Raw genomic sequence first — 55353 nt, 5'->3', positions numbered from 1 at the left:
GGTGACTGAGATATAGCGGTTGTCGTTGAACGCCTTGCCGAGCGCCTCGACCACTTGGGCGGGGTCAAGCCCCGCCAGCAACCCCGTCGCTACCGCCGCGCCGACCACCACCAGCAGCGGATTGAAGCGCAGGGCAAAGCCGATCACGACCAGCGCGATCCCCATCAGCGGCCAGTAATTCATCTAATTCTTCTCCCCGAAACCGCCGCCGCCGGGCGTCAGGATCACGAAGGCATCGCCCGGCTGCATCAGCGCCGATCCGGTCGCGCCCAGTTCCTCGATGCTACGATCGACGCGCTCGACCCAGTTGCGCCCCGGCGATGCATCCCCGCCGCTGCCAATGCCGCGCGGCGCGATCCGGCGACGATTGGCGAGGATATTGGCGCGCATTGGCTCGAGGAAGGTCACCCGCCGCACCACCCCGTCGCCGCCGTAGTGCCGCCCCGCGCCCCCCGAACCGCGCCGGATGGCGAATTCCTCCAGCCGCACCGGCAGCCGGGTTTCGAGAATTTCGGGATCGGTCAGGCGCGAATTGGTCATGTGGGTCTGCACCGCGCTGGTGCCGTCATGATCAGGCCCCGCGCCAGAGCCGCCGCAGATCGTCTCGTAATATTGGTGGGCCTCATTGCCGAACGTGAAATTGTTCATCGTCCCCTGCGACGGCGCAAGCCTGCCGGTCGCAGCGAACAGCGCGTCGGTGACGACCTGACTGGTCTCGACATTGCCCGCCACCACCGCCGCGCCGGGCCGGGGGTTCAGCATGGATCCTTCGGGCACGATCAGCGTGATGGGCCGCAAACACCCGGCATTCATCGGGATCGCATCGTCGATCAGTGTGCGCAGGACATAGAGCGCGGCGGCCCGCGTGATCGAGCGCGGGGCGTTGAAATTGTCGGGCAATTGGTCGCTGGTGCCGGTGAAATCGAACTCTGCCGAGCGGCTGGCGCGGTCGATCCTGATGGCGACTGTCACCACCGCGCCATTGTCCATCTCGTAGGAAAATTCGCCGTCCTCCAGCCGATCGAGCAGGCGGCGCACGCTTTCCTCGGCATTGGCGATGACGTGGCGCATATAGGCGGCGACCACCTCGGCGCCGTGTTCCTGCGCCGCTCCTGCCAGCAGCTCCGCCCCGCGGGTGCAGGCGGCGAGCTGGGCGCGCAGGTCGGACAGGTTGCGCCCCGGGTTGCGCGCCGGGTGCGGGCCTTGGCCAAGCACTTCGCGCAACCTCCCCTCGCAAAAGGTGCCTTCGTCCACCATCAGCAGATTGTCGATCAGCACGCCTTCATCGGCGATGGTGCGGCTTTCGGGCGGCATCGATCCGGGCGCGATCCCGCCGATATCGGCATGGTGTCCGCGCGCGGCGACGAAGGCGTCGGGTTCCTCCCCCTCATCGTCATAGAACACCGGCACGATTACGGTGATATCGGGCAGATGGGTGCCGCCGCGATAGGGATCGTTGAGGACATAGGCATCGCCGCGCCGGAAGCCCCTCCCGTCCCTTGCGTTTCCCCGCGCTTCGATCACCCTTGCGATGGAGTCCCCCATGCTGCCGAGATGCACCGGAATATGCGGCGCATTGGCGATCAGCGCGCCCGCCGCATCGAACAGCGCGCAGGAGAAATCCAGCCGTTCCTTGATGTTGACCGAGGTCGCGGTCGATTGCAGCACCACGCCCATTTCCTCAGCAATGGCCATGAACAGGTTGTTGAAGATTTCCAGCCGCACCGGATCGACTGCGGTTCCGACGGCAAGCTCGCGGCAAAGCGGCTCGGCGCGGGTCAGGATCAGGCTGCCTTCGTGCGCGAGCTGCGCCTGCCAGCCGGGCTCGACCACGGTGGTGGAACCGGGGTCGATGATCAGCACCGGGCCGGGATGGGCCTTGCTGTCGGCCATGGCGGCGCGGGCGATGGTGGGCCAGTGGCCCGAGGCCTCGCCCGAAATGTCCAGCGGATCGGCGGTGGCGGTGCCCAGCCCGCCCGCAGCGCCGCTTGCCTCGACGCTGAGCGCCTCGACGATGATTTCGGCGGCTGTATCGGAATAGCCGAACCGCTGGCGGTGGAGCGCGCGGAAGGCAGCGTCCATCGCTTGCCGCGCGTCGCAGGCAATCGTCAGCAGGCTGTCGCTCCCGGCAAAGCGCAGCCGGGCGCGGGCTTCGATGGTGATGGCATCCTCGGCGATGCCCTGTTCGGCCAGCACCGCCTGCGCCTCGGCCTCCAGCGCAGCGAGCGGTGCGGCGAAACTTTCCCCCAAGGGCTGCACCAGGCTGACCTCGCGGATCGCCTTGACCGGGGCGAGGCCGATCCCGAAGGCCGACAGCATCCCGGCCAGCGGATGCACCAGCACCGTTTCCATTCCCAGCGCATCGGCAACCTTACAGGCGTGCTGGCCCCCGGCCCCGCCAAAACAGGCGAGCGCATAGGCGGTGACATCATGCCCGCGCGCGACCGAGATCTTGCGGATCGCATTGGCCATGTTGTCGACCGCGATGGCGAGAAAGCCTTGCGCGATCTCCTCCAGCGGGCGTGGTTCGGGCAAGGCAGCGGCGACCGCCTCCAGCGCGGCGCGGGCAGCCATGGGGTCGAGGGCTGCGTCCCCTGCCGGGCCGAACACATGCGGGAAAAACGCCGGGTCGATCCGGCCGAGGAACAGGTTGCAATCGGTGATCGTCAGCGGCCCGCCCTTGCGGTAGCAGGCCGGCCCCGGATCGGCGCCCGCGCTTTCCGGCCCCACGCGAAAGCGCGCGCCGTCGAAGGAACAGATCGACCCGCCGCCCGCCGCCACGGTGTGGATCTGCATCATCGGCGCGGCCACCCGCACGCCTGCCACCACGCTGTCGCCGGTGAGTTCGCAAGCCCCTGCATAATGCGCGACATCGGTGCTGGTGCCGCCCATGTCGAAGCCGATCAACCTGTGGTGACCCAGCGGCGCAGCAGCCGCGACCATGCCGACCACCCCGCCCGCCGGGCCGGACAGGATCGCGTCCTTGCCGCGAAACGCACCGACCTCGGCCAGTCCGCCGTTCGACTGCATGAAGCGCAGCCGTGCGGCTTCGGGCAACTCCTTGCGCAAGGTGTCAGTATAGCGGCGCAAGACGGGCGAAAGGTAGGCATCGACCACTGTCGTGTCGCCACGAGGGATCAGGCGGATCAGGGGGGCGACCTCGTGGCTCGTGCTGACCTGCGCAAAGCCCACCGCCCGCGCCATCTCGGCCAGCGCGATTTCGTGGTCGCGGTATTTCCAGCCGTGCATCAGGACAATTGCCAGCGCATCGAAGTCTTCATCGCGCAGCGCGTCAAGGCTGGCCTGCGCCGCGTCCCGGTCGAGCGGCAGCAAGACTTCGCCGTCCACTCCGACCCGCTCGGCGATCTCGACCACTTTCGCCGGCAATTGTTCGGGCAGGACGATATGCCGGGCGAAGATTTCGGGCCGCGCCTGTGTGCCGATCCGCAAGGCATCGCCGAAGCCCCGCGTGATCAGCAGCGCCAGCCGCTCGCCCTTGCGTTCCAGCAGCGCGTTGGTGGCGACCGTGGTGCCGATCCTGAGCTCGGCAATCGGCGCTGTACCGTGCCGCGCCATCAGCCGCCGCACCGCCTCGCTCGTCGCGTCGGCATAATAGCCGGGGTTCTCGCTCAGCAGCTTGTCGGTGACGAGTTTGCCCTGCGGAGTCGTCGCCACGACATCGGTAAAGGTGCCGCCGCGATCGATCGCGAACCGCCATGCGCCGGGTTGTGCCATGCTCATGGCTGCGGGTTTCGTCCGCCGCTGGCGCGATTGCAAGCGCAGCCGGGGCGTTTACCCCTGCATGTCGCCCCCGACGGCGGTGAACAGGTCAACATGGGCCTGCGCAAGATCGGCATTGCCATCGATCAGCGCCTCGCGGCTCGAGATCAGCTGGCGCTGCACATCAAGCACGTCGAACAGCGAGGCGAGGCCTTCGCGATAAAGCGCATTGGACTGTTCGAACGCGGCCTCGCTTTCGGTCACGGCGTTCTGGAATTCCCCGGTGCGATCCTGCGCCGCACTGATTGCGGTAAGCGCGGTTTCGACCTCCGCCAGCACGCCAAGCAGGGCCTGCCGGTAGTCGGCCAGTTCGGCGGCAAGATTGCGCTCGGCAGCGCGCACCTCCGCACGGCGGCGACCGCCGTCGACAAGCGGCACGCCCAGCACTGCCGAAAGGTTGGCAAGCGCCTGCGAAAACAGCCCGTCAACACTGCCGTCACCCAGCGTCACGAAACCGGGAAGCGCCAGCGCGGGCAAAAGGTCGGCACGTTCAATCCCGACATTGGCTGCCGCGCCGGCAATTGCCGCTTCGGCCAGCAGCAGATCGGGGCGGCGGCGCAGCAGATCGGCGGGCACCCCGATTTCCGGGCCGCTGGCATAGCGCGGCACTTCGACTTCCCGCGAAGCCTCGGGAACACCCGAAGGTGTCTCGCCCACCAGCACCGCCAGCGCATTGGCGGAGCGCGCCCGTGCCAGCAGCAACAGCCCGCGCTGCGCCTCGGTGCGGGCCACGTCGGCCCGCGCGCGGCGCACGTCGAGATTGGACGAGAGGCCTGCCTCGAACCGCAGGGTGACGATCCGCAGTGTCTGACGCTGGAGATCGCTCGATTCCTCAAGCAGCCGCAGCCGCGCGGCAGTGCGTTTCAGTTCGATATACTGGCTGGCCACCGCCGCTGCGAGCAGGCGGCGCTGATCGGCAACCAGTTGCGCCGCTCCGTCAGCGGCTGCGACAGCTGCGGCACGCTCGGCCGAAAGCCGCCCGTTGATATCGATCCGCCATACCCCGCCAAGGCTCGCCGCGGCGCCGTCCCGACCGCTGCCCCGCTCATCAACGCCGACATCGCCTGAAAAGTCGCCATCAATGGTCGGGAAAAAATCGGAACCTTCCGCAACCACAATTGCCCGGGCTGCGGCGAGCCGCTGGCGCGCTGCCTCCAGCGAGGGGTTGCCGGTAAACGCGGCGACAATCAATCGGTCGAGTTCAGGATCGGCAAAGCCGTGCCACCACGCGTCATCCAACCCCACATCAGGCCGCGCCCCAGCGAAATATTCGGGCGGAAGGGTGGTGCCGGCGACAGGGTCGACTTGCGGAATGCGCGGCGTGGCGCAGCCCGCAAGCAACAGCAGTGCAGGCACAAGGGCAGTGAGCCAGCGCCTCATGCCGCTGCCCCGGCCGGGCCGCCTTCCGCGTCGGCCCGCAATTCGCGTTCAAGCCGGGCAAGATCAACGCTGCGCGGTTTCGCCAACGGCGCGATCAGGGCATAAAGCGCCGGGACGAGGGCGAGTGTGAACACCGCTGCAATCCCCAGTCCGCCGAAGATCACCCAGCCGATCGCCTGCCGCGCCTCGGCTCCGGCACCGCTCGCGATCACCAGTGGAACCGCGCCGAGCACGGTCGAAATCAGGGTCATGGCGATGGGCCGCAAACGCAGCGTCGCCGCATCACGGATCGCGGTTGGCACATCGGCCCCTTCCTCGCGGCGCTGGTCGGCGAACTCGACCATCAGGATGCCGTTCTTGGCCATCAGTCCGATCAGCATGACGAGCCCGATCTGCGAATAGATGTTGAGCGAGGTGCCGGTGGCAAACATCGCGAACAGCGCCGCCGCCAGCGCAAAGGGGATCGAAACAAGAATGACGAACGGACTGGCGAGGCTTTCGAACTGGGCGACCAGCACGAGGAACACGATCAGGATCGCAAAACCATAGGTCAGCAGCAATTCGCGCGAACTTTCTTCCAGCAGCTGCGCCTCGCCCTGCAGGATCGGCTCGATCCCCTCGGCCAGCACTTCATCCGAAAGACGTTCCACTTCGGCGATGGCATCGGCCAGTGGCACGCCGGGGGCGACGGCCGCCTGCACTTCGATCGCACGGCGCTGTTCGGTGCGTTCGAGTTCGGCGGCAACCCCCTCCTCGCTGAACCGGGTGAGCGATGACAGCGGCACCAACCCGCTTTCCCGGGAGCGCACATAGAGATTGCCGAGATCGGCAGGCCGCGTGATCGACACGGTCTGCGCCGTCAGGAAGATCGGGATCGCCTGATCATCGACGTTGAGATCGACCACTTCAAGCCCATCAACCATGGCCCTGAGAGTAAGCGCGATATCATCAAGCGCCACGCCGAGATCCGCGGCGCGCGCACGGTCGATCCCGATCGAAAGCTGCGGCTGGGTCGGCTGGTAGGAAACTTCGGGGTCGGAAAGGATCGCCGACCCATCAATGGCATCGGCCAGAGCGCGCGCAGAGCGGTAGATGCCTTCGTAATCATTGCCGGTCAGCGCGACCTGGATACCACCCTGCGAGCGGCCGCCTCCACCGCTAAGCGTGGAACGGCCGCGGGCCGATGCGCGCGAGCCCGGAATGGCATCGAGTGGTGCTTCCAAGGCGGCGACAATATCGCCCTGGCTGCGGGCCCGCTTGTCCCAGTCGGCCAGAGTCATGGTAACCTGCACCAGATTGGGGTCGTAACGCCCGACAATCGCCAGCGAGGATTCGATTTCGCCGCGCTCCTGCAAGGGGGCAAGCACGGCCTCGATCTCGTCCAGCTCGCGGTCCATGAAGGCAAGACCCACCCCGTCAGGCCCGCGCGCCCAGACATAAAGGCTCGCACGGTCTTCCTCGGGCGTCAGTTCCTCGTCGATCTGGGTATAGACCAACCCCGCCCCCAGAAGCGCCAGAACCGAGGCTCCCACCACCCGCCACGGACGGGCGATGCAAGCCGCAACAAGCGCGTCATAGCGCCGGGCAATGCGGGAGGCGAAGGCCTGCAGGCGCGGGTTCGGATCGGCCCCGTCCCCGGCAAGGTCGATCTTGGCGGCGAGGGCCGGCACCAGACTGACCGCAACGAAGGTCGACAAGATCACCGCAATTGCCAGCACGAAACCGAATTCGCGGAACAGGCGGCCAGTTTCGGACGGCAGGAAACTGATCGGCACGAACACTGAAATGAGCACTGCAGTGGTGGCGATCACCGCAAAATAGACCTGCCGCGTGCCCAGCACCGCCGCCGCCTTGCGCCCCAGCCCCTGCTCCTTCTGCAGCCGCTGGGCGTTTTCCAGCACCACGATGGCATCATCGACCACGAGACCCGTTGCCAGCACTAGCGCCAGCAAGGTCAGCAGGTTGATCGAGAAACCCAGCGCCCAGATCCCCGCAACCACCCCGATCAGCGCGATCGGGATGGCGGTGCCGGGGATCAGTGTGGGCTTCAGGTGGCCGAAGAACAGGAAGATCACCCCCATCACCACCAGCACGGTGATGACCAGCGTCACCATCACCTCGCGCACCGACACACGAATGAATTCGGCATCATCCGAGATGACCTTGACGGTAATCTCATCAAACCGCGCATCGATCCGCTGCACCGCCGCGCGGGTGGCGTCGGAAATGGCGATGGTGTTGGAGTTGGCCTGGCGGATCACCCCCAGCCCGATCACCGGCTCGCCATCAAGGCGCACGTAGCTGGTGGCATCGGCAGGGGCGAAATAGGCCTGCGCCACATCGCCGATTGTCACCTCATCGCGGACCACGACATTCGCGATCAGCCCCGGATCGGCAGCGTTGGCCTCCACCCGCACGAGCAGTTCCTGTGAATCGGAGCGGAATGATCCGGCCGGCGTGTCGAACGGCGCCTGTTCGAGCGCGGCGGCGACATCGCTGATCGTCAGGCGGTAGCGCGCCAGCCGGATCGGATCAATCGCGATCCGCAGCTGGGTCGGACGCGCGCCGAAAGGCTCGATACTGGCGACGCCCTCTGCGGCGAGCAATTCGGGGATGATGTCGTTTTCGACAATCCGGGTCAGTTCGGCGACGTCATACCGGCGGCTGGAAACCGCCAGTGTCATGATCGCTTCGGCATCCTGATCGGCCTTGACCACCCGCACCTGCTCGGTCCGGTCGGGCAGGTCGCGCGTCACCCGGCTGACCGCTTCGCGCAGGTCGGACGCGGCTGTGTCGAGATCGGTGCCGGGGTTGAATTCAACCCGGATGCGGCTGTTGTTCTCCTCGCTCGAAGAACGGATATTGCGCACCCCGTTCACCCGTGCCGCGGCATTTTCCAGCAGCGAGGTGACTTCGGCATCCATCGTCTCGGGCGCGGCACCGGGCAAGGTCGCGCCGACAGTGACGATCGGGCGATCGACATTGGGCAGTTCGCGCACCTCGGTGCCAAGCAGCGCGGCCACTCCGGCGATCACGATCAGCAGGTTGAGGACGATAACCAGCAGCGGTCGCTTGACCGCCAGCAGCGGAAGATCGGTGCGGGTGCTCACGAGGGCGCGACCTCGACCTCGGCGGCATCGCGGGCGGGCTCCTTGACCAGCGTCACAGCCTGTCCCTCGCGCAGTTTCTGCACGCCTTCGACGATGATCGGCGTGCCCTTGGCGATCTTTGCTTCGAGCAACACCAGACCGTCGCGGCGCGAGGCGATGGTTACCGGCACGCGCACAGCCTTGCCATCGCGCACCGCGAAGACCGAGGAACCCTCGCCGGTCCACATGACCGCAGCTTCCGGCACTGCCGGGCGCAGCTGGCCGCTATCGGCAAAGCGCACCGAAAAACTCATGCCGGGGCGAAAACGGTCGGCCGAATTGTCGATCGCGGCGCGGGCGCGGTAGCTGCGCTGCTCTTGCTCGATGGTGCTGTCGACCGCTTGAATCGTGCTGGCGATGACTTGATCAGGGTCGGAGAATGACACCACCTCGACGTTCTGGCCGGGCCTGAGGCGGCGAAACACCGCCTCGGGCGCATTGAAGTCGACGAACAGCCGCCCGCGCTGGTCGATCTGGGCGATCAGCGTGGTCGGCGTCACCCGGTCGCCGGGGTCGAGATCGGAAAAGCTGACATGCCCGCTGAAGGGCGCGCGAATGGTGCGTTCGGACAGCGCCAGCGCGGCCTGGTCGCGCTCGATCTGCGCAGCGGCGAGCGCGGTCTCGCCCGCTTCGATCTGGCTGTCGGACAATGCGCCGGTATCCTCGATCCGGCGATAGCGCGAGAGCAGCTGGCGCGCCTCCTCGACCCGGACTTCAGCCAGCTTCAGCGCCAGCCGCTCGGCCCGGGCATCGAGTTCGACCAGCACCCCGCCTTGTTTCACGAACGCCCCCGGCCGGAACCGCACCGCCGAAATCCGCCCTGAAACCTCCGGAAAGATCTGCGCCGAACGCGCGGCCCGCGCCGTTCCGACTGCCTCGACGATATCCTCGTCGGCGAGCAGGCGTGCGGGCTCTGCCACCACAGCAACCTTGCGATCGCCGCCGCGTTCCTGATCGGCAGAGCAGGCGGCAAGCAGCATCAAGGCCGCCACGGAAAGGATAAAGCGCATCGGAATTGGGGTTTTTCGAATCTTCGCAGGTCTGTCCAATCAATCCTGCGGCGCGCTTCGGGTTCCGGAGCGGGCAAGGAAAAGGGCGCCGGGCATGATGAACCGGCGCCCCGATCCTTGTTTCGTCGCTTATCGCAGGTCGAAACGGTCGAGCATCATCACCTTGTTCCAGGCCGTGACAAAGTCAGCGACGAACTTGTCCTCGCCGCCCTCAAAGGCATAGACTTCGGCAACGGCGCGCAGTTCCGAATTGGAACCGAACACCAGATCGACTTCGGTCGCAGTCCACTTCATCGCACCGCTTGTGCGATCGCGGCCCTCGTAAAGACCCTCGGTCGCGGCCGGCTTCCATTCATTGCCCATGTCGAGCAGATTGACGAAGAAGTCATTGCTGAGCGTGCCGGGACGGTCGGTGAACACGCCGTGCTTCGCCTGTCCGGCATTGGCATCAAGCGCCCGCATGCCGGCGACCAGCACGGTCATTTCCGGCACCGAAAGGGTCAGCGTGTCGGCCTGATCGATCAGCATCTCGCTCGGCGAACGGCGCGCGCGCGGACTGTAGAAGTTGCGGAAACCATCAGCCGCGGGGCGCAACAGTTCGAAGGATGCAGCATCGGTGTGCGCGTCGGTCGCATCGACACGGCCCGGAGTGAAGGGCACGTTTACGCTGTGACCCGCAGCCTTCGCCGCATCTTCGATTGCCACCGCTCCGCCCAGAACAACGAGATCGGCGATCGACACCTGCTTTGCGCCCGAACGCGCATTGAAGCCTGCCTGCACGCCTTCCAGCGCCGTGACCACCTTGGCGATGGTTTCAGGGTCGTTGACACCCCAATCCTTCTGCGGGGCCAGACGGATGCGCGCGCCATTGGCACCGCCGCGCATATCAGTGTCGCGGAAGGTCACCGCCGAAGCCCACGCGGTGCGCACCAGTTCGGAGCCCGAAAGCCCGGTCTGGCGGATCGAATCCTTCAGCGCGGCGACATCGCCAGCCTCGATCATGGCATAATCTGCGCGCGGCAGCGGGTCTTGCCAGATCAGATCTTCGGCAGGCACTTCGGCGCCGACGTAACGCATCTTGGGGCCCATGTCGCGATGGGTCAGCTTGAACCATGCGCGCGCGAAGGCTTCGTCCATCTCGGCCGGGTTCTTGACCCAGCGGCTGGTGATTTCGCCGTAAGCCGGATCATACCGCAGCGCGAGATCGGTGGTCAGCATCACGGGCGGATGGAACGTCTCGGCATCATGCGCATCGGGCACGAAGGTGACCTGATCCGCATTCTCGGGCTCCCACTGCTTTGCGCCCGCCGGGCTGGTGGTGAGCTTCCATTCGAAAGCATAGAGATTGTCGAGATAGTTGCTGCTCCAGGTCACCGGAGTGGCGGTCCATGCGCCTTCCAGCCCGCTGGTGATCGCATCCGGCCCCGCGCCGGTGCCGCAGCTGTTCTTCCAGCCCAGGCCCTGCGCCTCGACGCCTTCGGCCGCCGGTTCCTTGCCGATGCAGCCCGCTGCCTTGTGCGCACCGTGCATCTTGCCGATGGTGTGTCCGCCAACGATCAGCGCTGCGGTTTCCTCGTCGTCCATGCCCATCCGCGCAAAGGTGGTGCGAATCTGCTGGGCCGACTTGAGGATATCGGGATTGCCTTCCGGCCCTTCGGGATTGACGTAGATCAGCCCCATCTCGGTTGCACCCAGCGGGTTGTCGAGATCTTCGCCCTCGGCATTGCGTTCAGAGGTCAGGAACTTGGCTTCAGGCCCCCAGTAAACCAGCTCAGGCTCCCACGCGTCCACGCGTCCACCGGCAAAACCATAGGTCTTGAGGCCCGTGTTTTCCAGCGCGACATTGCCAGACAGGATGATCAGGTCCGACCATGAAAGGCTGGCGCCATATTTCTGCTTAACCGGCCACAGCACCCGGCGGGCCTTGTCGAGATTGCCGTTGTCGGGCCAGGAATTGAGCGGTTCGAAACGGATTTGCCCGCCATCCGATCCGCCGCGTCCGTCACCTGAACGATAGGTGCCCGCGCTGTGCCAGGCGAGGCGGATGAACAGGCCAGCGTAATTGCCATAGTCCGCGGGCCACCAGCTTTGCGAATCCGTCAGTGCAGCGTCGATATCAGCCTTGACCGCCTTCAGATCGAGCTTGGCGAATTCGCCAGCATAATCAAATTCGGCGCCGTTGGGGTCGGGGTTGTATTCGTTCTGGCGCAGGCGGCTGAGGTCAACCACGTTCGGCCACCAATCCTGCACCGAGCGCGGCGCGGCTTCACCCTGCGGCACGCCGGCGCGGCCCATCCCGGGTTCGTTGAAGCCCGGCGGAGTGGCGCCTGCAGGCATGGCGAGGAGAAAGCTGGAAGACAGGAGCAGCAGCCCCTTCAATCTGTTCGACATCGGATTTCCCTGTTTGTTAGCGAAACAATCATGTCGCAGCCCGGAGGGGCCGCAACGCGCCATGCCGCAATGGAGCGGAACGGGCGTTGCGGCAAACGGGTTGTCCCGATGACTGTAATCCGAAAAATCTGATGAAGCTTCAGCACAAGCACCATCAGACAACCGTGCGCCGACCACTGCCGCGCCAATCGCTGCCAGGTCTGAGCGAGCCAGGTGCCAGCGGAACGGACCAAGCCGCACCACTGCATCAATACATATGCTGGCCGCCGTTGATGCTCATGGTCGACCCCGTCATGAAGCCGCCGTTCTCGGAGGTGAGAAACGCCACCCCGCGAGCGATTTCCTCGGCCATGCCCAATCGCCCGACCGGGATCTTGGCAACGATCTTTTCCAGCACCGGCGCAGGGACAGCGGCAACCATGTCGGTATCGATATAACCGGGCGCAATAGCGTTGACCGTCACCCCGAACTTCGCGCCTTCCTGTGCCAGCGCCTTGGTAAAGCCGTGGATGCCGGACTTGGCGGCGGCATAGTTGACCTGACCATACTGGCCTGCCTGCCCATTGATCGAGCCAATATTGACGATCCGGCCCCAGCCGCGTGTCCGCATTCCGGGGAAGGTCGCCTTGGCCATGTTGAAACACCCGCCGAGGTTGATGCGGATCACCTCGTTCCAGTCCGCGAAGCTCATCTTGTGAAGCGTGCCATCGCGGGTGATCCCGGCATTGTTGACGACAATGTCGATGGGGCCGAACTCCGCCTCGACTGCGGCGCAGCCCGCAATCGCCGCCTCGTGATCACCCACGTCCCACCGCCTCGCGGGGATGCCGGTGGCTTCGGTAAAGGCGCGGGCCTTGTCGTCATTGCCGGCATAATTGGCGATGACCGTGTGGCCCTGCCGCTGGAGTCGCTTGCAGATCGCGTCCCCTATCCCGCGCGTTCCCCCGGTAACGATGGCAACCCGGCTCATGGCACTCCCTCCCCAAAAAACAGCGATAGTACTGCTATCTAGCCGTGCCGTAAGGCCAGGGGAAGCGGGGAATAGCTATGCGGAACCGGCGCCAGACCGGGATCAGAATTTGATCTGCGTCCCGACGTAGACAGCCTGGCTATCCTGCACCGAATTGGTCAGGGGATCGAGCCGCTCGCGCTCCTGCGAATAGCGTACGCCCGCCGTCACGTTGAGGTTGGGCGAGAGGCGGAAGCTGCCACCCACGCCCACGGTCTGCGCGCCGATCGAATCGAGCGTGTTGGGCGAACGCCCTGCGATCTCGCGATCTTCCAGCTCGATGCGCGGCTGCAAACGCGAAGGCTTGTTCTCGGCCGTGGGGCGGGAAGGTTCGAACTGCGACAGATCGGGCAGCGCCATCCGGCGCACTTCGGAAGGAAGTTCAACTGGGCGCGCGAAGCTTTTGTAGCCGCGGGCCGAACCAAGCTCGAACCGGCTGGCCTGAAGCGCGGCAAGCCCGACACCGCGTCCGGGTACCGCGTCGATCGTCTTGCGGACGGTGATCGCCTTGGCTTCACCGCCATCGACGCGCACGGCCACCGTCACTGTCCGTTCGCCTGCGATCGGCGCGGCACGCGCCGGCGAGAAACGGATGCCGAGCGCGCGCGCCTTTTCAGCGACACGCGCAGCCAAATTCGGATCGACCGACGCAGGCGTAAAAACATCGAAACCCAGAGTTTCGACCGATGCAGATCGCACGGCGGCATCCTTGCCGACCAGCGCCAGACCCGCACTTGGCAATGCCAGAGCCAGCGTACCGCACAGCGCCAGCAGCGAACGCTGCATCCTTGCTGTCCTGTTTGGCACCTGTACCATTACGCCGACTGCTTTCTTATCTGTTTATTCGAGCGAGTATAACACTCTAAGTAACCTGAACGGTAGCTGAGTCGCTCCGGAAACGCCCTTAGGTGATAAAGAGACCAGCCGGGGTTGCAATGGCCTTGCCGGAGCGACAGCCGGATTCACGCAGAACCTGTGGCTTCACGCACACAGAATCCGTAGCTGGCGCGTTACAAATGCCCTGTTCAGCCATGGCGAAACCACCAGTGCCTTTGTCACCGGGCAGCCCGGCGGCAGTTCGTCCGCACGGGATTACTGCGGATCGACGCTTGCCGCGCGGGGTGTGAGGACTATAGAGCTTGGCTGACGCAGATGATGAGGAATTACCGGCAGTGACACGCGCCAATCCCGCCCCCAACCGCACCGGTCCGGCCCGGACCATCGGCACCGTCCTGCTCGGCGGCGCGCTTATGCTGCTCGCTGCCTGTGGCGGCGGCGATCGTCCGCGCACCGAATTGCAGGCGGCGCAGCTCAACACCATCGGCGTTAATGCCTATCTGTGGCGCGCGGCGCTCGATACGGTCAGTTTTGCACCCTTGCTGCAAGCCGATAGTTCGGGCGGCGTGATCGTGACCGACTGGTATACCAATCCGACCAACCCCGGCGAACGCGTGAAACTGACGATTACCATCCTCGATCAGGATCTGCGCGCCGATGCGCTGCGCGTGGCGGCGAGCCGGCAAGTAAGCGAGACCGGAAACTGGGTCGGAGCGCCGGTGCAGGCGGCCACCGTGCAGAAGTTGGAAGACATCATCCTCACCAAGGCCCGCGACTTGCGCCGTCAGGCGCTCGCCTCCTGAGACCCGCCACCAAGCCGGCCCGAACGGAACACCGCGCATGACTGACACCCGGTTCGACCCTGCCGTCGCCGATGAACGCTGGCAGCATGCCTGGGCCGAGGCAGGAACCTTCACCGCCGATTCGGGCAGTCCCAAGCCCAAAAGCTACATCCTCGAGATGTTCCCCTACCCCTCCGGGCGCATCCACATGGGCCATGTGCGCAATTACACCATGGGCGATGTGCTGGCGCGCTATCAGCGGATGCAGGGTTTCGAAGTGCTGCACCCGATGGGCTGGGATGCCTTCGGGATGCCGGCGGAAAACGCGGCAATGGAAAAGGGCGTGCATCCGGGCGGCTGGACGCGGACGAACATCGCGCAGATGAAGGCGCAATTGCAGCGCATCGGCTTTGCGCTCGACTGGACGCGCGAATTCGCCACCTGCGATCCCGAATATTACGGCCACGAACAGGCGCTGTTCCTCGATCTGTTTGCGGCGGGCCTCGTCTACCGCAAGGAATCGACCGTGAACTGGGACCCGGTCGACATGACCGTGCTCGCCAACGAACAGGTGATCGACGGCAAGGGCTGGCGCTCGGGCGCGGAGGTCGAGAAGCGCAAATTGAACCAGTGGTTCCTGAAAATCACCGACTTTGCCGATGATCTGCTAGAGGGCTTGGGGAAGCTGGAGGACTGGCCCGAGAAGGTTCGCCTGATGCAGGAGAACTGGATCGGGAAGTCGCAGGGGCTGGAATTCTCGTTTGACCTCTCCGACGGCGGGAAGCTGCCGGTTTACACCACCCGCCCGGACACGATCTTCGGCGCGAGCTTCTGCGCCATCGCCGCCGATCACCCGATTGCCCAAGGGCTGGCGGGCGACCCAGAGGTCGCCGCCTTCATCGAGCAGTGCAAGCGCGGCGGCACCAAGGCCGCCGAGGTCGAGACGGCGGAGAAGCTGGGCTATCTGACGCCGATCACAGCGAAGCATCCGTTTAGCGGTGCGGACCTCCCGGTCTTCATCGCAAACTTCGTGCTGATGGAATATGGCACCGGCGCGGTGATGGGCGTGCCGGGGCATGACCAGCGCGACTTTGAATTCGCGACCAAATACGAACTCCCGATCATGCGCGTGGTCGCCGCTGATCCGGCCCGCGCCGACGAACCGTTCAAGGGTGAGGCCGAAGCGGGCGATGGAGCGATCGTCAATTCGGACTTCCTCAACGGGATGAGTGTCGAGGACGCAAAACAGGCCGTCATCACCCGCGCGGAAAGCGAAGGCTGGGGCGAGGGGCGCACCGTCTGGCGTCTGCGCGACTGGGGCGTTTCGCGGCAACGCTATTGGGGCACGCCGATCCCCTTCATTCACTGCGATACCTGCGGCGTGGTGCCGGTGCCCAAGGATCAGCTGCCCGTCACCCTGCCCGAGGATGTGAGCTTCGACATCCCCGGCAACCCGCTCGAACGTCATCCGACATGGAAGCACGTGGACTGCCCCAAGTGCAGCAAACCTGCCTTACGTGAGACCGACACGCTCGACACCTTCACCAATTCCTCATGGTATTTCCTGCGCTTCGCCAGCCAGCCCGCCGACCGCCCCTTCGACCCCGAAGAGGTCGCCAAGTGGATGCCGGTGCAGCACTATATCGGCGGCATCGAGCACGCGATTTTGCACCTGCTCTACGCCCGCTTCTGGACCCGCGCGCTGGCGCATATGGGCCAGATCGACGTGGCCGAACCGTTTGCCGCGCTGTTCACGCAGGGCATGGTCACGCACGAGACCTATAGCCGCACCGATGAAGCGCGCGGCGTGCCGGTGTTCTTCGGGCCGGAGGAAGTCGACCGCACTTCCGACGGCGCGACGCTGCTGGCAGATGGCGCACCGGTCGAAGTCGGCCGTGTCATCAAGATGTCGAAGTCGAAGAAGAACGTCGTCGATCCCGATGCGATCATCGCCCGCCACGGCGCGGACGCGGTACGCTGGTTCATGCTGTCGGACTCCCCGCCCGAGCGTGATTTGCCGTGGTCGGATGCCGGGATCGAGGGCTGCGCGCGCTTCGTCCAGCGGCTGTGGCGCTTGTTCCAGGCCTATGACGCGGACGCAACCGGCGAGGACAAGGGCCTCGACCGCAAGACCCACCAGACCATCGCTGCCGTCGCCGCAGACATTGAGGCACTCGGCTTCAACAAGGCCGTGGCGCGCATCTACGAGCTGACCGGCGCGGCGGAAAAAGCCGCGCCTTCGGCCAGCCGCTCGGCGGCCATTCGCGCCCTCGTCCACCTTGCCGCGCCGATGATGCCGCACCTCGCTGAGGAGGTCTGGGCCAAGATGGGTGAAGGCCTGATCGCCGATGCCCCCTGGCCCGAAGTCGATCCCGCACTGCTGGTCGATGACGAGGTCACCATCGCGCTCCAGCACATGGGCAAGCTGCGCGATACCGTCACCGCGCCCAAGGGTTCCTCGAAGGAAGATCTCGAAGCACTCGCGCTGGCCTCGGCCAATCTCCAGCGCTCGATTGACGGCGCGGCGATTCGCAAGGTCATTGTCGTACCGGACCGATTGGTGAATATCGTCACCTGATGCCCGGAAAACCTGCCTCGCTCCTCGCCCTTGTGGCCCTGCCCGCCCTCGCTGGTTGCGGGCTTTCGCCGATGTATGCCGGTGGCGGCTCTGCGGCTGTGGCACAAGGCCTCGCCGCGGTGGATGTGCCCGCGATTCCGGGCCAAGGCGGCTGGCTGGTGAGGAATGCGTTGCAGGATCGGCTGGGCGTCGCCGGGAATAGTGCGTCGGCCTACCGGCTCGACGTGCGGCTTGACGATTCGCTCGAAGCGCTCGGCGTGCTTAACGACGACACGATCAGCCGCGAACGCCGGATCCTGCGCGCACGTTACCAGCTGGTCGATACATCCTCCGGCGCAATCCTGCTCGATGCCACCGCCGGATCGGATGCGGGGATCGACGTGGTCTCATCCGAATATGCCACGATCGCTGCCGAACAGAAGGCGCTTGAAAACCTCGCGCTTGAGCTCGCCGAACAGATGGCAACCCAGGTCTCGCTGGCGCTGCGCGCGCGCGCTGCCGCGGCACCATGAAGGCCAAAGGCAGCGATTTCGTTCGCGGCCTGCCCGCCGGCATAGAACGGCTGACGATCTTTTTCTTCTGCGGCCCGGACGAAGCAGGCTCCAGTGCCGCAGCCAACCGTGTTGCCGCCGCACTCCCCGATGCAGGCGAACGGGTGGAGCTGACGGGAGCTGATCTGAAGCGCGATCCTGCTCTGCTGGGTGACGAAGCGCGCTCCAACTCGTTGTTCGGCGGCAAACGGCACATTGTCGTGCGCGCCAGCGGCGAGGAGGCGCATGACGCGTTGCAGGTCCTGATCGAAACAGGTGAGGCCGGGGCAGGCACAGCCGCGCCGGTGCTTGTGGTGGCGACCTCGGCGACCGACAAGTCGCGCACCGCCAAGCTGCTGGAAAAACGGAAAGATGCGCTGGTGGCGATGTTCTACCCGCCCGACCTTTCTGCGGTCGCAGGCGCGGTCAGGACCATGGCGGACGCTGCGGGACTGAGGCTGGGCGGCGATCTGGCCGAACGGATTGCGCGAGGCGCCGGGCTGGACGTGCGGCTCGCGCAGTCGGAAGTCACCAAGCTTGCGCTCTATTGCGATGCCGATCCGCAATCGCCCAAATCGGCCACGCCCGAGGATCATGCCGCGATCGGTGCGGCAACCGAGGAGGACGGCTTTGCCCCGCTGGTCAATGCCGTGCTCGGCGGCGAGCTCGGGCGGGTGAGCGGCGAGATCAGGCGGATGCGCGAAATCGGACTTAATCCGGTCGGCCTTGCGCTGGCGCTGGAACGGCGCGCGGCGCAACTGGCGCAGATCAGCGCCCATCTCGGCCCGCGCGGTTCGTTCGACCGGCTCGACAAGGGGCAGAAGGCGCGGCTCGGCATCTTCTTCAAGGAAGATCGCGATATCCGACAGCAATTTGATCGCTGGCGCCTGCCCGCCCAGCGCGGCGCCAAAGTGACCCGGCTCGACAGGCTGATCCCGCGGCTGGCCGAACTGCACCGCACATTGCTCGCCAACAGCCAGGCAGCGGAACTGCTGCTGGCGCAGGAACTGGCCGAAATTGCCCGATATGCCGCGAAGCGGTAGCAAAATGTGACAGGCTGCATTTCGCAGTCGCACAAAAACCCCTTTTATATGTAAGGAACCCTAGGTAATGCCTCGTAAGGGTCGCACCTTGGGGGAAGGTACGCATGAATCTCGTCACGCCGAAACTTCTGGAATCGGTCCGACACGAGAATGTCGAAAGCAAGCTTGCGCCCTCGTTGGACCGGCGCCGTCTGCGTACCTATGCGCTGATCCTGATTGCCGACGCCGCCCTGTTCAACCTCGCCTTTGCGCTTGGCAGTCTGGTGTGGGAAGGCCGCTGGGCCGAACCGCGCGCCATGCTCGCCGCGCAGGCGATGCTGCCCGCCTTCTTCACGATCGCGTTCTACAACAGCTCCTACGGGCTGAAGGCGCTTTCCGACTGGCTGTTTGCAACCCGCAAGGCGCTGATCGCTCTGGTGATTTCAGCCGGTCTCATCAATTTTGTCGCGTTCTACACAAAATCCAACGAGGATTTCTCCCGGGCTGCGGTAACTCTTGGCCTGCTGTTCACCGCGATCATGCTGTTCGCGCTGCGGTGGAGCATCACCATGCTCATTCAGTGGCGCTGGAACGGGCGGATCGCCAACCGGCTTGTGATCGACGATGACGGCTCCAGCTTCCTTTATCCCGATGCCGTCGCGATTTCGGCAAGGGCATTCAACCTCGATCCGGGCAGTCACGACCCCTTCATGCTCGATCGTCTGGGCAAATTGTTACGCAATCAGGATCACGTTGTGATCAGTTGCCCGCGTGAACGGCGCGAGCAGTGGGCATTCATGCTCAAGTCGGCCGGGGTCTACGGCGAAATCGTCAGCGAGCCGGCGCACAGCCTCGGCGCGGTCGGCGTGCATCGCTATGCCGAACTCGACCGCACAACTCTGGTCGTCTCGACCGGCCCGCTCGGCCTGCGCTCGCGGATTGTAAAGCGCGCCTTCGACATCGCCGTCGCCGCAGCCGGGTTGCTTGTGCTTTCTCCACTGCTGCTCGCCGTGGCTTTGCTGATCAAGCTGGAGGATGGCGGCCCGGTGCTGTTCGTGCAGCGTCGGCTAGGGCGCGGCAACCAGTTCTTCGAGATGCGCAAGTTCCGTTCCATGCGCGAGGAAAAGCTCGACCATGACGGCGAACGCTCTACCGCCCGCGACGATGACCGCATCACCCGCATCGGTGCCTTCATGCGCCGCACCAGCATCGACGAACTGCCACAGCTCATCAATGTGCTGCGCGGCGAAATGTCGATCGTCGGTCCGCGCCCGCACGCGTTGGGCAGCCGCGCCAACAACAAGTTCTTCTGGGAAGTCGATCGCAAGTACTGGCAGCGCCATTGTCTCAAGCCAGGGCTCACGGGACTGGCGCAGGTGCGTGGTCATCGCGGTGCGACCGAGTTCGAGAAAGATCTCACCGACCGGTTGCAATCCGATCTCGAATATATCGCCAAGTGGTCGCTGATGCGCGATATCAAGATCGTGCTCAGGACCGTGATGGTGCTCAAGCACGACAACGCCTACTGAAAGCTGGCGCCTATTGCTGGTCGTCATCCCGCTGCGGGACAGTGAATGTGCCGGTTACCCTGCCATTCGCCGGAGCGCCAGCGGCGCTGCGCGCGACGCTACCATCGACCGTCGACAGCCCGCTTTCCAGATCGATCACAAGCCGCCCGCCATTGAGTGTGTCGCTGCCCCGGCGCAGGCGGACATCGCCGGCCATGGTGATGATCCGGCGGTTGAAATCGTAGATCGCATTGTCACCGCTGGCGCGCTCATCACCGCGTGTGATGGTGACCCCCCCCGTCGCCGTGATGCGCTGAATTTCGAGCCCGTCCGCATCGGTGTAGTTGACCAGCATGCGGTCAGAACGGATGTTGAGACCGGCCTGCGTCACGCTCACCCCGCCACTGAACACCACGCGGTTGACGCGGTCTTGGAGATCGATCCGGTCAGCGGCGATATCCACCGGCGCGCGCGAATCATGCGCAGCAATGCCCTGAGCGTGCAGCGCCATGCCGCTGGCCAGCGCGCAGGTCAGCGCAAAGCCGCCAATGCCCCAGGCGATAACAAGCCGGCGCAGCGGGCGGCGAGAATTCTGATGCGGCATCACGGCTTCCTCAATTTACCCGGGGTCATGGTTAACCGCGCATCGCCTTCAAGCATGAGCCTGCGGGCGCTGAGATCGGCGCGCATGCTGCGGGCCGAGAACGTCCCGGCAGGAACTTCGCCGGTAACGCCTTGATCGCCGAGCATTTCGCGCGCCTTGAGATCGACGGCAACCCCGCTTGCAATCATCGTGTAGCCATCATTGGCGGTGAGCCGTACCGGGCCATCCACCGCCACGGTCTCGGCATCTATATCATAAACACCGCCCCGCGCGCTGAGCCGCGCCGGACCGTCGACAAGCACCATCTGCGCAACCAGATCCTGCATCCGAACCAGCCCTTCAATGCTGGACCGCTGCACCGCTTCGCCTGCCATCAGCGAAAATGGCCGTCCGGTGTCGTCACGCCCGCGATACATGGCATTATCGACGCTCAGACGCTCGTCGATCAGCGCAACCTTGTTGCGGTCGAGCAGGAAGCTGACCTCGCCGCGCGGAGAAAGCGGGCTGATGATCATCAGCGCGGCGACGACCCCGACGGCCATCGGCAGTGCGCGGGCAAGGAAGCCGACCAGCCTGTCATGCGCGCCGCCCGGCGCCGCAAAGTGTTGGCGGCGGCTGCGCAAGGCGCGGGCCTCGCTGGTCTCGATCCGGGTGTGGCTGGTGACCATCGCGCGCCTGTTCTTATGCGTGGGCGAAGATGTCGGTCTCGGCCCAGCCGGCAAGATCGAGCAAGGCGCGGGCGGGAAGGAAATCAAAGCACGCCTGGGCCAGATGCATCCGCCCCTCGCGCTCCAGCCGCACGGTCAGTTCACCCTGCAGGCGGTGCAGATAGCGCACGTCGCTGGCAGCATATTCGCGCTGCGCATCGGACAATACCGGCCCGCCCCAGTCGCTCGACTGCTGCTGCTTCGACAGGCTTTCCCCGAGCAATTCGTCGACCAGATTCTTCAGGCCATGCCGGTCGGTATAGGTGCGGGTCAGGCGGCTGGCGATCTTGGTGCAGAACACCGGGCCCGCCGTCACCCCGAGATAGTGATGTAGCGCGGCAAGATCGAAGCGGGCAAAATGATAGAGCTTCACGCGCGCCGGATCGCCCAGCACCGCCTTGAGATTGGGCGCATCATAGCTGCTGCCGGGATTGAAGCGCACCAGATGTTCATCACCGGAACCATCGGACAATTGCACCACACACAGCCGGTCACGCGGGGTGACGAGGCCCATGGTCTCGGTATCCACCGCAATCGCGCCACTGCCGGCCAATACGCCAGCGGGCAGGTCTTCCTCGTGAAAATGCACAGCCATGCACGATGCCCTACGCCGATTGGGGAAAGAGGGAAAGGGCAGACTCGCCTGACGCCTCAGCAAGGGTATAGCCTTGCGGAGATGACAAGCGAGACAATTCCCGATAGCTGGCGCGCGGCGCTGGAGCCTGCGCTTGCGACGCCGGAGGCGCGGCGGCTGGGCGGCTGGCTGAAGGCCGAAGAGGCGGCGGGCAAACAGGTCTATCCCCCTCGCGGAACACGGCTGACCGCGCTTTCGCTGACCCCGCTCGATCAGGTGCGCTGCGTTATCCTCGGGCAGGATCCCTATCATGGTCAGGGGCAGGCGCATGGCCTTGCCTTTTCGGTACGGGACGGCGTGCGCCCGCCGCCTTCGCTGGCCAATATCTACAAGGAACTGGAAAGCGATCTCGGCCTGCCGCGCCCTGTGACCGGCGACCTTACCCGGTGGGCGCATCAAGGCGTGCTGTTGCTCAACAACACGCTCACGGTAGAGGCCGGGCAGGCTGGCAGCCACGCTGGACGCGGGTGGGATGCAATCACCGATGCCTGCGTTGCTGCGGTCGCCGAGCGGGACGTGCCAACCGTATTCATCCTGTGGGGCAGCCATGCGCGCAAGAAGGCGGGGCGTATCCCCGCCCTGCGAGATGGCCCGACGCATCTGATACTGACTTCTGCCCACCCCAGCCCGCTGTCGGCGCATGGTGGCTTTTTCGGCTCGCGCCCGTTCAGCCAGGCCAATGCTTTTCTGGAGCAGCGCGGGCGCGGCGCGATAGACTGGAGATTGTGATGTCCGACGATGTGGTTCTGTTGGAAGTCGCGGATGGCATCGCCACCGTCACCCTCAACCGCCCGCAAGCGATGAATGCGCTCAACCGCGCGCTGCGCCAGCGGCTCGCCGCGGTGATGCGCGCAGTCAACGCGGACGATAATGTGCGCGCCGTGATCCTGACCGGCGCGGGCGAGCGGGCGTTTACCGCCGGGCTCGACCTCAAGGAACTCGGCAGCGAGGCCGGCGCGCTAGGCAGCGCCAATGCGACCGATCCGGCGGATAATCCGGTCAAGGCGATCGAACTCTGCTGCAAGCCGGTAATCGGCGCGATCAATGGCGTCGCCATTACCGGCGGCTTCGAGGTCGCGCTCGCCTGTGATGTGCTGGTGGCGAGCAGCAATGCGCGCTTTGCCGATACCCATGCAAGGGTCGGGATCGTGCCGGGCTGGGGGCTGTCGCAGAAGCTCAGCCGGATGATCGGGATCTCCCGCGCAAAAGAACTCGCCTTCACCGGCAACTTCCTCGATGCGGCGACGGCGCATAGCTGGGGCCTTGTCAACCACGTGGTCGCGCCCGATGAATTGCTCCGGCTCGCCCGCAGGCTGGCGAGCGACATGGCGGGGATCGATCCGGGCTTTCTGGCCACCTACAAACGCCTGATCGACGATGGCTTTGCCATGAGCTTCGGTGAGGGGCTGGCGCTCGAGGCCGAACGTTCCAGCGCTGCCAACTCCGCCGTCGCCCCGGAGGAAGTCGAGGCCCGCCGCGCCGCAGTACAACAGCGCGGGCGCCAGAATTCCGCGCCGCAGGGCTAAGTCGCGCGCAGCTGACGATGGCACTGCTTGCGCATTAATTGACATTAACAATGCCATATCATAGCGATTTCGACACCGTGCCCGCGACGGCCCCGGAAGGTTTCGAAGCAATGGCTACATCCAGAATTCCCCGCATTCCGTCCGCCAAAGGTCCGCTTGCCGATGGCCGGCGCGAACGCAGCCGGTCGAGCCGGTCGCGCATCGCCGCCGCCATGCTCGATCTGGTGGCAAAGGGCGAGGTCGCGCCCAGCGCCGCGCAGGTGGCCGAAGTCGCCGGGGTCGGGCTGCGATCGGTCTTCCGGCACTTCAAGGACATGGATGCGCTCTACCGCGAGATGACCGAGGCGATCGAGGCCCAGGTTCTCCCGATCCTGTTGCGCCCGCCGGAAGGTGCGGGCTGGAAGGACAGGATTCATGACCTTGCCGGGCGTCGCGCCCGGATCTTCGAGACGATCATGCCGTTTCGCATATCGGCCAATGTGCGGCGATTTGAATCCCCTTACCTGATGCAGGACTACCAGCGGTTGCTGCGGCTTGAAGCGGAAACGCTTGGCGCGCACTTGCCCGAGGCTGTCCGGGCCGACGGTGTGGGCGCGCAAGCGCTGGGCGTAATTCTCAGCTTCAACACATGGCGGCTGCTGCGCCATGATCAGGGCCTGCCGGTCGAGCAAGCCAAGGCGGTGGTGCTACGGCTGCTGGATGACGCGATGGCCCGCTGGACAGAGGCATGAAACGGATTGCGCTGACCTGCCTGTTTGCCCCCGCACTGCTGGCGGGCTGCGAAGCCCCGCCAGAGCCTGCGGCGGCATCCTGCACCGGCCTTGCAGGCGATGCGATGGTGTGGGTGCCCGGTGGGCGTTTCACCATGGGCGAGAACCCGATCTATCCCGAGGAAGGCCCGCCAAGCGTGGCCGTGGTGGAAAGCTTCTGGATGGACACCCACGAGGTGACCAATGCGCAGTTTGCAGCCTTCGTCGCGGCGACTGGATACCGCACCATGGCCGAACGCGCGCCGCCTGCCATCCCCGGCGCGCCGGCAGAGATGCTGCAACCGGGATCGGCGGTGTTCCAGGCCCCCTCGCAACCGGGGGAGACATGGTGGCGCTGGGTGACGGGCGCGGACTGGCAGCACCCTTCCGGCCCGCAGGACTCCATCGCCGGAAAGGAACGCCACCCGGTCGTGCAGGTCGCCTACGAGGATGTCGAGGCCTATGCTGCATGGGCTGGCAGGCAATTGCCGACCGAGGCCCAATGGGAATATGCCGCACGGGCCGGCGCGCCCGCCCTGCCCGAACCGGTCGATGCGGAAGGCCGCCCGCAGGCCAATTACTATCAGGGCGTCTTCCCGGTGAAGGACCTTGTGGAAGATGGCTTTGCCGGAGCCGCACCGGTCGGCTGCTTTCCGTCCAATGGGTTCGGGCTCCACGACATGATCGGCAATGTCTGGGAATGGACCAGCACCTCCGGCTCACGCGCTGATGCGGTCGAACCGGCCGGCGTGATCAAGGGCGGATCCTACCTGTGCGCGGCGAATTATTGTGCGCGCTACCGGCCCGCAGCGCGGCAGTTTCAGGAACGCGGGCTCGGCACTGATCATATCGGCTTCCGGCTGGTCGATAATGACAGGCCGCCGCCTGCGGATTGACCGCGCCGCATTATAATGACATTCATCATGTCAATAGATAGGCAAAGGCGAGAGGGCGAGTTGGAGATTCTGCGCACCCCCGATGCGGCCTTCGAAGGGCTGAGCGATTTTCCCTTCGCGCCGCATTACCTCGAGATCGCCGATCCGCGCGCTGCAGCACCCTTGCGCATCCACTATATCGACGAAGGCCCGCGCGATGCGCCGGTGGTGCTGATGATGCACGGCGAACCGAGCTGGAGCTATCTTTATCGCCATATGATCGGCCCGGTGGTTGCCGCTGGCTACAGGGTGCTCGCCCCCGATCTGATCGGCTTCGGCAAGTCCGACAAGCCGGCGGCCAAGTCCGACTATACCTACGCCGCCCATGTCGAATGGATGCGCCAATGGGTCGAGGCGCTGGATCTTTCGCGCATCACACTTGCGTGTCAGGACTGGGGCTCGCTCGTCGGGCTCAGGCTGGTGGCAGCCATGCCCGATCGCTTTGCCGGGGTGGTATTGTCGAACGGCGGCCTGCCCGAAGGCGGCCCGGCACCGCGTGTCTTCGCGATCTGGCGTGGCTTTTCGCAATGGAGTCCGTTCTTCCCGATCGGCCGGATCATCAACAAGGGCACCAGGCGTGAACTGAGCGCCGCGGAAATCGCCGCCTATGACGCCCCCTTCCCCGATGCGCGCTACAAAGCCGGGGCGCGGATCTTCCCCAGCCTCGTGCCCTTTGCCGGCAACCCTGCCGTGCCCGACCAGCAGCGCGCATGGGAGGTGTTCGAGCGCTTCGACAAGCCGTTCCTTTGCGCCTTCAGCGACCGCGATCCGATTACGCGCGGCGGCGAAAGCCGCTTCATTGGCCGCGTGCCCGGAACTGCGGGCCAGTTGCACCGCACGCTCAAGGGCGGACATTTCATTCAGGAGGACGATCCGCAAGGCTTTGTTGCGGCGATCCTCGACATCGCAGCCAAAGGCAAAGCGCCATGAAGGTCACCAACCATCTTCACCCCTCGCCCGAACAGGCCATGGCATTCTTTGCGGGGCAGGAGGACGGGCCGATGTGCATGGTCAATCTCCTCAGGTTCAAGGACAAGGCCGCCTATCCCGATGGTTCGGATCCCGGGCTTTCTGGGCGCGAAGCCTATCTGCGCTATGCTGTCGGGGTGCAGGCCTGTCTTGCGGCGGTGGGCGGCACGGTGCGCTTCAGCGGCATGGTCACCGACCTGTTGCTGGGCGAGGTCGAGGAGCTGTGGGACATGGTTGCCATCGCCGAATATCCCTCGCGCGCGGCGATGCTGGAGATGGTGCAATCGCCCGAGTATCAGGCGATTGCCCGGCACCGTGATGCAGGGCTGGCCGGGCAGCTCAACATCCGCACCAAGGCAGCCGGCGGATGAAACGCTGGCAGAAAATCCTGCTTGGCGTGGCGGTGCTGGCGGTGGGTCTCGGCACGGCGGCCTATCTCAACCGCATCACGCTGCTGCTCGCCTATGTGAGCTTTCGCGGCAGCATCGCGGTTGCCGCCAACCGTCCGGTTCCGTGGCAGGAAGGCCCCGCGCGCGCCGAACAACCGCCGGCCGAACGACCGCCGAATATCGTCTTCATCCTGTTCGACGATCTTGGCATCAATGATCTTTCGACCTTCGGCGGCGGGGTCGCGGATGGACGGGTTCCGACCCCGCATATCGACCGCCTCGCGGCGGAGGGCGCGATCTTCACCCAGGCCTATGCCGGCAATGCCACCTGCTCGCCCTCGCGCGCGCAGCTGATGACCGGGCGCTATGCCACCCGCACCGGATTTGAATACACCCCGACCCCGCAGGGCATGCCGCGTCTGGTGGCGATGATGTCGCGCGAACTCCAGCCCGACCAGCCGCCGGTCGAATACGATGGTGATGCTGACGCCGCAGCCTTGCCGTTCGAGCAGCAGGGGCTGCCGCCCGAGGAGGTGACGATCGCCGAGGTGCTCAAGACGCGCGGCTATCATACGGTCCATATCGGCAAGTGGCATCTCGGCAACGCGCCGCAATTCCATCCCAACGCGCAAGGTTTTGACGAGAGCCTCAACCTCGACGGGTTGCTGCACCTGCCCGAAGATCACCCCGAAGTTGTCAATGCGCGGGTCGATTTCGATCCGATCGACCGTTTTCTGTGGGCCTCGGCGCGTTTCGTCACCAGCTATAATGGCGGAGAGAAATTCGTCCCGGGCGGCTATCTTGCCGTTTACTGGACCGACGAATCGCTCAAGGTGATTGAGGCGAACCGCAACCGGCCCTTCTTCCTCTACCTGTCGCACTGGGGCGTGCACACGCCGCTGCAGGCCACGCGCGCGGATTATGAGGCGGTGGGCGATATCGGCCCGCACCGCCTCCGGGTCTATGCCGCCATGGTCCGCGCGCTCGACCGCAGCGTCGGGCGGATCATGGCCAAGCTCGACGCCGAAGGGCTGGCCGACAACACACTGGTGGTAATCTCCAGCGACAATGGCGCGCCGGGTTACATCGGGCTTTCGGGGCTCAACGCGCCCTATCGCGGCGGCAAGGGCAGTTTCTTCGAGGGCGGCATCAAGGTGCCGCTATTCGTGCGTTGGCCCGCCCGCGTGGCGCCCGGAACGCAAGTGCCGATCCCGGCCGCGCATGTCGACCTTATGCCCACGCTGGCCGCCGCAGGCACCGCCGCGCTTCCGCAAGGGGTCGCCATCGACGGACGCAACCTCCTGCCGACGCTGACCGGCAGCGGCACGCAAGACCGCGCCGACGCGCCGCTGTTCTGGAGCAGCGGCTATTACAAGGCAGTCCGCGACGGGGACTGGAAGCTGCAGGTGAACGCGAAGCAGGACAAGGTGTGGCTCTACAACCTCGCCAGCGATCCGGAGGAACGCACCAACCTTGCCGCCGCCCAGCCGGCCCGCCGCGCCGCGCTCGAAGCCCTGCTCGCGGCGCATCATCGTGACAGCCGCAAGCCGCTTTATGCCAGCACCCTCTCGATGCCGGTACGAATCGACAAGACGCTGGCCGAGCCGTTCGAGCCGGACGACGAGTTCGTTTACTGGCCGAACTGAGCTGAGCGGCAGGCGAGGGGCTTGCCCCCGGCCAGGACGTCAAGGCATCCGCGCCCTGTGGTGACTACCTCACACACCCAGATAGCCGCAAAACTTCACCATTCGCTGTTTTGCCTGCAAACACCGCTGCACATGCAGGGGATCGAACACCTCGCCTTTCACGTTCAAGGTCCGATGGCGATGCTGACCGCGGGCACGCGGTTCAAGAACAAAGGTTACGAGACGTTCTGGGGGCCGGGAGGCGGTCCGCCACATTGACCACAGCCGGACCTATCGTTGCCTGAATTGATCAAACTGTGCGCCCTTGCCGATATCGCCGAAGGCACGGCCCGCGGGTTCGCTCCCGAAGGGGGCGCTCGCGATACGATGTTCGTCGTGCGCAAGGACGGGCAACTTCACGGCTATCGCAATTCATGCCCGCACATTCCCGGCGCAGCGATGGCGTGGAGGAAAGATGCCTATCTCAGCCATGATGGCGAATACATCGTGTGCGCCGGACATGGAGCGCGCTTTGCCATTGGTGACGGCCAGTGCCTGTTCGGTGCCTGCCTTGGTCAGTCGCTCACCCCGGTAGAACTGACCGTGAAAGCTGGCAGCATATGGGCCAGTTCCCAGGACAGCCCGCCCCGGTGAAAACGGGCCTTTCCTGAGATCTCGGCTTTCCATGGTGGCCGAACGACGCGCCGAGCCTGACTGATCACGCCGGATCAAAACGCCCTTTCATCACCTTGACCATGTTGAAGCGCGGGCTTGGCGCAGTCTGGGCGCGCTGCGTGATTTCGAAGCTGGCGCAGCGATCAAGAAACCTGTCGAGAAAAGCGGATAATCAGACTGTTTGCGAAATGGCGTTCGACGAATGCCTCCAACGCGCGGCGATGGCGACCATAGGCGAGGGTCTGCTGGAACGCCTGCGTGGCTTCGTCATCGCCGCCGGCAAAATCCGCCAGCACCGCGATGGACGATATCAGCACGAACCGTTCAGCCCGCACTCCCGACAACCGCGCGATCAACGCATCGATCTGCGCCGCATCGCGGGTCGGCGCACGGTTGGCTTCGAACATGGAGCCCGGCGCGGCGGCGCATACCAGCGTGCCAAACGACTGCCCCTCGATGGCAGCGATCGTGGCGCTGTTGAAGCAGGCAGCAAACCGCGCTTGCCGCAGCAGCGCGCCGCCGACGAAGCCGGAATGGCCGATCAGGCCGGTGCCATCTTGGGGACTTCCATAGCTATGCATCGCGTCTTGGAACCATCACTGCTTTCGCACTTGGGAAAGTGTTTATGTCGATCACACGGAGGCACGGCGGCTGCGATCCGCTGGACGGGGTAAGTCTGCTGATAATTCAGATTGATATCGATAAGGTTAACGAAACCCCGCTGCTATCCGAGTGCAGCCGGTGGGGTGCTGTCAGTCCAATCGCAACTCGCCTCCGATCAGCGCAGAGGTCCCCTTCCCAGCCACAGGTCAGGCGATGAGGATCTGCCACTCAACCAGGGTGGCCGAGCGGCAGGTCTTGTACGTTTGACGGTCGACGAGGTGGCGCTGCAAGTTGAAGTGATTGTGGCCGTTTGCATGGACCGAGACGAACTTCTGTAGCGACTTCATTTGCCGAAATAGTAGCATCGCGCGTTCTCGTCGTCGAAATGGCAAGTGCGAGTTTTCCGCTCGATTGTTGAGCCAGCGGCCCTTAGCCCGGCGCTAGAGATTGCCCAGTTCACGCATCGCTGCTGGATAGGATTTCAGACCATCGGTGACGATTGTCTCGGCCCCACCATGACGCTTCAACGCTTTCTTCAGGAACGCCAACGCGGCGGATCTGTCGCGCTTCTTCGTGACATAGCTCTCAAGGACTTCGCCCTCGTGATCGACTGCATGCCACATGTAGTGGCGCTCGCCATTGATGTTTACGAAGACCTCGTCGAGGTGCCAGCGCCACTGCTGAAAGCCCTTCATCCGACTCACACGCTGGCGCCGGATATCTGCCGCGAACATCGGCCTGTTCTCAGCGAGTTGCCGGCGACCCTGAAACCAGAGACTGGTGCTGGGGGTATTGGCGGAGCGGGTGGGATTCGAACCCACGATACGCTTTTGACGTATACACACTTTCCAGGCGTGCGCCTTCGACCACTCGGCCACCGCTCCGTATGTTGCACGCGCCCGGGCAGCGAAGCGGTAGCGCAACAAGCTCGCGCCACTAGCCGCGAATGGATTGCTTCGCAAGGCGCGTGGTGGCACCACAAGACTTATGCGAACTTTGCTTCTGGCTGCCACCGCAGCCCTCGCCCTTTCGTTGCCGCTGTCCGCTCAAGAGGAGCCGAAGGGAGCGCCTGCGCCTTCGGAAATCGTCGCCGCCGCGCCCGCTGCCGATTGGATGGCGATCCCGGCGGAGGATCTGCTGGTGATGACCCTCGCACCCGACGCCGAGGGCAAGCCGCGGCAGGTGGTGATCCAGCTTATCCCTGCGCCCTTCAGCCAGGGCTGGGTGCACAACATCCGGCTGTTCGCGCGCTCCGGGTGGTATGACGGCATCTCGGTCAACCGGGTGCAGGACAATTACGTCACCCAGTGGGGCGATCCCAATTACGACAACCCCGAGGCAACGGGGGAGCCCAAGCCCCTGCCGCAAGGGCTGAAAGTGATGGAAGAGCGCGACTACACGCTCAACGATCCCGATCCGGAATTTCAGCGAATCCGCGATGCCTTTATCGAACGGGCGCGCCAGCGCGCCGAGATCGCGGCCCGGAACGCGGAACGCGAGGCCTCCGCGCGCGAGGCGAGCCGGGCCGGAAGGCCCACGATTGCGATGCCGAGCCCTCTTCCCGGATTGGCTCTCATGCAGAAGGATGCCTATGCGGAAGCTGCCGGATTTGTCGCCGGCTGGCCGATCGGGATCGCGCGAGATGCCTTCTGGCCCACTCACTGCTACGGCATGGTCGGCGTCGGGCGGAACTACTCCCCCGACACCGGATCGGGCGCGGAGCTTTATACCGTGATCGGCCATGCGCCGCGCCACCTTGATCGCAATATCGCGCTGGTCAGCCGGGTGATCGAGGGGATGGAGCACCTCTCCAGCCTGCCGCGCGGGTCGGGGGCGCTGGGGTTCTACACCGCCGAGGAAGCCGCCAAGCGCACGCCGATCCTGTCGGTGCGGGTGGCAAGTGATCTTCCCGCGAGCGAGCGACCAAGCTTCGAATACCTCTCGACGACAAGCGCCACCTTCGCGGCCTATGCCGAAGCCATCGCCAACCGCCGCGATCCGTTCTTCATCGTCCCCGCAGGCGGCGCGGATATCTGCAACATCCGTGCGCCCGTGCGGCAGGTGGCGGCTTCGCAATAAGCTTCGAGCACCCACCCCCAGCCCCTCCCTCAAGCGAGGGGAGAGAATTTCCCTTACGGAACCCTTGCCTTTCCTGCGCGTTTCAATCCGTGGCACCATCCAGCCAAAGGGAGCGCACAAGATGAAAATCGGCGACCGCAAGGAATTCCACAGCAAAGCCCCGCCGCTGACCTGCCCGCCCGAAACAACCGTTTTCGACGCGGTGACGCAGATGGCGGACAAGAATTTCGGTTCGATCTTCATCACCGATGCGGACAATTGCGTGCTTGGCGTGATGACCGAACGCGACATCTTCCGCCGCGTGATCGGTGATGCGCGCGACCCCAGGACCACACCGGTGAGTGCCGTCATGACTTCGGACGTTCGCATGGCGGACAAGGACGACAACGTGCTCGAATGGTTGCAGGTGATGAGCAACGAACGCTTCCGCCGCCTGCCGATCGTGGACCAGGACAAGCGCCTCGTTGCGGTCATGAGTCAGGGCGATTTCGTCGCCTATACCTGGCCGCAACTGCTCAGCCAGCTTGGCCAGATGGCGCAGGCGACACTTGCCCCCGCCTTCAACCCGATCGCGATTGCCGGCGGGATCGCAGCCTATTCGGTGATCCTCGTTGCAGTGCTGCTGGCCTTTATCTGAGCCTACTGCCGTTCCGCCTGCGCCACCGCATCGCTGGCGCGCAGGGCGGACAGAATACGGTTAAGGTGGGCCAGATCCTGCACCTCGATCTCGATATCGTAGCTGGTAAAGGGATGATCGAGCTGGGTCTGCACCAGCGTGGTCACATTCGCCTTGTTCTGGGCGAAAATGCCCGCCATTTCCGCCAGCGTGCCGGGGCGATCATACAGCGTCACTGTTAACTGCCCCACCGCGCCGACAGAACGGTTGCCCCAGGCAAGGTCGATCCAGTCATTATCCACCCCGCTTGCCAGTTCGAGGCAGTCGATCGCGTGAACCAGCACGGTCTCGCCCTTGCGGCGGATGCCGACGATGCGGTCGCCCGGCACCGGGTGGCAGCAGGTGGCAAGTTCGAAGGCGACCCCCGGCGTCAGACCCCGGATCGAGATCGCCCGTTCCCGCCGCGACCACTCCTCGTCCTCCTCGAACCCGGCGGTGCAGCCCGGGACAAGCGCCTCCATCACCTCACGGTCGGTCAGCTTGGCCGCGCCGATGGCGTACATCAGGTCATCAGGCTCATCCATGTCGAGGCGCTGGAGCGCGCCCCTGATCGCCTTCTTGCCGATGCGGGCGGGCACGCGCGCGGCGATCTCGTCGAACAGTTTCGATCCGATCGCGGCCACTTCGTCGCGCTCCTTCAGGCGAACCGCACGGCGGATCGCGGCGCGCGCCTTGCCGGTGACGACAAAGGCCAGCCACGACAATTGCGGCGCAGCGCCGGGGTTCTTGATGATCTCCACCACATCGCCGTTAGACAGCGGGGTGCGCAGCGGCATGTGCCTGCCGTTGATCTTCGCACCGACGCAGGCGAGGCCCAGATCGGTGTGAACGGCAAAAGCGAAATCGACTGCGGTCGCGCCTTTGGGCAGCTGGAACAGCGAGCCCTTGGGCGTGAAGGCGAAGATCCGATCCTGATAAATCGCAAGGCGCGTGTGTTCGAGCAGTTCCTCGGCATCATGGCTCTGTTCGACAATCTCGATCAGGTCGCGCAGCCAGCCCACCTGCCCGTCGGCCTTGTCGGCCTGCTTGTAGGCCCAGTGCGCCGCGAGGCCGAATTCGTTGCGGCGATGCATCTCGCGCGTGCGGATCTGCACTTCGACCCGCATCGAATTTTCGTACATCAGCGACGTGTGCAAACTGCGGTAGCCATTGGTCTTGGGGGTGGAGATATAGTCCTTGAACTTGCCCGGCAGGAATTGCCACGTCGTGTGCAGGACACCCAATGCGTGGTAGCAATCCTCCTCGCTGTCGGTGAGGACACGGAAGGCCATGATGTCGGTCACCTGCTCGAAGCTGACATGGCGTTCGGCCATCTTGTGCCAGATCGAAAAGGGGTGCTTCTCGCGCCCGTAGACCTCGACCCTCAGACCCGCTTCGGCGAGGCGCTGCTTGACCTTCAGGGCAATCGCATCGACCTGCCCGCCATCCTGCGAACGCAACTGCTCGAGCCGCGTATTGATGGTGGCATAGGCTTCCGGTTCCAGTTCGCGAAACGCCAGCGCCTGCATTTCGTGCATGTATTCATACATCCCCACGCGCTCGGCCAGCGGGGCGTAGATATCCATCGTCTCGCGCGCGATGCGCTGGCGCTTTTCGGGCGATTTGATGAAATGCAGGGTGCGCATGTTGTGCAGCCGGTCAGCCAGCTTGACCAGCAGCACGCGGATATCTTCGGACATGGCCAGCAGGAACTTGCGCAGGTTTTCCGCCGCGCGCTCGTTTTCCGGCATGGTCTCGATCTTGGAAAGCTTGGTGACGCCATCCACCAGCCGCGCGACTTCGGGGCCGAAATGAGCCTCGATATCCTCGATCGTGGCGAGCGTATCCTCCACCGTATCATGCAGCAGCGCGGTGATGATGGTCGCCTGATCGAGCTTCAGGTCGGTCATCAATCCGGCGACTTCGACCGGGTGGCTGAAATAGGGATCGCCCGACGCGCGCTTCTGGGTGCCGTGCTTCTGCACGGTATAGACATAGGCGCGATTCAGCATCGCCTCGTCGGCTTGCGGATCGTAGTCGAGAACCTTCTCGACGAGTTCGTACTGGCGGAGCATCGGAATGAATATGTGCGCCGCACAACGGCGGGGCAAGGATTATCGCCGATCAGCCGCGCACAACAAGCACGTAGCGCGCCATCACCAGCTTGCGCATCAAGACCACGTCGCCCTTGGCGGCAGGCTCATCAGGATCGCGTCGATATTTCCGCCGGTCTTCAGGCCGAAGATCGTGCCGCGGTCGTACACGAGGTTGAATTCGGCATAGCGGCCCCGGTATTCGAGCTGCCGGGCTTCGTCTTCCGCCGTGAAATCGCTGCCCATGCGCTTTCTCACCAGCGCCGGGAACACGTCGAGAAACGCCTTGCCGACATCCTGCGTGAAGGCGAGATTGCGATCAAATGCCGCATCATCGACGCATTCGAGATGGTCGTAGAAAATCCCGCCCGCCCCGCGATGCACCTGCCGGTGCGGGATGTAGAAATATTCGTCCGCCCACTTCTTGTAACGTTCGTAATAGGTCGGGTTGTGCCCCATGCAGGCGGCGCGCATGGCGGCGTGGAATTCCTCCGTATCCTCCTCGTAGGGGATCGGCGGGTTAAGATCCGCGCCGCCGCCGAACCATGCTTTGGTGGTGGTGAGGAAGCGGGTGTTCATATGCACCGCAGGCACATGCGGATTGGTCATGTGCGCGACCAGACTGATGCCGGTGGCGACAAAGCCGGGTTCATCGGCGCTGGCCCCGTTGATGGAGCCTGCAAATTCCCTGGCAAAGCTGCCGCGCACGGTCGAGACATTGACGCCGACCTTTTCGAACACCTTGCCCTTCATCAAGCCCTGGACGCCGCCGCCAGGATCGGGATTGCCTTCCTCTTCGCGGTTCCACGGGGTGTATTGAAAGCTTGCGTCCGATCCCGCCTCGCGCTCGATCGCCTCGAATTCGGCGCAAATCGAATCGCGCAAAGATTCAAACCACGTCCGTGCCCGCGCCGTGTGCTGTGTCCAGTCCGTCATACAACCCCGTCTGTCATTCAATGCTCAGCATAGGCGAGCCAGCGCATCGCACAAGCCCCGGATCGGCGGTTGCCAAGCGGATATTTTGCGGGCAGTGCCTGATCATGGTTCCCGCTATGTTCGTCCCCTTCCCCTTTGCCAGACACGAACTGCTGCTGGGTCAGGGGCATGCGCTTTACTGGCCGGCGGAACGCGCGCTGCTGGTGGCAGACCTGCATCTGGAAAAGGCCAGCTGGTATGCGCAGCGGGGCCAGATGCTGCCCCCCTATGACAGCCGCGACACGCTGGAACGGCTGGCCGACGCTGTGCGGATCACCGGCGCACGGCGGGTGATCACGCTGGGGGACAATTTCCACGATGATGCCGGTGCATTGCGCTTGGACACGCATTGCACCGGGATGCTGGAGGCGCTGACCCGCGCGCTCGACTGGGTGTGGATCACCGGCAACCATGACGAGGCGCTGCCGAAAGGCTTTGGCGGAACGATCCTGCCCGAACTCGAACTGGGCGGGGTCATCCTGCGCCACGAAGCGCGCACCGGGGAAACCGCGCCTGAACTGTCGGGCCACTACCATCCCAAGCTGCGAGTCGATGTCCGGGGCCGCCACATCGCCCGGCCTTGCGCTGTGCTTGGGCGCGGTGCCGCCAGAGCCGAACGGATGATCCTGCCCGCCTTCGGCACGCTCACCGGAGGCATGGACGCAGGCGCGCCGGAGATCCTCGCCGCACTGCAACCGGCCCGCCAGATCGAGGCGCTGATGCCCGCGCGCGGCCGGATCGCCCGGTTTCCGCTCTGGCAGGCAACAGCGTAAGACTCCATCTGGCGCTCGCCCCCGTTTCGCACTATGGAGCGCCCAACACGTAAGCAACCACAGGAGAACACCCCATATCACGTCCACCCCGGCGCTCGATGGCCCCGCCCGTAAAAAGCGGCCCTCGTTTTGATAACATGATTCAGGTCCCCAAGGTCCGCGTCATCGATGACGAAGGCGAAAACCTCGGGGTCATGTACACCCGCGAAGCGATCGAACAGGCCAATGAAAAAGGCCTGAACCTGGTTGAAGTGTCCCCCAACGCGGACCCGCCGGTGTGCAAGTTCCTCGATGTCGGCAAGTTCCGCTACGAAGCGCAGAAGAAAGCCAATCTGGCGCGCAAGACGCAGAAAACGCAGGACATCAAGGAAGTGAAGATGCGCCCCAACATCGACACGCATGATTATGACGTGAAGATGCGCAACGTGAACAAGTTCATCGAGAACGGCGACAAGGTGAAGATCACCCTTCGGTTTCGCGGGCGTGAAATGGCGCACCAGCATCTCGGCATGGATCTGCTGAAGAAGGTGCAGGATGATGTCGCCGAAGTCGCCAAGGTCGAAGCGTTCCCGCGGCTTGAAGGCCGCCAGATGCTGATGGTGCTGGCACCCAAATAGGGGCCAGCTGCAAAAGACAGGCGAACCCAACAGGACAGCAAGGGCGCGGGGCCACAACGCCTCCGCGCCCTTTTTGCTGCAGGGCTTGCCGCAGGCGGGGCGGCACTGATAGGCCTGCACCGCGCCAAGGGAGGACTGCCAGCCATGACAGCACGCCTGTTCGGCCTCTGGTTCGGCCCGCTCGCCTTTGCGCTTGCAGCCCTGCTGCCGCCACCTGCGGGCATGCCACAGGGTGCGTGGCTGGTCGCCGGACTGGTCATGTGGATGGCGGCGTGGTGGATGACCGAGGCGGTGCCGCTGAGCGTGACCGGTCTGCTGCCCTTCCTTGTCCTGCCGCTTTCGGGGGTCTCGACCGCGGAAGATACCGCGAGCGACTATTACTCGCCGATCCTGTTCCTGCTGCTGGGCGGGGCCTTTGTTGCGCTGGCGATCGAACGCACCGGGCTGCACCGCCGGCTGAGCCTTGCGATTCTCGGGCTGCTGGGCGCACGCGGTGGCCCCGCGCGGCTGCTGTTTGCCTTCATGATCGCGGCTGCGCTGCTGTCGATGCTGATCTCCAACACCTCGACCGCGCTGATCATGATGCCGATGGCACTGGCGGTGCTGGAAGGGGGCGGAGATGCGCGCGGCGAGGATGACACCATTCGGCAGGACGGCATATTCGGAGCCTTGCCGATGGGCATCGCCTTTGCCGCCAGCATCGGCGGGCTGGGCACGATTGTCGGCTCGCCCACCAATGCGATTTCGGTCGGCCTGCTCGATCAGATCGCGGGCGTGCGGATCAGCTTTGCGCAATGGTCGCTCTATGGTGTGCCGGTGGTGCTGCTGGGCGTGCCGCTGGCGGCGTGGATCATCGCGCGGGTGCAGCGCGTCGCCGACCAACCCTTCGATCTTGCCGCCGCGCGGGCCGCTATCGCCACCCGCGCGCAATGGAGCGGGCCGGAACGACGGCTGGTGCCGCTGGTCGTGCTGGCCTTTGCCGGATGGGTCAGCCAGCCGCTGGTCGCGCCGCTGCTGCCGCCGGGGTCGTGGACCGATGGCACCATTGCCGTCATCGCCGGGCTGGCGCTGTTCCTGATCCCGGACGGGACGGGCCGCAGCCTGCTGGTGTGGGACGAAGCGAGGCACGCGCCATGGAGCGTCATCTTCATGTTCGGCGGCGGCCTCGCGCTGGCGGGCGGCATGCAGGCTTCGGGCCTGACCGCCTGGCTGGGCGAGGCGCTGCTGCCGCTGGAACACTGGCCGCTGCTGCTGGTGGCGCTGGTGGTGGTGGCGCTGGTGGTGGCGGTAACCGAATTCGCCAGCAATGTCGCCACCGCGACCGGCATCATTCCGGTGGTCGCTGCGCTGGTGGTCGCGCTGGGGGTCGATCCGGTGCTGCTCGCCCTGCCCGCCGCGCTGGCCGCGAGCTGGGGCTTCATGCTGCCCGCCGGAACTGGCCCCAACGCCATCGCGTGGAGCACCGGCCAAATCCGGATCGGCCGCATGGTCACCGCCGGAGCGATGCTTGATGTGGCGGGCGTGTTCCTGATCGTCGCCGTGGTGTGGGGCATCGCTGCGCTGGTGTGAAACCATCGTCCAATCGCTTGAAACTATTGTGCGCACGCGATACCTTCTGCCCATCTGAGCGGCGGCAGCGGAGAGGCGTTCCTGCGGAGGTTAGGGACGGGCGCCCTGCCCGCCGCGACCAGCTCCCGCCTTCCTGGGAGCGTGAGCAGAGGAAGGATACGCCGTCATGCCAGACGCCGTCGATGCTGTTGACCCCCCCCCCCCCCGCCGCAAACCCAAGCCTGCCCGGCGCGAAATCGGAGGGCGGCCGATGAAGCCCTCTACCCTGATGATGGGCTACGGTTATGATCCGGCGCTGTCCGAAGGATCGCTGAAAGCCCCGATCTTCCTTACCAGCACTTTTGCCTTCGAAAACGCGGCCGCGGGCAAGCGGCACTTTGAAGGCATTACCGGGCTGCGCGAAGGCGGGGCGGAAGGCCTCGTCTATTCGCGCTTCAACGGGCCCAATCAGGAAATCCTCGAGGATCGCCTTGCCGTGTGGGACGGGGCCGAGGACGCGCTGACATTCAGCAGCGGGATGACCGCGATCTGTATTTTGATGATGGCCTATTGCGGCCAGAACGACGTGATCGTGCATTCCGGCCCGCTTTATGCCGCGACCGAAGGCTTTGTCGCCAAGGTGCTGAGCCGATTTGGCATCACCTATCTCGATTTCCCCGCCGGAGCGACCCGCGCAGAGCTTGACGCGGTGCTGGCCAAGGCGAGGGCGCAGGCCGAAGCACAGGGCGGCAAGGTGGCGATGATCTACCTCGAAAGCCCCGGCAACCCGACCAATGCGCTGGTCGATATCGAAGCGGTAAGCGACGCGCGCGATGCCGCTTTTCCTCCGGCTCAAGTAGCCGCAGGCGGTAGCACGCAAGAATGCCCAATCGCCATCGACAACACCTTCCTCGGCCCGCTGTGGCAGCGCCCGCTGGAACATGGGGCCGATATTGTCGCCTATTCGCTGACCAAATATGTCGGCGGCCATTCCGATCTCGTCGCAGGCAGCATTGCCGGGGCGAAGCGCTGGATGGACCCGGTGCGCGCCTTGCGCAACACGATGGGCGGGATCGTTGATCCCAACACCGCGTGGATGCTGCTGCGGTCGCTGGAGACGGTCGAGCTCAGGATGCAGCGCGCAGGCGAGAACGCGGCCAAGGTGTGCGCATTCCTGCAAGGCCACCCGAAGGTCGAAGGGCTGGGCTATCTCGGCTTGATCAGCGATCCGCGCCAGCAGGACATTCATGATCGCCACTGCCTTGGGGCGGGCAGCACCTTCTCGCTGTTCATCAAGGGCGGCGAGGCGGAATGCTTTGCCTTCCTCGACAACCTTACCATCGCCAAGCTGGCGGTCAGCCTCGGCGGGACGGAGACGCTGGCGAGCCATCCGGCCTCGATGACGCACCTCTCGGTTCCGCAGGCGCGCAAGGACATGCTGGGGATCACCGACAATCTGGTGCGCATCAGCGTGGGGATCGAGGATGCCGATGATCTCATCGCCGATTTCGCGCAGGCGCTGGAACATGTGTGAGTTTCCTTCCATCGCCTGCTAGGCCACACGCATCAGCGAGGGGAGAAACCAGCCATGACAGACAGCCGCAAACCCGTGTTCCTCGTGATCGGCGCGGGCGCCGGGATCGGGGGCAATGCCGCGATGCGCTTTGCCGCCGGGGGCTATCACGCGGTGCTGGCACGACGCAGCGACGAGGCGGGCCTCGCACGGCTGGTGGACCAGATCGAGGCGGCGGGCGGATCGGCCAGCGGCACGCTGATCAACGCCGCCGATGACGGGGCGATCGAGGAACTGGTGGCGCGCACCGAGGCCGATATCGGCCCGATCCACTGCGCGCTCTACAATCTCGGCGCGCAGATCGGCAATCGCGCACTGGATGCCACCCCGCACCGCATTTTCGAGCTCGGCTGGCGGCTGGGCACCTATGGGGTGTTCCGGCTTGCCCATGCGCTGTTCCCGCTGATGGTCGATCGTTCGAAGTCCGGCGCGCACGGCACACTGCTGGTCACCTCTGCCACCGCGGCGATGCGCGGCAATGCCGGTCAGCACAGCCACGCCGCGGCCATGGGCGGGCGGCGGATGCTGTGCCAGACCCTCAACGCCGAATTTGGCCCCCAAGGCGTCCATGTCGCCCATGTGGTGGTCGATGGCGCTGTCGATGCACCCGACACGCTCGGCAAGCTGCTGGGCGACAAGTATGATGCGTTCAAGGCGGGCAAGGGCCGCGACGGGGTGATCGATCCCGCCGTGCTGGCCGAAACCTACTGGCATCTCGCCCATCAGCCGCGCAATTGCTGGAGCCACGAGATCGATGTGCGCCCGTGGAAGGACGTGGCGTGGTGGAACGACAATCCCGATCCGCAGATCGACTCGGCGGGCAAGGGGTTTGCCGGGCCGCCCCCGGCCTAGCGCGCCTTCCTGCAACGATCACAGCTCAGAAACGGCGCAGATCACGGCCCGGCGCGCGGCACGTGTTGGAGACACATGAGACACTGTCCAGAGACAGAAAAACCGCGCCCCCAAATCGCACCATCGCGCGGCTGCAGAAAGGGGCGTGACAGGTCATCGGTGCGACACTGTCAGTTCTGCGGCAGGTAGGAAAGCAGCCGCGTGATCTGACGCGGTGATGGTGGCCGGCTGGAGAGGGGTGGCAGGCTGGAGAGGGGTGGCAGGCTGGAGAGGGGTGGCGGGAGGTATGGGTCGCACCTCGCGCGATTTCGTATCAGCCGATCAACCCCGCCATTCGCGGCGTTCCTCCGCCGCGCGCAGGACTTCGTAGCTGGTCTGGATCAGCTGGAATTGCTTCGCGGCCTCGGCATCGCCGGGCTTCACATCGGGATGCACTTCCTTGGCGCGCGCGCGGTAAGCCTTCTTGATGTCGGCAAAATCGGCGTCCGTCTCCAGCCCCAGCACCTCCAGCGCGCGCATTTCATCGGCAGAGCGCGAGCCATCGCCCGACCCGGCCCAGCCATAATGCGCGCTTTCGGCATAGCCTGCGCTTTCCTGCCGTTCGGCGCGGGCGCGTTCCTCCTTCTCGGCCTTTTCGAGACCTTCGAAGTAATCCCACCGCGAATTATATTCGGCGGCGTGTTTCTGGCAGAAATACCACCGGTCGCGGCTGTTGGGGGCCTTGGGCGCGGGGCAATTGCCCGGCTCGTCGCAGCCGTGCCGGTCGCAGATGCGGACGTTGGCGGCTTCCCGCGACGAACCATAGGCCCGCCAGCGCGGAAAGCCCCAGTCGAGCGAACGCTTGGCACGGGTCATCTGGAATCACCGCAGGCGCGGGGCGTCATGTGGTTGGTCGATGGCATCAGGCGACCAATCTAGGGCAGGTGGCGCACAAAGCAAAGCGGTGCGATCACGGGAACAAGTTGCAATGTGAAATGTTGCGTTGCAATAGAAGATTGACGCACGCAGTTTGTTCGCGTGCGGGAAAGACCGCAAAGACATGAGCCCGCAACTGACCCTCTCCAGCCTGTTTTCCGTGCTTGCACTTGCCGGGCTGTGCGTCATCACCAGCGCGCGCGATCTGGCCGGGGTCGAAGCGCCGGTTGCGTCATCGCCCTATGACATGCAGGCCGAGCTTTCACCCGGCCTGCTTCATGGCTGATCGTCAGGTGATGATCACGCTTGCAGCGCGGCGGTTCTGCGCCCACGCGCCTTCGTTTGATCCCAGCGCCACCGGGCGTTCCTTGCCGTAGCTCACCACCGCGATCCGGCCCGGATCAACCCCGAGGCTGACGAGGAAGTTCTTCGCCGCATTGGCGCGGCGTTCGCCCAGCGCAAGGTTGTATTCGCGCGTGCCGCGTTCGTCGGCATGCCCCTGAATGGTGAAGCTGATCTGCGGATAGCGCGCGAAATACTGCGCCTGTGCCTGCAGCGCGGCGGCATCCTGCGAATCGACATTATACCGGTCGGTATCGAAATAGATCGTGGTGGCCGAACCGACCGCGGCCGCAAAATGGTCTTGCGATCCGACCTGCGGGCCGGTGGGCTGCACCTGCGGAGTCGGCTGAGGGGTCGGTTGGACAGTCGCGGGCGGCGGCGGCGGCAGCTGTTCGGGCGCCTTCTTGGCGCAGGCGGCCAGCGTCGTGGCCGAAGCCAGCAGCAGGATCGTGGCAATCTTGGTATTCATCGCACTGTTCCTTTCAAGTGATCGGTAGAAAAATCAGATGCATTACGGACGGATCGGGCCCCATGCCGGGTCCGAGGCATCGACCGGGGTTGGCAGGCGGCGTTCGTTCTGGCCGGTCAGATCGACCTGCCAGATGCCCGAACGCCCGGTGTTCTTTTCCGTCCGGAAGAACTGGATGATGCGGCCATTGGGCGCCCATGTCGGGGCCTCGTCCTGCCAACCCCGGGTCAGCACCCTTATACTGCCGCCGCTGGTGTTCATCACCGCGACGTTGAAATCCCCGGCAATGCGGGTGAAGGCGATCTGGTCGCCGCGCGGGCTCCATTCGGGCGTGGCGCAGCGCCCGCCGAAAAAGCTGATGCGCTTCTGGTTGGAACCATCGGCGTCCATCACATAGCATTGCTGGCTACCTGAACGGTCGCTTTCGAACACGATCTTGCGGCCATCGGGCGAGTAGGATCCGCCCACGTCGATGCCGGGATTGTTGGTCAGCCGCACGCTTTGGCCACCGGTCGCAGGCACGCGGTAGATGTCGGTATTGCCGGCCACCGCCATCGAATAGAGGATCGACTGCCCATCGGGCGACCAGCGCGGGGCGATGGTGGGGTTGCGGTTTTCGGTCACCAGCGTCTGTTTTCCGCTGCCGATGTCATAGACATAGATGCGCGGATTGCCGTCGACATAGGAGAGGTAGAGGATCTTCGAATAGTCGGGCGAATAGCGCGGGGTGAGCGCGGTGGCGCTGCCCAGCGTCAGGAAGCGGTGGTTGGCCCCGTCGCTGTCCATCACCGCCAGCCGCTTGACCCGGCGGTCCTTCGGCCCGGTTTCGGCAATATAGGCGATGCGGCTGTCGAAGAACGGGCTTTCGCCGGTCAGCCGCGCAAAGATCAGGTCGCTGCACTTGTGCGCCGCGCGCCGCCAGTCGGCCGGGCCGACGACCCAGCCTTCGCGCACCAGCTCGTTCTGCAAAGCGACATCGTAGAGGTAGCAGCCGACCACCAGCCGGCCATCGTCACGCGCGCGGACATAGCCATGCACCAACATCTCCGCGCCGCGACCGCTCCAGTTGCCAAAGGCGGGCGCGGTGATCTGCGGGAAAGCGGGCTGCGGCAGGCTGTCGGGGCCGACCGGCTTGAACAGGCCGTTATTGCGCAGGTTGGCGGTGATGACCCGCGCAACTTCGCGGCCCAGGGCTTCGGTGCCATCGGCATTGGCCGGGGTGGGCCGATCACGATCCGTGGCGAAGGCGGGGATGGCGATGCCGATATCCGACCATGCGGATTCGTCGGTGACGGTGCCGCGCAGCGGGCCATCGGCATCATCGCCCTCGACCGCGATGGTCTCGACCGGGCCATCCTCCCCCACCGGCGCGCCGAGATCCTGCGCGCCCTGAGCAGCAGCGGGCGCAGCGATCAGCGCGGCGGTCAGAAACAGGAGATAGGTCTTGGTCATGTCAGAGCCTTCGGTCGAATTGCCATTCTAGCGCTTTCCAGCGATCGTAGAATTGTTCGGGGAGATTGAAAGGGGCTGCCAGTTGAACCGCACGAATGGCGCGCTCGCAATGCAGGCCGGCCTGCGGCTGATTGCCTGCGGTGATGCTGGCCGGATCGGTCTTGCAGCGCGGGCGGCCCTTCAGCGTGCCATCGGGATTGAGATCCCACGAAACGGTCGAGACAAGCCTTTCGGCGTCCACGCCCGAAGGCGCGGTCCAGTGCGGGCGCAACTGGCGGGTGATGGCAGAGGACAGCGCGGCGCGCTCGGCCGAACCGAACTTCGCCGCCGGGGCGCGGGTTTCATCGGTCGTGGTCGAGCTGCCCTTGCCCGACAGGAAATCATCGCCGATCCGGCTGCCGCCGCCGCGCTCCGTCGCCTTGGCGGGCGAAGGGCTCGGTTTGGGCGCAGGCGTGCGGTCAGGGCGCGAACGGTCACGCGCGGGAGCAGGCGGGGTGGTCGCGGTGCGGGCGGCGGGCCGGGGCGGCAGCGCGGGCGCGGCGCGTTCCACCCGCTCGGCGGGCGCGGGTTCGGGGGCTGGTGCGGGATCATCGGCCAGCGTCGGCGCAATCGCGGCGCGGCTTTCCGCGACCGGATCGGGCGAGGCCGCCTCCAGACCCACTTCGGTCGCAAGGCTCACGGTCATCCGCTCAGGAAACACCGACACGTCGGATCGCACCGCCTGCATCAACAGCACCGCCACCAGCGCGCCATGCAGCACCAATGCTGCGGCGAAGCCGATCTTCTCCTCCTGACGAAAGGCGATGTCTCCCATGCTGAGGCTCGCTTATGGGGGCGTTACTGAACCGTCGGTGACCAGCGAGATCGAGGTGAAGCCGCTCCGGCCCAACTCGCCCATCACTGCCATCACCCGGCCATAATCGAGGCTGCGATCGCCGCGCAGGACGATCAGCGGTTGCTGGCTGCCGCGATCCAGTGCTTCAAGCGCCTCGGGCAAGCGGCCCGCGGCCACGGCTTCGTTTTCGATATAGATCACGCCCGCCCGGTCGATCGAAATGGTGATCTGATCGGGCTGCTCCTCCACCGCCGCAGCCCGGCTTTCGGGCAGTTCCACCGGCACGCCGACGGCGGGCAGCGTCACCGTCACCATGAAGATGATCAGCAGCACCAACATCACATCCACCAGCGGGGTGACGTTGATTTCGGCCATCGCGGCGCGGCGCGTACGCTTGGTGCCTCTGCGGCGCGAGGAAGAGGCGACACCCATCCCCATCAGATACGATCCAGTTCCCTGCTCAGCCCGGCATGGACCTTGTCGGCAAAGCGCTGGAGCTTGGCCTCGTAGACATTCACCAAGCCCGAGAAGCGGTTATAGGCGATCACCGCCGGGATGGCGGCGAACAGGCCGATGGCGGTGGCAAACAGCGCCTCGGCGATGCCGGGGGCGACCACGGCGAGGCTGGCGCTTTGTTGCGCGCCGATCTGGAAGAAGCTGTTCATGATCCCCCACACCGTGCCGAACAGGCCGACAAAGGGCGCGACCGATCCGACCGTGGCGAGGAAATTGAGCCGTCCGGCCAACTCGTCCGCTTCTTCCGCGACCTGGCTTTCCATCGCCGCGCCGATGCGCTGGCGGGTGGCATCGCGGTCAACCGGCTGTTTGGCGGTGGATTTCTTCCATTCATCCAGCCCTGCGCCGACCACGCGGGCAGCGGGAATTTCCTTGCGCTGCGCCTTGCCGACCAGCGTCTGCGTGTCCCGCTCACCCCAGAACTCGCCCTCGTATTCGCGCGAGGCCTTGTCGAGCTTGCCGATCCGCAGGCTGAACGAGACGATGATCATCCACACCCAGATGCTGGCGAGGATAAGGCCGATCATCACCGCCTGCACAATGATATCGGCCTGCAGGAACAGGTCGACCGGGTCGAGCCGGGCCGGAGCAGCAGCGGCGCTGGAGAGGGCGAGCGTCACGTGTCTATCAATCCTCGTTCATGAAGGTCTGGAAGGCAGCGCGCCATGCGGCGGGCTGGCGGCGCGGGCGGCCATCAAGCGTGATAAAGCCGACGCGCAGGTGCGCCGCGCACAGGATGTCATCACCCCGACGCGCGATCTGGTGCATCCGGCAGGATGCCGCGCCAAGTTCGGTGCAACGGGTTTCGATCACCACGTCATCGTCAAGCTTCGCGGGCCGGAGGTACTTCAGGTTGACCTCGGACAGGGCATAGGCGCCCTCCCCGCCCTCTATCGCACCGCGCTGATCGATGCCGAGCAGGCGCAGGAGATCGGAACGGGCGCGCTCGAACCAGCGCAGGTAATTGGCGTGATAGGTGATCCCCGACAGATCAGTATCCTCGTAATAGACGCGCACGGCATAAAGATGCCGCGCACCGTCGATCACGCCGCCGGGGGGATTGGGAGAGGTCATCATTGCCCGCACTAGCGCAGCAGGAAATCGCTGCAAAGGCCGGTGTTTGCGTTTTGTCGATGAATGGCAGCGGAATGGATTCCGCCGCGCCGCTATCGCCGCAGGATCATCGGCCCCAAAGGTTGTCCGCCGAAGATATGCACATGCAGATGCGACACTTCCTGCCCGCCATGGGCGCCGATATTGGCCATCAGGCGGTAGCCCGGCTCGACCAGTCCCTTGGCCCGGGCCACCTCGCCCACCGCGCGGATAAACCCGCCGATTTCCGCATCGGAGGCTTTGGCGCTGAAATCGTCCCAGCTCACATAGCGACCTTTGGGCACCACCAGCGTGTGGATCTCGGCCTGCGGATTGATATCCTCGAAGGCGAAGGCCCAGTCGTCTTCATAGACCTTCTTCGACGGGATTTCCCCGCGCAGAATCTTCGCAAAAATGTTGTTGTCGTCATAGGGCAAGGTCGGGTCGATTGGCATCATTCGCTCCGTGCAGCTTTTTCGGCGAGGCCGGACACGCCTTCGCGCCGGTCGAGTTCGGCGAGCACTTGCTCCAGCGCCACGCCCTTGGCACCGAGCAGGACGAGCAGGTGGAACAACAGGTCGGCGGCTTCACCCACCAGTTCTGCCTCGTCCCCGGCCAACGCGGCGATCACCGCCTCGGTCGCTTCCTCCCCGAGCTTCTGCGCGATCTTGGGCAGGCCCTTGGCGTGCAGTTTCGCAACATAGCTTTCTTCCGGCGCGGCGGTGAGACGCTGGGCGATCGTGGCTTCGAGGCGGGTCAGAGTGTCCATTGGGCTACTTTCGATCAAACCCCGCGCGCGGGCAAGCCTGCATCCCGCAGCGCCTTGTGCGCCTCGGCGATGGAGTGGGTGCCGAAATGGAAGATGCTGGCAGCGAGCACCGCGCTGGCATGGCCTTTCGTCACGCCATCCACGAGGTGTTCGAGGTTCCCCACCCCGCCGCTGGCGATCACCGGAACGCTGACGGCATCGGCAATGGTGCGGGTCAGATCAAGGTCATAGCCCGCTTTCGTGCCGTCCCCATCCATCGAGGTGACGAGCAATTCCCCCGCGCCAAGATCGGCGACCTTGCGGGCATATTCGACCGCGTCAATGCCCGTAGGCTTGCGCCCGCCATGGGTGAAGATTTCCCACTTGGGCGCGTCTTCGCCGGTGGTTGGCACCACCCGGCGCGCATCGACGCTGGCGACGACGCACTGGCTGCCGAAGCGCGCAGCGATCTCGCCCACCAGTTCGGGCCGGGCGACGGCGGCAGAATTCACCGCGACCTTATCCGCGCCTGCCAGCAGCAGTGCGCGCGCGTCCTCGGGGCTGCGCACCCCGCCGCCCACGGTCAGCGGCATGAAGCACACTTCTGCGGTGCGCCGCACCATGTCGAGCAACGTCCCGCGCCCTTCGTGGCTGGCGGAAATGTCGAGAAAACACAGCTCGTCCGCCCCCGCCGCATCATAGGCGCGCGCCTGTTCGACCGGATCGCCCGCGTCTTTCAGATCGACGAAATTGACGCCCTTGACCACGCGGCCATTGGCTACATCAAGGCAGGGGATGACGCGGACGCGAACGGTCATGTTTCGCGCGCGCCCATCGCAATCGCTGCTGCCAGATCGAGCCGCCCTTCGTACAGCGCCCGCCCGGTGATCACCCCTTCGATCCCCTCATGCGCGTGCAATGCCAGCATGTGGATATCGTCCAGCCCCTTGACCCCGCCGCTGGCGATCACCGGAATATCCACCCGGCGTGCGAGATCAACCGTGGCCGCCATGTTGACGCCCTTGAGCAACCCGTCGCGCCCGATGTCGGTGAACAGCAGCGACGCAACGCCTGCATCCTCGAACCGGCGGGCGAGGTCGGTGACGGGCACATCGGAGACTTCGGCCCAGCCCTCGGTCGCCACCATCCCGTCTTTCGCGTCCACCGCGACAACGATGCCGTTTTCCCATTCCCGCGCCATGTCCTTGACGAAGTCGGGGTTCTTCAATGCCGCCGACCCCATCACCACCCGCGCCACGCCGAGGTCAAACCACCCCTCCACCGCCGCCACATCGCGGATGCCGCCGCCCAGTTGCACATAGCCCGGGAAGGCCGCGACAATGGCTTCCACCGCAGCGCGGTTGCGGCTTTCACCCGCAAAGCTGCCGTCGAGATCGACCACGTGGAGATGCTCCGCGCCCGCATCGGCAAAGATCAGCGCCTGTGCCGCAGGGTTGTCGCCGTAGATCGTGGCGCGGTCCATATCGCCTTCGGCAAGGCGGACGACCTGACCACCTTTCAGGTCGATGGCGGGGAATATGATCACGGATACCACTCCAGAAAGCGCCGGAGCGTCGCCAGTCCATAGCCTTGGCTCTTTTCCGGATGAAACTGCACCCCGATGATGTTGTCGCGGGCAACGGCGGCCACCAGCCCTTCGCCGTGATCGGTCATCGCGGCCACATCCGCGCCATTGGCGGCGGCGAAGTGATAGGAGTGGAGGAAATAGGCTTCGCCCTCCTCGATCACCGGATGGTTTGTGGCATGCGGCAGCACAGCGACATCGTTCCAGCCCATGTGCGGCACCTTGATCGCCGCGTCGGAGGGTTCGATCAGCCGCACCTCGCCCGCGATCCAGCCAAGACCGGGGGTTGTGCCATGCTCCAGCCCGCGGTCCGCCAGCAATTGCATCCCCACGCAGATGCCGAGGAACGGCGCGCCGCCCACATGCACCCGCTCGGTCATCGCCTCGACCATGTGCGGGATCGCCCGCAGCCCTTCGGCGCAGGCTTTGAAGCTGCCGACACCGGGCAGGACGATCCGGTCGGCAGCGCGCACGACATAAGGGTCGGCAGTGACGGTGACGCTAGCCCCGGCTGCCTTCAACGCATTATGCACAGAATGAAGGTTGCCCGCGCCGTAATCGACCAAGGCGATAACCTCAGGCATTCTTGTTTTCCGCACGCCCATCCGGGCGCGCGGTCCTCGCTAGGCGCGCAGCAAAGCTGCGCCCGCTACGGGCGGCCAGTCGGCCTTGCGGTCGCTGCGCGACTGGGCTCGCGTTCCTATCCGCACGCCCATCCGGGCGCGCGGTCCTCGCTAGGCGCGCAGCAAAGCTGCGCCCGCTGCGGGCGCGCAATCGCGCTTGCGGCTGCTGTGTAGCCGAATTGCTCTGCTCAGCCACCAAGCTGCCCTTTCGTCGAGGGAATCGCCCCGCCCTTCCTCGGATCGCGTTCGACCGCCTGCCGCATGGCGCGGGCGAAGCCTTTATACAGACTCTCGCAGATGTGGTGGTTGTTGCTGCCATAGAGCAATTCCATGTGCAGCGTGATCCCGGCGCTTTGCGACACCGAATGAAACCAGTGCTCGATCAGCTCGGTGTCCCATTCGCCCAAGCGTTCCTGCGTGAACTTCGCCTTCCACACCAGATAGGGCCGCCCGGAAATATCCAGCGCCACCCGGCTCAGCGTTTCGTCCATCGGCGAATAGGCCGCGCCATAGCGCCCGATGCCGGCCTTGTCGCCCAGCGCCTGCGCAATCGCCTGCCCCAGCGCAATCGCCGAATCCTCGGTCGTGTGGTGCTGATCGACATGCAGATCGCCTTCGACCTTCATCGTCACATCGATCAGCGAATGGCGGCTGAACTGTTCAACCATGTGATCAAGAAAGCCGATTCCGGTCGACACGTCATAGGTGCCGGTCCCGTCGAGATCGACGGCGATGGCGATTCTGGTTTCGGTCGTATCGCGCTCAACGCGCGCGGTGCGGGCGGGGATGTTGGCCATGTTCCGGGGCTATAGTCCTCTCGCGTCCCAAGACAAGCGCCTGCAAGGCCGGGCGCTATCCCCTGCCAAACGCGGGAGGGGGCGCGGGAAAGGCTTGACCAAGCCCGCACTCCCCGCCACGATTCACATGGTATGAGCAATGATACGCCCGACAGCATGATCCCCTATGACGAGATCGTTCAGGAAGCCCTGCGCGCCGTGGTTGGCCGAGTGCTGGGGTCGATTGTCAGCGGCGGCGGCATGCTGCCGGGCGCGCACCATTTCTACATCACCTTCAAGACCGGCGCTCCGGGGGTGTCGATCCCGCCGCACCTGCGCGAACGTTTCCCGGACGAAATGACCATCGTGCTGCAGAACAAGTTCTGGGATCTTGAGGTGACGGCGCAGGGTTTCACGGTCAGTCTCACCTTCAACCAGGTCCCGGCCAAACTGGTGATCCCCTTTGCCGCGATCACCGCCTTCGTCGATCCGGCGGTCGATTTCGGGCTGCAATTCCAGGCCGCGGTCGACGAGCTTGAACCCGAAGCGCACGAGGATGCCGAAAATGACGGCTCGGATGGCGGCGGGGACGGCGATGGTGACGGTTCGAATGTCGTCACGGTCGATTTCGGGCGCAAGAAATAGCCGCGATGGCGCAGCGCCGGGCCTCGGGCAAGCGCACCGATACCGGGCAACCCGGCGAATCGCGCCTGCCCTCGCCCGATCCGGTCACCAACCTGATCATTGCCGATGTTGTCCTGCGCGGGGCAGGCTCACTGCTGCGCCAGCGGCTGGAAAAAGGCCTGCTCACCGGCCAGCTTGATGGCGAAAAGGCGCGGCGGTTGGTCGAAGGGCGCGGGATGGTCAGCACGCTGGCCCTATGGGGGGCGAGCAAGCTTGCCACCCGATCACCCGTCGGGCTGGCAGTGGTCGCGGGCGGTCTGGCGGCCAAGGTGCTGTATGATCGCGGCAAGCGGCTGGAGGCAAAACGCCGGGCGAAGAAGCAGGCGGACTGGGGCACGGACGCGGAATCCTGACTCTGCCGCAATCTTAGTGCCCTTGATTTGCAGGGCCCTGTTGGTGCAACGGAGCCTATGGGCGATTCCTCAGACCACGCAGACGACAGGCTCCACCGCCGGGGCCTGATGTTCATCCTGTCATCGCCGTCCGGCGCGGGCAAGACGACCTTGTCGAAGATGCTGCTGGCCAGGGACAGCGAGATCAAGCTGTCGGTTTCGGCCACCACCCGCCCGCCGCGCGCCGGAGAGATCGACGGGGTGCATTATCACTTCGTCACGCCTGAACGCTTCGATCAGATGATCGACGAGGATGATTTCTACGAATGGGCCGAGGTGTTCGGCCACCGCTATGGCACGCCCAAGGGGATTATCCGCGCCGCGTTGAAGGAAGGGCAGGATTTCCTGTTCGACATTGACTGGCAAGGCACCCAGCAGCTGTACCAGAAGGATCAGCAGGACGTGGTGCGGGTGTTCATCCTGCCCCCCTCGATCGCGGAACTGCGCCGCCGGTTACAAGGCCGCGCGACCGACAGCGCCGAGGTGATCGAAGCCCGGATGGAACGCGCACGCGCCGAAATCAGCCACTGGGACGGGTATGATTACGTCATCATCAACGACGATGTGAACATCTGCTTCGCCAAGGTCAGCGCGATTCTGGAGGCCGAACGGATGAAGCGGCAGCGCCAGACCGGGCTGATCCCCTTCGTGCGCGGGTTGATGGGTTAGGCCGCAGCAAAGCTGCCGCGCGTGCGGTTGGCGATGGCGACCAGCGACAGCATCACCGGCACTTCAACCAGCACGCCGACCACCGTCGCCAGCGCCGCCCCGCTGCCCAGCCCGAACAGCCCGATGGCCACCGCCACCGCCAGTTCGAAGAAGTTCGACGTGCCGATCAGCGCGCAGGGCGCGGCAATGGCGTGCGGCACCTTCCACGCCTTGGCCCAGCCATAGGCGATGAAGAAGATACCATAGCTCTGGACGATGATCGGCACCGCGATCAGCGCCACCAGCAGCGGGCGCGAAACGATGGTTTCAGCCTGAAATCCGAATAATAGCAGCACGGTCGCCAGGAGGCCGATGATCGACAGCGGTTTCACCTTGCCGGTGAAATCCGACACCGCGCGTTCGTCGCCTGCGTGCGTGATGAGCAGGCGGCGGCGCACCAACGCCCCGGCAGCGAGCGGCACGACCACGTAAAGCGCGACCGAAAGCAGCAGCGTTGCCCACGGCACGGCGATATTGGTCACCCCCAGCAGCAGCGCGACAATCGGCGCAAAGGCGACGATCATGATCAGATCATTCGCGGCGACCTGCACCAGCGTATAGGCCGGATCGCCGCGGGTCAGCTGCGACCACACGAACACCATCGCGGTGCAGGGCGCAGCGCCCAGCAGGATCAGCCCGGCGATATATTGCTGCGCATCGGCAGGCGCGATCAGATCGGCGAAGACGATCTCGAAGAACAACACGCCCAGTGCCGCCATGCTGAATGGCTTGACCAGCCAGTTGACCACCAGCGTGATGATCAGCCCCTTGGGCTTGTCGCCCGCGCGCCGCACCGCGCCGAAATCGACCGCCACCATCATCGGGAAGATCATCGCCCAGATCAGCACCGCCACCACCAGATTGACCGAGGCATATTCCAGCCCGGCCAGCGCAGCAAAGGCCCCCGGCGCGGCATTGCCCAGCACGACGCCGGCAAGGATCGCCGCGCCGACCCAGACGCTCAGCCATTTTTCGAACAGGCCCAGCCCGGCGGCTGCGGGCGGGGTATCGGCGGTGATGGTCGTCATGCGGTTTGCGCCTGCTTGCCGATCGCCTGCAATTCGGCGTGCAGCGCCTCGGGCGTAAGTGTGTCCAGCGGCAATGCCAGCATCAGGTCGATCCGGCGCTTCATCCGTTCGAATGCGAGCGCGAAGGCGGCCTGCTTCTCTTCATCGCTTCCGGTCACGGCAGCGGGATCGGGAATGCCCCAATGCGCAGAGATCGGCTGGCCCGGCCACACCGGACAGTTTTCCGCCGCCGCGCTGTCGCAGACGGTGACGATCAGATCGAATTGCGGCCCGGCAGCAAAGGCGTTCCAGCTTTTGGAGCTGTAGCCTTCGACCGGATAACCGCGCTCTGCGAGAGTATGCAGCGCAATTGGATTGACCTTGCCCGCCGGCTGGCTCCCGGCGCTGAAGGCGGCAAATCGCCCTGCGCCATCGTGATCGAGAATCGCTTCGGCAAGGATCGAACGGGCTGAATTGCCCGTGCACAGGAACAACACATTCATCGGGTCAAGCCTCAGCAGCAGGTCTTGGCAGGCGCGGGCGCGGCGCCTTGCGGCACGCAGCACGCGCCGGTCGCAGCGTCAGCATTGGCGAGCTGATCGAGATCGGGGCTGCCGCCATAGGTGGTGCTGCCGCCACTGGTCAGAAAGGCTTCCCACACCACTCCGTCGGGATCGGCGATCCAGCTTTTTTCCGATGTGGCATAGCAGCAGGTGGTCGCGCCTTCTTCCAGCACCGGGCGATCCGCCGCCTTCAACCGGGCATAGACCTCGGCCAGTTCGCTTTCGTCTTCTGCCTGAAGGCCGACATGCTCGATCCCCTTGGCCGCGCCCTCGCGCAGCGAAATCGCGAAGTTGATGCGCGGGTCTTCGATCATCCACTTGGCGTAATCCGCCTTCACCACGCTCGGTTCGGCCCCGAACAGGTGGGTGTAGAAGGCAAGCGAGGCATCAAGATCGGTCACGCCGACATGCATGTGAAAGCGTTTCATCACGCGCTCTTTCTTGTTGTGGCAGGTTCGCAGGATGCCGCATTGTCACACGGCACCCCGCCGCAGCAGTTTTCGGTGAGGTAGCCCATCAGCCCGTTCATCGCGGCATAATCGGCCGAATAGATGATCGAACGGCTTTCACGCCGCTGGGTTACAAGACCGGCATTGGCGAGCTGGGCGAGGTGGAAGCTCATCGAGGAAGGCGGGACGCCAAGCCTGTCGGCCAGCACGCCCGCCGGAATACCATCGGCCCCGGCCTGCACCAGCAAGCGGAAGGCGGCAAGGCGATGTTCCTGCGCCAGCGCGGCGAGACAGCGGATGATGCGATCAGGCTGCATTCAATGTTCCCACGATTCGATAAATATCAAACTATCGTTATGAGCAAGGCATGTCAACGGGCCGCGACAAAGGGCGCGACGTAGGATATTGTTGCGGCATGGGATTCGGGACTCAGCCATCTGTCGGGCAACATCTTGATCATATCGCGGATCACGCACGTTCGCTCCAGAGCGAGGCGCGGGCTGCCTTGCAGCAGGGCGATTTTGCACGGGCGGAGGCGCTGATCGAATGCGCCGGAATGCTGGCCTATGATGTCGGCAGCCTTGTTGACGAGCTGGAGGAGCGGCAATTGCGCGATTGCCTGCAACTGCTGGCCGAAGAACAGGCAAAAATGGATCATTGGGCCAACGCCGGAGCGGCGGGCAAACGCGCGTCACGCAGATGGTTGAAGCGGATCAGCGCGGCGCTGGGCGCGGGCGTCGCCGTCAGCTTTGCACTGGTCGAATACTAGCCGCCGAATGCTCACGGCCGAATGCGCGCGGCCGAATTCTGGCGCCCGAATTCTAGCGGTCCAATCATGACGCTAGCCCGCGCGGATCAGGCGATCACGGCGCACCCTTCACGATCACGCCATCCTTCATGATGACGGAAAAATTGCGCGCCGGATCGCCGATCAGATCAATATCGGCGAGCGGGTTCCCGTTGACGAGGACAAGATCGGCCAGCGCGCCGTGTTCGACCACGCCCAGCCTGCCTTCATAGGGCGTGCGCGGCCCCGACAGGGCGAGCAGCTGGGCATTGTCATGGGTGGCCAGCCGCAGCAGTTCGGCGGGGGTGAAAAAAGGCTTGAGCCGCAAGAGATAGGCGTTCTGCTCCTCGTTCAGCTCCGGCTCGAACAGGAAATCCGTGCCCCAGGCGAGCTTCACGCCCAGCCGTTTTGCCATCGGCCAGACAATCCGCTGCCCTTCGATCACGGGCTTGCGCTTCTCGCGCCGCTTGGGGTCCATTGCCTCGGTCGAATCGACCAGCATCTGACCCGACAGCCAGATGCCCTTTTCCGCCATCAGCCTGAGCGTATCTTCATCAAGCAGGTTGCCATGCTCGATCACCTTGACCCCGGCCTCGATCGCGCGGCGCACCGATTTGGGGTGGTAGGCGTGGACGGTGACTGTCCCCCGTCAGCACCAATGGCACAGATTTGAGGTTGTGATTTAAGGAGGGTTGGGGCTTCGTCGTAGTGACGAAGGAACGAAGATGAAGACCCAACCCTCCTTGAAGAAATCGCCCCCCAAGAAGGCCCCTGCCGAGCGGGTGGTGAAGGACATCCGGCGTGCAACCCGTCGCCATTTCTCGGCTGAGGACAAGATCCGCATCGTGCTCGA

Annotated in this window: 56 protein-coding genes, 1 tRNA gene and 2 pseudogenes (1 of these 59 only partly in view); 25 read left to right on the top strand and 34 right to left on the bottom strand. The window is 64.8% G+C overall.

The window, feature by feature from the left end; all coding sequences use genetic code 11:
• The 8 genes from BUA05_RS07080 to BUA05_RS07045 form a co-directional block, all read right to left on the bottom strand.
• On the bottom strand, positions 1 to 183 hold the start of the coding sequence (locus BUA05_RS07080) for a DUF969 domain-containing protein (protein ID WP_072673968.1). It extends 501 nt beyond the left edge of the window; 183 of the gene's 684 nt are visible here — the first part of the coding sequence; it begins with the start codon at positions 181 to 183; the stop codon falls past the left edge of the window.
• A complete protein-coding gene (locus BUA05_RS07075) occupies positions 184 to 3741 on the bottom strand; it encodes a hydantoinase B/oxoprolinase family protein (RefSeq protein WP_086616465.1) in 3558 nt (1185 codons plus the stop codon). It abuts the gene before it with no gap.
• Positions 3742 to 3792: 51 nt separating this feature from the next.
• On the bottom strand, positions 3793 to 5160 hold the full coding sequence (locus BUA05_RS07070) for a TolC family protein (protein ID WP_072673967.1): 1368 nt from the start codon (positions 5158 to 5160) through the stop codon (positions 3793 to 3795).
• The gene (locus BUA05_RS07065; protein ID WP_072673966.1) at positions 5157 to 8270 is read right to left on the bottom strand and encodes an efflux RND transporter permease subunit; all 3114 of its coding nucleotides are present in this window, start codon (positions 8268 to 8270) and stop codon (positions 5157 to 5159) included. The genes BUA05_RS07070 and BUA05_RS07065 overlap by 4 nt, the downstream gene beginning before the upstream one ends.
• Positions 8267 to 9319 (bottom strand): efflux RND transporter periplasmic adaptor subunit, encoded by a 1053-nt coding sequence (locus BUA05_RS07060; protein ID WP_072673965.1) that lies wholly within the window; start codon positions 9317 to 9319, stop codon positions 8267 to 8269. Before BUA05_RS07060 ends, BUA05_RS07065 begins: the two co-directional genes overlap by 4 nt.
• A gap of 129 nt (positions 9320 to 9448) precedes the next feature.
• Complete coding sequence (gene katG, locus BUA05_RS07055; RefSeq protein WP_072673964.1) at positions 9449 to 11710, bottom strand: catalase/peroxidase HPI; 2262 nt, start codon at positions 11708 to 11710, stop codon at positions 9449 to 9451.
• A gap of 247 nt (positions 11711 to 11957) precedes the next feature.
• Complete coding sequence (gene phbB, locus BUA05_RS07050) at positions 11958 to 12680, bottom strand: acetoacetyl-CoA reductase (RefSeq protein WP_072673963.1); 723 nt, start codon at positions 12678 to 12680, stop codon at positions 11958 to 11960.
• Positions 12681 to 12782: 102 nt separating this feature from the next.
• Positions 12783 to 13505 (bottom strand): hypothetical protein, encoded by a 723-nt coding sequence (locus BUA05_RS07045; protein WP_072673962.1) that lies wholly within the window; start codon positions 13503 to 13505, stop codon positions 12783 to 12785.
• Between the two features lie 464 nt (positions 13506 to 13969).
• Between BUA05_RS07045 and BUA05_RS07040 the strand changes: the two genes are divergently transcribed.
• The 5 genes from BUA05_RS07040 to BUA05_RS07020 all read left to right on the top strand — a co-directional run bounded on the left by BUA05_RS07040 (position 13970) and on the right by BUA05_RS07020 (position 19997).
• The gene (locus BUA05_RS07040; protein ID WP_072674047.1) at positions 13970 to 14359 is read left to right on the top strand and encodes a DUF3576 domain-containing protein; all 390 of its coding nucleotides are present in this window, start codon (positions 13970 to 13972) and stop codon (positions 14357 to 14359) included.
• Between the two features lie 37 nt (positions 14360 to 14396).
• Positions 14397 to 16916 carry a leucine--tRNA ligase gene (leuS, locus tag BUA05_RS07035; RefSeq protein ID WP_072673961.1) on the top strand — a complete coding sequence of 840 codons (2520 nt, stop codon included), beginning with the start codon at positions 14397 to 14399 and terminating at the stop codon, positions 16914 to 16916.
• Positions 16916 to 17428 (top strand): LPS assembly lipoprotein LptE, encoded by a 513-nt coding sequence (gene lptE / locus BUA05_RS07030; protein ID WP_072673960.1) that lies wholly within the window; start codon positions 16916 to 16918, stop codon positions 17426 to 17428. The genes leuS and lptE overlap by 1 nt, the downstream gene beginning before the upstream one ends.
• Complete coding sequence (locus tag BUA05_RS07025; RefSeq protein WP_072673959.1) at positions 17425 to 18489, top strand: DNA polymerase III subunit delta; 1065 nt, start codon at positions 17425 to 17427, stop codon at positions 18487 to 18489. Before lptE ends, BUA05_RS07025 begins: the two co-directional genes overlap by 4 nt.
• A 104-nt stretch (positions 18490 to 18593) precedes the next feature.
• A complete protein-coding gene (locus tag BUA05_RS07020; RefSeq protein WP_072673958.1) occupies positions 18594 to 19997 on the top strand; it encodes a sugar transferase in 1404 nt (467 codons plus the stop codon).
• A 10-nt stretch (positions 19998 to 20007) separates the two neighbouring features.
• On the opposite strand, the gene BUA05_RS07015 is transcribed toward BUA05_RS07020, so the two are convergent.
• The 3 genes from BUA05_RS07015 to BUA05_RS07005 are packed head-to-tail and all read right to left on the bottom strand — an operon-like array spanning position 20008 to position 21882.
• Entirely contained in the window at positions 20008 to 20580 is a 573-nt protein-coding gene (locus BUA05_RS07015; protein WP_072673957.1) for an LptA/OstA family protein, read from the bottom strand.
• Positions 20580 to 21248 carry an LPS export ABC transporter periplasmic protein LptC gene (lptC, locus tag BUA05_RS07010; RefSeq protein ID WP_072673956.1) on the bottom strand — a complete coding sequence of 223 codons (669 nt, stop codon included), beginning with the start codon at positions 21246 to 21248 and terminating at the stop codon, positions 20580 to 20582. Before lptC ends, BUA05_RS07015 begins: the two co-directional genes overlap by 1 nt.
• A gap of 13 nt (positions 21249 to 21261) precedes the next feature.
• On the bottom strand, positions 21262 to 21882 hold the full coding sequence (locus BUA05_RS07005; RefSeq protein ID WP_072673955.1) for a ribonuclease D: 621 nt from the start codon (positions 21880 to 21882) through the stop codon (positions 21262 to 21264).
• An 81-nt stretch (positions 21883 to 21963) separates the two neighbouring features.
• Between BUA05_RS07005 and ung the strand changes: the two genes are divergently transcribed.
• The 8 genes from ung to BUA05_RS06965 all read left to right on the top strand — a co-directional run bounded on the left by ung (position 21964) and on the right by BUA05_RS06965 (position 28768).
• Positions 21964 to 22650, top strand: a complete 687-nt coding sequence (gene ung, locus BUA05_RS07000) for a uracil-DNA glycosylase (RefSeq protein WP_072673954.1) — start codon at positions 21964 to 21966, stop codon at positions 22648 to 22650.
• Complete coding sequence (locus tag BUA05_RS06995) at positions 22650 to 23447, top strand: enoyl-CoA hydratase (protein ID WP_086616463.1); 798 nt, start codon at positions 22650 to 22652, stop codon at positions 23445 to 23447. Before ung ends, BUA05_RS06995 begins: the two co-directional genes overlap by 1 nt.
• Positions 23448 to 23557: 110 nt before the next feature.
• Entirely contained in the window at positions 23558 to 24178 is a 621-nt protein-coding gene (locus BUA05_RS06990; RefSeq protein ID WP_072674045.1) for a TetR/AcrR family transcriptional regulator, read from the top strand.
• Complete coding sequence (locus BUA05_RS06985; RefSeq protein WP_072673953.1) at positions 24175 to 25092, top strand: formylglycine-generating enzyme family protein; 918 nt, start codon at positions 24175 to 24177, stop codon at positions 25090 to 25092. The genes BUA05_RS06990 and BUA05_RS06985 overlap by 4 nt, the downstream gene beginning before the upstream one ends.
• 60 nt (positions 25093 to 25152) lie before the next feature.
• Positions 25153 to 26061, top strand: coding sequence for a haloalkane dehalogenase (locus tag BUA05_RS06980; RefSeq protein ID WP_072673952.1), 909 nt, complete (start codon positions 25153 to 25155; stop codon positions 26059 to 26061).
• Positions 26058 to 26471: a DUF1330 domain-containing protein gene (locus tag BUA05_RS06975; RefSeq protein WP_072673951.1), complete on the top strand. Its 414-nt coding sequence runs from the start codon at positions 26058 to 26060 to the stop codon at positions 26469 to 26471. The genes BUA05_RS06980 and BUA05_RS06975 overlap by 4 nt, the downstream gene beginning before the upstream one ends.
• Positions 26468 to 28135, top strand: a complete 1668-nt coding sequence (locus tag BUA05_RS06970; protein ID WP_072673950.1) for a sulfatase-like hydrolase/transferase — start codon at positions 26468 to 26470, stop codon at positions 28133 to 28135. The genes BUA05_RS06975 and BUA05_RS06970 overlap by 4 nt, the downstream gene beginning before the upstream one ends.
• 285 nt (positions 28136 to 28420) lie before the next feature.
• A complete protein-coding gene (locus BUA05_RS06965) occupies positions 28421 to 28768 on the top strand; it encodes a Rieske (2Fe-2S) protein (RefSeq protein ID WP_211277597.1) in 348 nt (115 codons plus the stop codon).
• A gap of 164 nt (positions 28769 to 28932) precedes the next feature.
• On the opposite strand, the gene BUA05_RS06960 is transcribed toward BUA05_RS06965, so the two are convergent.
• The 3 genes and pseudogenes from BUA05_RS06960 to BUA05_RS06950 all read right to left on the bottom strand — a co-directional run bounded on the left by BUA05_RS06960 (position 28933) and on the right by BUA05_RS06950 (position 30276).
• Positions 28933 to 29370, bottom strand: coding sequence for a Rossmann-fold NAD(P)-binding domain-containing protein (locus BUA05_RS06960; RefSeq protein WP_178139155.1), 438 nt, complete (start codon positions 29368 to 29370; stop codon positions 28933 to 28935).
• A gap of 228 nt (positions 29371 to 29598) precedes the next feature.
• Positions 29599 to 30129, bottom strand: a pseudogene (locus tag BUA05_RS06955) (IS6 family transposase); the annotation flags it as partial.
• 56 nt (positions 30130 to 30185) lie between these two features.
• Positions 30186 to 30276 (bottom strand) — tRNA-Ser (locus BUA05_RS06950).
• A 103-nt stretch (positions 30277 to 30379) separates the two neighbouring features.
• Between BUA05_RS06950 and BUA05_RS06945 the strand changes: the two genes are divergently transcribed.
• Positions 30380 to 31471 (top strand): peptidylprolyl isomerase, encoded by a 1092-nt coding sequence (locus tag BUA05_RS06945; RefSeq protein WP_072673948.1) that lies wholly within the window; start codon positions 30380 to 30382, stop codon positions 31469 to 31471.
• 121 nt (positions 31472 to 31592) lie between these two features.
• A complete protein-coding gene (locus BUA05_RS06940) occupies positions 31593 to 32108 on the top strand; it encodes a CBS domain-containing protein (protein ID WP_072673947.1) in 516 nt (171 codons plus the stop codon).
• A 2-nt stretch (positions 32109 to 32110) separates the two neighbouring features.
• Here BUA05_RS06940 and BUA05_RS06935 read toward each other — a convergent pair whose 3' ends face one another.
• Together BUA05_RS06935 and hemF are read right to left on the bottom strand one after the other, a co-directional pair.
• Positions 32111 to 34201, bottom strand: a complete 2091-nt coding sequence (locus BUA05_RS06935) for a RelA/SpoT family protein (protein WP_072673946.1) — start codon at positions 34199 to 34201, stop codon at positions 32111 to 32113.
• Positions 34202 to 34297: 96 nt separating this feature from the next.
• A complete protein-coding gene (gene hemF, locus BUA05_RS06930) occupies positions 34298 to 35155 on the bottom strand; it encodes an oxygen-dependent coproporphyrinogen oxidase (protein WP_072673945.1) in 858 nt (285 codons plus the stop codon).
• 104 nt (positions 35156 to 35259) lie between these two features.
• Here hemF and pdeM point away from each other — a divergent pair, with 104 nt between their 5' ends.
• The 5 genes from pdeM (at position 35260) to BUA05_RS06905 (ending at position 40557) form a co-directional block, all read left to right on the top strand.
• A complete protein-coding gene (gene pdeM / locus BUA05_RS06925; protein ID WP_072673944.1) occupies positions 35260 to 35967 on the top strand; it encodes a ligase-associated DNA damage response endonuclease PdeM in 708 nt (235 codons plus the stop codon).
• A 98-nt stretch (positions 35968 to 36065) separates the two neighbouring features.
• Positions 36066 to 36584, top strand: a complete 519-nt coding sequence (gene infC, locus BUA05_RS06920) for a translation initiation factor IF-3 (RefSeq protein ID WP_072673943.1) — start codon at positions 36066 to 36068, stop codon at positions 36582 to 36584.
• Positions 36585 to 36728: 144 nt separating this feature from the next.
• Positions 36729 to 38153: an SLC13 family permease gene (locus BUA05_RS06915; RefSeq protein WP_072673942.1), complete on the top strand. Its 1425-nt coding sequence runs from the start codon at positions 36729 to 36731 to the stop codon at positions 38151 to 38153.
• A 166-nt stretch (positions 38154 to 38319) separates the two neighbouring features.
• Positions 38320 to 39666 (top strand): cystathionine gamma-synthase family protein, encoded by a 1347-nt coding sequence (locus BUA05_RS06910; RefSeq protein WP_072673941.1) that lies wholly within the window; start codon positions 38320 to 38322, stop codon positions 39664 to 39666.
• A 54-nt stretch (positions 39667 to 39720) separates the two neighbouring features.
• Positions 39721 to 40557 carry an SDR family NAD(P)-dependent oxidoreductase gene (locus BUA05_RS06905; protein WP_072673940.1) on the top strand — a complete coding sequence of 279 codons (837 nt, stop codon included), beginning with the start codon at positions 39721 to 39723 and terminating at the stop codon, positions 40555 to 40557.
• Positions 40558 to 40878: 321 nt separating this feature from the next.
• Here the strand turns inward: BUA05_RS06905 and BUA05_RS06900 are convergent, their stop codons facing one another.
• Positions 40879 to 41412, bottom strand: coding sequence for a J domain-containing protein (locus tag BUA05_RS06900; RefSeq protein WP_072673939.1), 534 nt, complete (start codon positions 41410 to 41412; stop codon positions 40879 to 40881).
• A gap of 184 nt (positions 41413 to 41596) precedes the next feature.
• Between BUA05_RS06900 and BUA05_RS14735 the strand changes: the two genes are divergently transcribed.
• Positions 41597 to 41758, top strand: coding sequence for a hypothetical protein (locus tag BUA05_RS14735; protein WP_158093666.1), 162 nt, complete (start codon positions 41597 to 41599; stop codon positions 41756 to 41758).
• A gap of 3 nt (positions 41759 to 41761) precedes the next feature.
• Here the strand turns inward: BUA05_RS14735 and pal are convergent, their stop codons facing one another.
• The 12 genes from pal to hisB form a co-directional block, all read right to left on the bottom strand.
• Positions 41762 to 42283: a peptidoglycan-associated lipoprotein Pal gene (gene pal, locus BUA05_RS06895; RefSeq protein WP_072673938.1), complete on the bottom strand. Its 522-nt coding sequence runs from the start codon at positions 42281 to 42283 to the stop codon at positions 41762 to 41764.
• Positions 42284 to 42325: 42 nt separating this feature from the next.
• Positions 42326 to 43735, bottom strand: a complete 1410-nt coding sequence (gene tolB / locus BUA05_RS06890; RefSeq protein WP_072673937.1) for a Tol-Pal system beta propeller repeat protein TolB — start codon at positions 43733 to 43735, stop codon at positions 42326 to 42328.
• 1 nt (position 43736) lies between these two features.
• Positions 43737 to 44549, bottom strand: coding sequence for a hypothetical protein (locus BUA05_RS06885; RefSeq protein WP_072673936.1), 813 nt, complete (start codon positions 44547 to 44549; stop codon positions 43737 to 43739).
• 12 nt (positions 44550 to 44561) lie between these two features.
• Positions 44562 to 45008, bottom strand: coding sequence for an ExbD/TolR family protein (locus BUA05_RS06880; RefSeq protein ID WP_072673935.1), 447 nt, complete (start codon positions 45006 to 45008; stop codon positions 44562 to 44564).
• Positions 45008 to 45706 (bottom strand): protein TolQ, encoded by a 699-nt coding sequence (gene tolQ, locus BUA05_RS06875; protein WP_072673934.1) that lies wholly within the window; start codon positions 45704 to 45706, stop codon positions 45008 to 45010. The genes BUA05_RS06880 and tolQ overlap by 1 nt, the downstream gene beginning before the upstream one ends.
• 7 nt (positions 45707 to 45713) lie before the next feature.
• Positions 45714 to 46160 (bottom strand): YbgC/FadM family acyl-CoA thioesterase, encoded by a 447-nt coding sequence (locus tag BUA05_RS06870; RefSeq protein WP_072674044.1) that lies wholly within the window; start codon positions 46158 to 46160, stop codon positions 45714 to 45716.
• A gap of 92 nt (positions 46161 to 46252) precedes the next feature.
• Complete coding sequence (locus tag BUA05_RS06865; protein WP_072674043.1) at positions 46253 to 46633, bottom strand: histidine triad nucleotide-binding protein; 381 nt, start codon at positions 46631 to 46633, stop codon at positions 46253 to 46255.
• Positions 46633 to 46947, bottom strand: coding sequence for a phosphoribosyl-ATP diphosphatase (locus BUA05_RS06860; RefSeq protein WP_072673933.1), 315 nt, complete (start codon positions 46945 to 46947; stop codon positions 46633 to 46635). The genes BUA05_RS06865 and BUA05_RS06860 overlap by 1 nt, the downstream gene beginning before the upstream one ends.
• 14 nt (positions 46948 to 46961) lie before the next feature.
• On the bottom strand, positions 46962 to 47744 hold the full coding sequence (gene hisF, locus BUA05_RS06855; protein WP_072673932.1) for an imidazole glycerol phosphate synthase subunit HisF: 783 nt from the start codon (positions 47742 to 47744) through the stop codon (positions 46962 to 46964).
• Positions 47741 to 48472 (bottom strand): 1-(5-phosphoribosyl)-5-[(5-phosphoribosylamino)methylideneamino]imidazole-4-carboxamide isomerase, encoded by a 732-nt coding sequence (gene hisA / locus BUA05_RS06850; RefSeq protein WP_072673931.1) that lies wholly within the window; start codon positions 48470 to 48472, stop codon positions 47741 to 47743. Before hisA ends, hisF begins: the two co-directional genes overlap by 4 nt.
• Positions 48469 to 49095, bottom strand: coding sequence for an imidazole glycerol phosphate synthase subunit HisH (hisH, locus tag BUA05_RS06845; RefSeq protein ID WP_072674042.1), 627 nt, complete (start codon positions 49093 to 49095; stop codon positions 48469 to 48471). The genes hisA and hisH overlap by 4 nt, the downstream gene beginning before the upstream one ends.
• Positions 49096 to 49322: 227 nt before the next feature.
• Positions 49323 to 49931: an imidazoleglycerol-phosphate dehydratase HisB gene (gene hisB, locus BUA05_RS06840; RefSeq protein WP_072673930.1), complete on the bottom strand. Its 609-nt coding sequence runs from the start codon at positions 49929 to 49931 to the stop codon at positions 49323 to 49325.
• Positions 49932 to 50063: 132 nt separating this feature from the next.
• On the opposite strand from hisB, the gene BUA05_RS06835 reads away from it, so the two are divergent.
• From BUA05_RS06835 to gmk, 3 genes are read left to right on the top strand one after another with little or no spacing between them, the layout of a single operon-like run.
• Positions 50064 to 50555, top strand: coding sequence for an SspB family protein (locus BUA05_RS06835; protein WP_072673929.1), 492 nt, complete (start codon positions 50064 to 50066; stop codon positions 50553 to 50555).
• Positions 50556 to 50560: 5 nt separating this feature from the next.
• The gene (locus BUA05_RS06830) at positions 50561 to 50947 is read left to right on the top strand and encodes a hypothetical protein (RefSeq protein WP_072673928.1); all 387 of its coding nucleotides are present in this window, start codon (positions 50561 to 50563) and stop codon (positions 50945 to 50947) included.
• A gap of 57 nt (positions 50948 to 51004) precedes the next feature.
• Entirely contained in the window at positions 51005 to 51655 is a 651-nt protein-coding gene (gene gmk, locus BUA05_RS06825; RefSeq protein ID WP_072673927.1) for a guanylate kinase, read from the top strand.
• On the opposite strand, the gene arsB is transcribed toward gmk, so the two are convergent.
• Genes arsB through BUA05_RS06805 form a run of 4 tightly spaced genes read right to left on the bottom strand, consistent with a single transcriptional unit; the run spans position 51652 to position 54030 of the window.
• Positions 51652 to 52722: an ACR3 family arsenite efflux transporter gene (arsB, locus tag BUA05_RS06820; protein WP_178139154.1), complete on the bottom strand. Its 1071-nt coding sequence runs from the start codon at positions 52720 to 52722 to the stop codon at positions 51652 to 51654. The two genes, gmk and arsB, sit on opposite strands and share 4 nt — an antisense overlap.
• Positions 52719 to 53204 carry an arsenate reductase ArsC gene (locus tag BUA05_RS06815; RefSeq protein WP_072674041.1) on the bottom strand — a complete coding sequence of 162 codons (486 nt, stop codon included), beginning with the start codon at positions 53202 to 53204 and terminating at the stop codon, positions 52719 to 52721. The genes arsB and BUA05_RS06815 overlap by 4 nt, the downstream gene beginning before the upstream one ends.
• 11 nt (positions 53205 to 53215) lie before the next feature.
• Positions 53216 to 53692: an ArsI/CadI family heavy metal resistance metalloenzyme gene (locus BUA05_RS06810; protein ID WP_072673926.1), complete on the bottom strand. Its 477-nt coding sequence runs from the start codon at positions 53690 to 53692 to the stop codon at positions 53216 to 53218.
• Positions 53692 to 54030, bottom strand: a complete 339-nt coding sequence (locus BUA05_RS06805; protein ID WP_072673925.1) for an ArsR/SmtB family transcription factor — start codon at positions 54028 to 54030, stop codon at positions 53692 to 53694. Before BUA05_RS06805 ends, BUA05_RS06810 begins: the two co-directional genes overlap by 1 nt.
• A gap of 98 nt (positions 54031 to 54128) precedes the next feature.
• Between BUA05_RS06805 and BUA05_RS06800 the strand changes: the two genes are divergently transcribed.
• The gene (locus tag BUA05_RS06800) at positions 54129 to 54482 is read left to right on the top strand and encodes a hypothetical protein (RefSeq protein WP_072673924.1); all 354 of its coding nucleotides are present in this window, start codon (positions 54129 to 54131) and stop codon (positions 54480 to 54482) included.
• 94 nt (positions 54483 to 54576) lie between these two features.
• On the opposite strand, the pseudogene BUA05_RS06795 reads toward BUA05_RS06800, so the two are convergent.
• Positions 54577 to 55128 (bottom strand): annotated as a pseudogene (locus tag BUA05_RS06795) (amidohydrolase family protein); the annotation flags it as partial.
• Positions 55129 to 55353: the final 225 nt, after the last annotated feature.

It is taken from the genome of Erythrobacter sanguineus (assembly GCF_900143235.1).
Taxonomy (GTDB): Bacteria; Pseudomonadota; Alphaproteobacteria; order Sphingomonadales; family Sphingomonadaceae; genus Erythrobacter; species Erythrobacter sanguineus.
Note: the sequence above shows the minus strand (reverse complement) of the source record. Positions and strands in the feature narration are given on the sequence as shown.

Excerpts from the sequence above, each read along its gene's own strand:
- BUA05_RS07015 (WP_072673957.1), bottom strand. The coding sequence starts at position 20,580 with ATGCCGCATCAGAATTCTCGCCGCCCGCTGCGCCGGCTTGTTATCGCC.
- BUA05_RS06880 (WP_072673935.1), bottom strand. The coding sequence starts at position 45,008 with ATGGGGATGGGTGTCGCCTCTTCCTCGCGCCGCAGAGGCACCAAGCGT.
- hisF (WP_072673932.1), bottom strand. The coding sequence starts at position 47,744 with ATGACCGTTCGCGTCCGCGTCATCCCCTGCCTTGATGTAGCCAATGGC.
- gmk (WP_072673927.1), top strand. The coding sequence starts at position 51,005 with ATGGGCGATTCCTCAGACCACGCAGACGACAGGCTCCACCGCCGGGGC.
- pdeM (WP_072673944.1), top strand. The coding sequence starts at position 35,260 with ATGGTTCCCGCTATGTTCGTCCCCTTCCCCTTTGCCAGACACGAACTG.
- BUA05_RS06975 (WP_072673951.1), top strand. The coding sequence starts at position 26,058 with ATGAAGGTCACCAACCATCTTCACCCCTCGCCCGAACAGGCCATGGCA.
- BUA05_RS07075 (WP_086616465.1), bottom strand. The coding sequence starts at position 3,741 with ATGAGCATGGCACAACCCGGCGCATGGCGGTTCGCGATCGATCGCGGC.
- infC (WP_072673943.1), top strand. The coding sequence starts at position 36,066 with ATGGCCCCGCCCGTAAAAAGCGGCCCTCGTTTTGATAACATGATTCAG.
- BUA05_RS06860 (WP_072673933.1), bottom strand. The coding sequence starts at position 46,947 with ATGGACACTCTGACCCGCCTCGAAGCCACGATCGCCCAGCGTCTCACC.
- BUA05_RS14735 (WP_158093666.1), top strand. The coding sequence starts at position 41,597 with ATGAGCCCGCAACTGACCCTCTCCAGCCTGTTTTCCGTGCTTGCACTT.
- hisB (WP_072673930.1), bottom strand. The coding sequence starts at position 49,931 with ATGGCCAACATCCCCGCCCGCACCGCGCGCGTTGAGCGCGATACGACC.
- BUA05_RS06815 (WP_072674041.1), bottom strand. The coding sequence starts at position 53,204 with ATGAATGTGTTGTTCCTGTGCACGGGCAATTCAGCCCGTTCGATCCTT.
- BUA05_RS06915 (WP_072673942.1), top strand. The coding sequence starts at position 36,729 with ATGACAGCACGCCTGTTCGGCCTCTGGTTCGGCCCGCTCGCCTTTGCG.
- BUA05_RS07040 (WP_072674047.1), top strand. The coding sequence starts at position 13,970 with ATGCTGCTCGCTGCCTGTGGCGGCGGCGATCGTCCGCGCACCGAATTG.
- BUA05_RS07025 (WP_072673959.1), top strand. The coding sequence starts at position 17,425 with ATGAAGGCCAAAGGCAGCGATTTCGTTCGCGGCCTGCCCGCCGGCATA.
- BUA05_RS06805 (WP_072673925.1), bottom strand. The coding sequence starts at position 54,030 with ATGCAGCCTGATCGCATCATCCGCTGTCTCGCCGCGCTGGCGCAGGAA.
- BUA05_RS07070 (WP_072673967.1), bottom strand. The coding sequence starts at position 5,160 with ATGAGGCGCTGGCTCACTGCCCTTGTGCCTGCACTGCTGTTGCTTGCG.
- BUA05_RS06835 (WP_072673929.1), top strand. The coding sequence starts at position 50,064 with ATGAGCAATGATACGCCCGACAGCATGATCCCCTATGACGAGATCGTT.
- BUA05_RS07045 (WP_072673962.1), bottom strand. The coding sequence starts at position 13,505 with ATGCAGCGTTCGCTGCTGGCGCTGTGCGGTACGCTGGCTCTGGCATTG.
- hisH (WP_072674042.1), bottom strand. The coding sequence starts at position 49,095 with ATGCCTGAGGTTATCGCCTTGGTCGATTACGGCGCGGGCAACCTTCAT.
- BUA05_RS06910 (WP_072673941.1), top strand. The coding sequence starts at position 38,320 with ATGCCAGACGCCGTCGATGCTGTTGACCCCCCCCCCCCCCGCCGCAAA.
- hemF (WP_072673945.1), bottom strand. The coding sequence starts at position 35,155 with ATGACGGACTGGACACAGCACACGGCGCGGGCACGGACGTGGTTTGAA.
- BUA05_RS06970 (WP_072673950.1), top strand. The coding sequence starts at position 26,468 with ATGAAACGCTGGCAGAAAATCCTGCTTGGCGTGGCGGTGCTGGCGGTG.
- katG (WP_072673964.1), bottom strand. The coding sequence starts at position 11,710 with ATGTCGAACAGATTGAAGGGGCTGCTGCTCCTGTCTTCCAGCTTTCTC.
- BUA05_RS06905 (WP_072673940.1), top strand. The coding sequence starts at position 39,721 with ATGACAGACAGCCGCAAACCCGTGTTCCTCGTGATCGGCGCGGGCGCC.
- BUA05_RS06800 (WP_072673924.1), top strand. The coding sequence starts at position 54,129 with ATGGGATTCGGGACTCAGCCATCTGTCGGGCAACATCTTGATCATATC.
- leuS (WP_072673961.1), top strand. The coding sequence starts at position 14,397 with ATGACTGACACCCGGTTCGACCCTGCCGTCGCCGATGAACGCTGGCAG.
- BUA05_RS06985 (WP_072673953.1), top strand. The coding sequence starts at position 24,175 with ATGAAACGGATTGCGCTGACCTGCCTGTTTGCCCCCGCACTGCTGGCG.
- arsB (WP_178139154.1), bottom strand. The coding sequence starts at position 52,722 with ATGACGACCATCACCGCCGATACCCCGCCCGCAGCCGCCGGGCTGGGC.
- lptC (WP_072673956.1), bottom strand. The coding sequence starts at position 21,248 with ATGGTCACCAGCCACACCCGGATCGAGACCAGCGAGGCCCGCGCCTTG.
- BUA05_RS06900 (WP_072673939.1), bottom strand. The coding sequence starts at position 41,412 with ATGACCCGTGCCAAGCGTTCGCTCGACTGGGGCTTTCCGCGCTGGCGG.
- BUA05_RS06940 (WP_072673947.1), top strand. The coding sequence starts at position 31,593 with ATGAAAATCGGCGACCGCAAGGAATTCCACAGCAAAGCCCCGCCGCTG.
- BUA05_RS06935 (WP_072673946.1), bottom strand. The coding sequence starts at position 34,201 with ATGCTCCGCCAGTACGAACTCGTCGAGAAGGTTCTCGACTACGATCCG.
- BUA05_RS06885 (WP_072673936.1), bottom strand. The coding sequence starts at position 44,549 with ATGGGAGACATCGCCTTTCGTCAGGAGGAGAAGATCGGCTTCGCCGCA.
- BUA05_RS06865 (WP_072674043.1), bottom strand. The coding sequence starts at position 46,633 with ATGCCAATCGACCCGACCTTGCCCTATGACGACAACAACATTTTTGCG.
- BUA05_RS06995 (WP_086616463.1), top strand. The coding sequence starts at position 22,650 with ATGTCCGACGATGTGGTTCTGTTGGAAGTCGCGGATGGCATCGCCACC.
- BUA05_RS07020 (WP_072673958.1), top strand. The coding sequence starts at position 18,594 with ATGAATCTCGTCACGCCGAAACTTCTGGAATCGGTCCGACACGAGAAT.
- phbB (WP_072673963.1), bottom strand. The coding sequence starts at position 12,680 with ATGAGCCGGGTTGCCATCGTTACCGGGGGAACGCGCGGGATAGGGGAC.
- BUA05_RS06990 (WP_072674045.1), top strand. The coding sequence starts at position 23,558 with ATGGCTACATCCAGAATTCCCCGCATTCCGTCCGCCAAAGGTCCGCTT.
- BUA05_RS07005 (WP_072673955.1), bottom strand. The coding sequence starts at position 21,882 with ATGGCTGTGCATTTTCACGAGGAAGACCTGCCCGCTGGCGTATTGGCC.
- BUA05_RS07060 (WP_072673965.1), bottom strand. The coding sequence starts at position 9,319 with ATGCGCTTTATCCTTTCCGTGGCGGCCTTGATGCTGCTTGCCGCCTGC.
- lptE (WP_072673960.1), top strand. The coding sequence starts at position 16,916 with ATGCCCGGAAAACCTGCCTCGCTCCTCGCCCTTGTGGCCCTGCCCGCC.
- BUA05_RS06830 (WP_072673928.1), top strand. The coding sequence starts at position 50,561 with ATGGCGCAGCGCCGGGCCTCGGGCAAGCGCACCGATACCGGGCAACCC.
- BUA05_RS06870 (WP_072674044.1), bottom strand. The coding sequence starts at position 46,160 with ATGACCTCTCCCAATCCCCCCGGCGGCGTGATCGACGGTGCGCGGCAT.
- BUA05_RS06945 (WP_072673948.1), top strand. The coding sequence starts at position 30,380 with ATGCGAACTTTGCTTCTGGCTGCCACCGCAGCCCTCGCCCTTTCGTTG.
- pal (WP_072673938.1), bottom strand. The coding sequence starts at position 42,283 with ATGAATACCAAGATTGCCACGATCCTGCTGCTGGCTTCGGCCACGACG.
- tolB (WP_072673937.1), bottom strand. The coding sequence starts at position 43,735 with ATGACCAAGACCTATCTCCTGTTTCTGACCGCCGCGCTGATCGCTGCG.
- ung (WP_072673954.1), top strand. The coding sequence starts at position 21,964 with ATGACAAGCGAGACAATTCCCGATAGCTGGCGCGCGGCGCTGGAGCCT.
- BUA05_RS06810 (WP_072673926.1), bottom strand. The coding sequence starts at position 53,692 with ATGAAACGCTTTCACATGCATGTCGGCGTGACCGATCTTGATGCCTCG.
- BUA05_RS06960 (WP_178139155.1), bottom strand. The coding sequence starts at position 29,370 with ATGCATAGCTATGGAAGTCCCCAAGATGGCACCGGCCTGATCGGCCAT.